This is a genomic window from Kineosporia sp. NBRC 101677 (genome assembly GCF_030269265.1).
GTDB classification, from domain to species: Bacteria; Actinomycetota; Actinomycetes; order Actinomycetales; family Kineosporiaceae; genus Kineosporia; species Kineosporia rhizophila.
On record NZ_BSTA01000004.1, the window covers coordinates 675,977 to 732,299 of the forward strand.

53 protein-coding genes (2 of these 53 cut by a window edge) are annotated in these 56,323 nt (G+C 70.8%); 27 read left to right on the plus strand and 26 right to left on the minus strand.

Annotation, left to right across the window (positions count from 1 at the left end; all coding sequences use genetic code 11):
- The 4 genes from QSK18_RS15760 to QSK18_RS15775 form a co-directional block, all read left to right on the plus strand.
- Window positions 1-910 carry the 3' portion of a ribonuclease HII gene (locus QSK18_RS15760; protein WP_232813561.1) on the plus strand. The gene continues 179 nt to the left of window position 1, outside the view, so 910 of the gene's 1,089 nt are visible here — the last part of the coding sequence; its start codon lies off the left edge, out of view; the stop codon is at window positions 908-910.
- Entirely contained in the window at window positions 907-1,293 is a 387-nt protein-coding gene (gene crcB / locus QSK18_RS15765) for a fluoride efflux transporter CrcB (protein ID WP_285619891.1), read from the plus strand. The genes QSK18_RS15760 and crcB (QSK18_RS15765) overlap by 4 nt, the downstream gene beginning before the upstream one ends.
- The gene (crcB, locus tag QSK18_RS15770; protein WP_232813559.1) at window positions 1,290-1,661 is read left to right on the plus strand and encodes a fluoride efflux transporter CrcB; all 372 of its coding nucleotides are present in this window, start codon (window positions 1,290-1,292) and stop codon (window positions 1,659-1,661) included. The genes crcB (QSK18_RS15765) and crcB (QSK18_RS15770) overlap by 4 nt, the downstream gene beginning before the upstream one ends.
- Before the next feature lie 297 nt (window positions 1,662-1,958).
- Window positions 1,959-2,288, plus strand: coding sequence for a DUF2469 domain-containing protein (locus QSK18_RS15775; protein WP_231445389.1), 330 nt, complete (start codon window positions 1,959-1,961; stop codon window positions 2,286-2,288).
- A gap of 56 nt (window positions 2,289-2,344) precedes the next feature.
- On the opposite strand, the gene QSK18_RS15780 is transcribed toward QSK18_RS15775, so the two are convergent.
- Genes QSK18_RS15780 through QSK18_RS15795 form a run of 4 tightly spaced genes read right to left on the minus strand, consistent with a single transcriptional unit; the run spans window position 2,345 to window position 6,009 of the window.
- Entirely contained in the window at window positions 2,345-3,073 is a 729-nt protein-coding gene (locus tag QSK18_RS15780) for an ABC-2 transporter permease (protein WP_285619896.1), read from the minus strand.
- The gene (locus QSK18_RS15785; protein WP_502894199.1) at window positions 3,070-4,029 is read right to left on the minus strand and encodes an ABC transporter ATP-binding protein; all 960 of its coding nucleotides are present in this window, start codon (window positions 4,027-4,029) and stop codon (window positions 3,070-3,072) included. The genes QSK18_RS15780 and QSK18_RS15785 overlap by 4 nt, the downstream gene beginning before the upstream one ends.
- Window positions 4,030-4,031: 2 nt before the next feature.
- Window positions 4,032-4,925: an ABC transporter permease gene (locus QSK18_RS15790; RefSeq protein ID WP_285619899.1), complete on the minus strand. Its 894-nt coding sequence runs from the start codon at window positions 4,923-4,925 to the stop codon at window positions 4,032-4,034.
- Window positions 4,915-6,009: an ABC transporter ATP-binding protein gene (locus QSK18_RS15795; RefSeq protein WP_352396565.1), complete on the minus strand. Its 1,095-nt coding sequence runs from the start codon at window positions 6,007-6,009 to the stop codon at window positions 4,915-4,917. Before QSK18_RS15795 ends, QSK18_RS15790 begins: the two co-directional genes overlap by 11 nt.
- Before the next feature lie 229 nt (window positions 6,010-6,238).
- Between QSK18_RS15795 and QSK18_RS15800 the strand changes: the two genes are divergently transcribed.
- From QSK18_RS15800 to dprA, 3 genes are all read left to right on the plus strand, one after another.
- Window positions 6,239-6,598 (plus strand): YraN family protein, encoded by a 360-nt coding sequence (locus QSK18_RS15800; protein WP_232813554.1) that lies wholly within the window; start codon window positions 6,239-6,241, stop codon window positions 6,596-6,598.
- Window positions 6,598-8,226: a YifB family Mg chelatase-like AAA ATPase gene (locus tag QSK18_RS15805; RefSeq protein WP_285619904.1), complete on the plus strand. Its 1,629-nt coding sequence runs from the start codon at window positions 6,598-6,600 to the stop codon at window positions 8,224-8,226. Before QSK18_RS15800 ends, QSK18_RS15805 begins: the two co-directional genes overlap by 1 nt.
- 486 nt (window positions 8,227-8,712) lie before the next feature.
- Window positions 8,713-10,056 (plus strand): DNA-processing protein DprA, encoded by a 1,344-nt coding sequence (gene dprA, locus QSK18_RS15810; protein ID WP_285619906.1) that lies wholly within the window; start codon window positions 8,713-8,715, stop codon window positions 10,054-10,056.
- 105 nt (window positions 10,057-10,161) lie between these two features.
- Here the strand turns inward: dprA and hemC are convergent, their stop codons facing one another.
- Window positions 10,162-11,148, minus strand: coding sequence for a hydroxymethylbilane synthase (hemC, locus tag QSK18_RS15815; protein ID WP_285619908.1), 987 nt, complete (start codon window positions 11,146-11,148; stop codon window positions 10,162-10,164).
- 101 nt (window positions 11,149-11,249) lie between these two features.
- On the opposite strand from hemC, the gene QSK18_RS35950 reads away from it, so the two are divergent.
- The 3 genes from QSK18_RS35950 to QSK18_RS15835 all read left to right on the plus strand — a co-directional run bounded on the left by QSK18_RS35950 (window position 11,250) and on the right by QSK18_RS15835 (window position 13,904).
- A complete protein-coding gene (locus tag QSK18_RS35950; protein WP_352396542.1) occupies window positions 11,250-12,311 on the plus strand; it encodes a tyrosine recombinase XerC in 1,062 nt (353 codons plus the stop codon).
- 84 nt (window positions 12,312-12,395) lie between these two features.
- A complete protein-coding gene (gene whiG / locus QSK18_RS15830; RefSeq protein WP_332879930.1) occupies window positions 12,396-13,184 on the plus strand; it encodes an RNA polymerase sigma factor WhiG in 789 nt (262 codons plus the stop codon).
- Between the two features lie 174 nt (window positions 13,185-13,358).
- Window positions 13,359-13,904 (plus strand): murein hydrolase activator EnvC family protein, encoded by a 546-nt coding sequence (locus tag QSK18_RS15835; RefSeq protein WP_232813549.1) that lies wholly within the window; start codon window positions 13,359-13,361, stop codon window positions 13,902-13,904.
- Here QSK18_RS15835 and QSK18_RS15840 read toward each other — a convergent pair.
- Window positions 13,850-15,304: an acyltransferase family protein gene (locus tag QSK18_RS15840; protein WP_285619912.1), complete on the minus strand. Its 1,455-nt coding sequence runs from the start codon at window positions 15,302-15,304 to the stop codon at window positions 13,850-13,852. The two genes, QSK18_RS15835 and QSK18_RS15840, sit on opposite strands and share 55 nt — an antisense overlap.
- A 207-nt stretch (window positions 15,305-15,511) precedes the next feature.
- A complete protein-coding gene (locus QSK18_RS15845; RefSeq protein WP_232813547.1) occupies window positions 15,512-16,111 on the minus strand; it encodes a TetR/AcrR family transcriptional regulator in 600 nt (199 codons plus the stop codon).
- Between the two features lie 59 nt (window positions 16,112-16,170).
- On the opposite strand from QSK18_RS15845, the gene QSK18_RS15850 reads away from it, so the two are divergent.
- Window positions 16,171-17,220 (plus strand): zinc-binding alcohol dehydrogenase family protein, encoded by a 1,050-nt coding sequence (locus QSK18_RS15850; protein WP_285619915.1) that lies wholly within the window; start codon window positions 16,171-16,173, stop codon window positions 17,218-17,220.
- A gap of 14 nt (window positions 17,221-17,234) precedes the next feature.
- On the opposite strand, the gene QSK18_RS15855 is transcribed toward QSK18_RS15850, so the two are convergent.
- On the minus strand, window positions 17,235-18,425 hold the full coding sequence (locus QSK18_RS15855; RefSeq protein ID WP_285619917.1) for a pyridoxal phosphate-dependent aminotransferase: 1,191 nt from the start codon (window positions 18,423-18,425) through the stop codon (window positions 17,235-17,237).
- 41 nt (window positions 18,426-18,466) lie between these two features.
- On the opposite strand from QSK18_RS15855, the gene QSK18_RS15860 reads away from it, so the two are divergent.
- From QSK18_RS15860 to QSK18_RS15895, 8 genes are all read left to right on the plus strand, one after another.
- The gene (locus tag QSK18_RS15860) at window positions 18,467-18,895 is read left to right on the plus strand and encodes a DUF6314 family protein (RefSeq protein WP_232813544.1); all 429 of its coding nucleotides are present in this window, start codon (window positions 18,467-18,469) and stop codon (window positions 18,893-18,895) included.
- A 301-nt stretch (window positions 18,896-19,196) separates the two neighbouring features.
- Window positions 19,197-20,153 carry a 30S ribosomal protein S2 gene (rpsB, locus tag QSK18_RS15865; protein ID WP_232813543.1) on the plus strand — a complete coding sequence of 319 codons (957 nt, stop codon included), beginning with the start codon at window positions 19,197-19,199 and terminating at the stop codon, window positions 20,151-20,153.
- Window positions 20,154-20,245: 92 nt separating this feature from the next.
- A complete protein-coding gene (gene tsf, locus QSK18_RS15870) occupies window positions 20,246-21,073 on the plus strand; it encodes a translation elongation factor Ts (protein WP_232813542.1) in 828 nt (275 codons plus the stop codon).
- 179 nt (window positions 21,074-21,252) lie between these two features.
- On the plus strand, window positions 21,253-21,984 hold the full coding sequence (pyrH, locus tag QSK18_RS15875; RefSeq protein ID WP_232813541.1) for a UMP kinase: 732 nt from the start codon (window positions 21,253-21,255) through the stop codon (window positions 21,982-21,984).
- A gap of 103 nt (window positions 21,985-22,087) precedes the next feature.
- The gene (gene frr, locus QSK18_RS15880; protein WP_232813540.1) at window positions 22,088-22,645 is read left to right on the plus strand and encodes a ribosome recycling factor; all 558 of its coding nucleotides are present in this window, start codon (window positions 22,088-22,090) and stop codon (window positions 22,643-22,645) included.
- Between the two features lie 1,241 nt (window positions 22,646-23,886).
- Window positions 23,887-24,843, plus strand: coding sequence for a phosphatidate cytidylyltransferase (locus QSK18_RS15885; protein WP_232813539.1), 957 nt, complete (start codon window positions 23,887-23,889; stop codon window positions 24,841-24,843).
- Window positions 24,844-24,859: 16 nt separating this feature from the next.
- The gene (rlmN, locus tag QSK18_RS15890) at window positions 24,860-26,053 is read left to right on the plus strand and encodes a dual-specificity RNA methyltransferase RlmN (protein ID WP_285619926.1); all 1,194 of its coding nucleotides are present in this window, start codon (window positions 24,860-24,862) and stop codon (window positions 26,051-26,053) included.
- A 144-nt stretch (window positions 26,054-26,197) separates the two neighbouring features.
- The gene (locus QSK18_RS15895) at window positions 26,198-26,755 is read left to right on the plus strand and encodes a DivIVA domain-containing protein (RefSeq protein ID WP_232813537.1); all 558 of its coding nucleotides are present in this window, start codon (window positions 26,198-26,200) and stop codon (window positions 26,753-26,755) included.
- Window positions 26,756-26,814: 59 nt separating this feature from the next.
- Here the strand turns inward: QSK18_RS15895 and QSK18_RS15900 are convergent, their stop codons facing one another.
- The 5 genes from QSK18_RS15900 to QSK18_RS15920 form a co-directional block, all read right to left on the minus strand.
- Entirely contained in the window at window positions 26,815-27,450 is a 636-nt protein-coding gene (locus QSK18_RS15900; protein WP_285619930.1) for a nucleoside/nucleotide kinase family protein, read from the minus strand.
- 50 nt (window positions 27,451-27,500) lie between these two features.
- Window positions 27,501-28,364: a sugar phosphate isomerase/epimerase family protein gene (locus QSK18_RS15905; protein ID WP_232813535.1), complete on the minus strand. Its 864-nt coding sequence runs from the start codon at window positions 28,362-28,364 to the stop codon at window positions 27,501-27,503.
- A 27-nt stretch (window positions 28,365-28,391) separates the two neighbouring features.
- Complete coding sequence (locus QSK18_RS15910) at window positions 28,392-29,141, minus strand: ATP-binding cassette domain-containing protein (protein WP_232813534.1); 750 nt, start codon at window positions 29,139-29,141, stop codon at window positions 28,392-28,394.
- The gene (locus tag QSK18_RS15915; protein WP_285619933.1) at window positions 29,138-30,121 is read right to left on the minus strand and encodes an ABC transporter permease; all 984 of its coding nucleotides are present in this window, start codon (window positions 30,119-30,121) and stop codon (window positions 29,138-29,140) included. Before QSK18_RS15915 ends, QSK18_RS15910 begins: the two co-directional genes overlap by 4 nt.
- 157 nt (window positions 30,122-30,278) lie before the next feature.
- Window positions 30,279-31,325: a substrate-binding domain-containing protein gene (locus QSK18_RS15920; protein WP_232813532.1), complete on the minus strand. Its 1,047-nt coding sequence runs from the start codon at window positions 31,323-31,325 to the stop codon at window positions 30,279-30,281.
- Window positions 31,326-31,524: 199 nt separating this feature from the next.
- On the opposite strand from QSK18_RS15920, the gene QSK18_RS15925 reads away from it, so the two are divergent.
- Window positions 31,525-32,751, plus strand: coding sequence for an ROK family transcriptional regulator (locus tag QSK18_RS15925; RefSeq protein WP_232813531.1), 1,227 nt, complete (start codon window positions 31,525-31,527; stop codon window positions 32,749-32,751).
- A 44-nt stretch (window positions 32,752-32,795) separates the two neighbouring features.
- Window positions 32,796-35,015 (plus strand): RCC1 domain-containing protein, encoded by a 2,220-nt coding sequence (locus QSK18_RS15930; RefSeq protein WP_285619936.1) that lies wholly within the window; start codon window positions 32,796-32,798, stop codon window positions 35,013-35,015.
- 44 nt (window positions 35,016-35,059) lie between these two features.
- Here QSK18_RS15930 and QSK18_RS15935 read toward each other — a convergent pair whose 3' ends face one another.
- Window positions 35,060-35,461 (minus strand): PPOX class F420-dependent oxidoreductase, encoded by a 402-nt coding sequence (locus tag QSK18_RS15935; RefSeq protein ID WP_285619938.1) that lies wholly within the window; start codon window positions 35,459-35,461, stop codon window positions 35,060-35,062.
- A gap of 68 nt (window positions 35,462-35,529) precedes the next feature.
- Between QSK18_RS15935 and QSK18_RS15940 the strand changes: the two genes are divergently transcribed.
- On the plus strand, window positions 35,530-37,422 hold the full coding sequence (locus tag QSK18_RS15940) for a propionyl-CoA synthetase (RefSeq protein ID WP_232813528.1): 1,893 nt from the start codon (window positions 35,530-35,532) through the stop codon (window positions 37,420-37,422).
- Between the two features lie 135 nt (window positions 37,423-37,557).
- Here the strand turns inward: QSK18_RS15940 and QSK18_RS35955 are convergent, their stop codons facing one another.
- The 5 genes from QSK18_RS35955 to QSK18_RS15965 form a co-directional block, all read right to left on the minus strand.
- Window positions 37,558-37,926, minus strand: a complete 369-nt coding sequence (locus tag QSK18_RS35955) for a hypothetical protein (RefSeq protein ID WP_352396566.1) — start codon at window positions 37,924-37,926, stop codon at window positions 37,558-37,560.
- Between the two features lie 1,782 nt (window positions 37,927-39,708).
- Entirely contained in the window at window positions 39,709-40,476 is a 768-nt protein-coding gene (locus QSK18_RS15950) for an ABC transporter permease (protein WP_232813526.1), read from the minus strand.
- A gap of 110 nt (window positions 40,477-40,586) precedes the next feature.
- Window positions 40,587-41,546: an ATP-binding cassette domain-containing protein gene (locus QSK18_RS15955; protein ID WP_232813525.1), complete on the minus strand. Its 960-nt coding sequence runs from the start codon at window positions 41,544-41,546 to the stop codon at window positions 40,587-40,589.
- A 185-nt stretch (window positions 41,547-41,731) separates the two neighbouring features.
- Window positions 41,732-42,604, minus strand: a complete 873-nt coding sequence (locus QSK18_RS15960) for a glycosyltransferase family 2 protein (protein ID WP_232813524.1) — start codon at window positions 42,602-42,604, stop codon at window positions 41,732-41,734.
- Window positions 42,601-43,767: a DegT/DnrJ/EryC1/StrS family aminotransferase gene (locus QSK18_RS15965; RefSeq protein WP_232813523.1), complete on the minus strand. Its 1,167-nt coding sequence runs from the start codon at window positions 43,765-43,767 to the stop codon at window positions 42,601-42,603. The genes QSK18_RS15960 and QSK18_RS15965 overlap by 4 nt, the downstream gene beginning before the upstream one ends.
- A gap of 150 nt (window positions 43,768-43,917) precedes the next feature.
- On the opposite strand from QSK18_RS15965, the gene QSK18_RS15970 reads away from it, so the two are divergent.
- Window positions 43,918-44,544, plus strand: coding sequence for a PadR family transcriptional regulator (locus QSK18_RS15970; protein ID WP_232813522.1), 627 nt, complete (start codon window positions 43,918-43,920; stop codon window positions 44,542-44,544).
- On the opposite strand, the gene QSK18_RS15975 is transcribed toward QSK18_RS15970, so the two are convergent.
- From QSK18_RS15975 to QSK18_RS15990, 4 genes are read right to left on the minus strand one after another with little or no spacing between them, the layout of a single operon-like run.
- A complete protein-coding gene (locus QSK18_RS15975) occupies window positions 44,541-45,335 on the minus strand; it encodes an ABC transporter permease (protein WP_232813521.1) in 795 nt (264 codons plus the stop codon). The two genes, QSK18_RS15970 and QSK18_RS15975, sit on opposite strands and share 4 nt — an antisense overlap.
- The gene (locus QSK18_RS15980; RefSeq protein WP_285619947.1) at window positions 45,332-46,234 is read right to left on the minus strand and encodes an ABC transporter permease; all 903 of its coding nucleotides are present in this window, start codon (window positions 46,232-46,234) and stop codon (window positions 45,332-45,334) included. Before QSK18_RS15980 ends, QSK18_RS15975 begins: the two co-directional genes overlap by 4 nt.
- A gap of 3 nt (window positions 46,235-46,237) precedes the next feature.
- Complete coding sequence (locus tag QSK18_RS15985; RefSeq protein ID WP_285619949.1) at window positions 46,238-47,383, minus strand: ABC transporter ATP-binding protein; 1,146 nt, start codon at window positions 47,381-47,383, stop codon at window positions 46,238-46,240.
- A 16-nt stretch (window positions 47,384-47,399) separates the two neighbouring features.
- On the minus strand, window positions 47,400-48,653 hold the full coding sequence (locus QSK18_RS15990) for an ABC transporter substrate-binding protein (protein WP_232813518.1): 1,254 nt from the start codon (window positions 48,651-48,653) through the stop codon (window positions 47,400-47,402).
- A gap of 498 nt (window positions 48,654-49,151) precedes the next feature.
- On the opposite strand from QSK18_RS15990, the gene QSK18_RS15995 reads away from it, so the two are divergent.
- The 4 genes from QSK18_RS15995 to QSK18_RS16010 are packed head-to-tail and all read left to right on the plus strand — an operon-like array spanning window position 49,152 to window position 53,102.
- Window positions 49,152-49,643, plus strand: a complete 492-nt coding sequence (locus tag QSK18_RS15995; protein ID WP_232813517.1) for an Lrp/AsnC family transcriptional regulator — start codon at window positions 49,152-49,154, stop codon at window positions 49,641-49,643.
- Complete coding sequence (locus QSK18_RS16000; RefSeq protein ID WP_285619954.1) at window positions 49,640-51,058, plus strand: aspartate aminotransferase family protein; 1,419 nt, start codon at window positions 49,640-49,642, stop codon at window positions 51,056-51,058. Before QSK18_RS15995 ends, QSK18_RS16000 begins: the two co-directional genes overlap by 4 nt.
- On the plus strand, window positions 51,055-51,702 hold the full coding sequence (locus QSK18_RS16005) for a pyridoxamine 5'-phosphate oxidase family protein (RefSeq protein ID WP_232813515.1): 648 nt from the start codon (window positions 51,055-51,057) through the stop codon (window positions 51,700-51,702). The genes QSK18_RS16000 and QSK18_RS16005 overlap by 4 nt, the downstream gene beginning before the upstream one ends.
- On the plus strand, window positions 51,699-53,102 hold the full coding sequence (locus QSK18_RS16010; RefSeq protein WP_285619957.1) for an NAD(P)/FAD-dependent oxidoreductase: 1,404 nt from the start codon (window positions 51,699-51,701) through the stop codon (window positions 53,100-53,102). The genes QSK18_RS16005 and QSK18_RS16010 overlap by 4 nt, the downstream gene beginning before the upstream one ends.
- A gap of 10 nt (window positions 53,103-53,112) precedes the next feature.
- Here QSK18_RS16010 and QSK18_RS16015 read toward each other — a convergent pair whose 3' ends face one another.
- The 3 genes from QSK18_RS16015 to gabT all read right to left on the minus strand — a co-directional run.
- Entirely contained in the window at window positions 53,113-54,762 is a 1,650-nt protein-coding gene (locus tag QSK18_RS16015) for an EAL domain-containing protein (protein WP_285619960.1), read from the minus strand.
- Window positions 54,763-54,966: 204 nt separating this feature from the next.
- Window positions 54,967-56,319, minus strand: a complete 1,353-nt coding sequence (locus tag QSK18_RS16020) for an aspartate aminotransferase family protein (protein WP_285619962.1) — start codon at window positions 56,317-56,319, stop codon at window positions 54,967-54,969.
- Window positions 56,316-56,323: the final stretch of a 4-aminobutyrate--2-oxoglutarate transaminase gene (gabT, locus tag QSK18_RS16025; protein ID WP_285619964.1), read on the minus strand. Its footprint extends 1,354 nt past the window's final position; only the last 8 of its 1,362 coding nucleotides appear in the window; its start codon lies off the right edge, out of view — the gene reads right to left on this strand; the stop codon is at window positions 56,316-56,318. Before gabT ends, QSK18_RS16020 begins: the two co-directional genes overlap by 4 nt.

Consider the following 56,323-nt stretch of genomic DNA (forward strand, 5'->3'; position numbering starts at 1 on the left):
GGGGCACCGTTTCGTCGCGGGGATCGACGAGGTGGGACGAGGGTCGCTGGCTGGGCCGGTCACGGTCGGGGTGGTGGTGGTCGACCTGGACACGAAGTCCGCCCCCACCGGGGTACGTGACTCCAAGCTCCTGGCCCCGGCCGCCCGCGAGAAGCTGGTGCCCCGCCTGCGGCGCTGGGCGCCGATGAGTGCGGTGGGTCACGCCGGGGCGGACGAGATCGACGAGATCGGCATCATCGCGGCGCTGCGGCTGGCCGCCGCCCGGGCTTTCGCCTCGCTGGAGATCCGGCCGGACTGCGCGCTGCTGGACGGCTCCCACGACTGGCTGAGCGTTCCGGTGGAGCCGGCCGAGGAGGCGCCGCAGGGCACCTCGCTGTTCGACTTCGACGAGGAACCGGTCGCGGTCGGGCACCCGCTGAGCTTCATCGACGGTGAGCCGATCGCGGCGATCGTGCCGCCGCGGGTGATCACCCAGGTGAAGGCCGACCTGCGGTGCGCCGCCGTGGCTGCCGCGAGCGTGCTGGCCAAGGTCGAACGGGACGCGCTGATGGTCTCTTTCGCGGCCGAGCACCCGGGGTACGGGTGGGAGCTGAACAAGGGCTACTCGGCCCCCGACCACCTGGCCGCGCTGCGCCGGCTCGGGCCGAGCCGGCTGCACCGGGTCTCCTGGAACATTCCCGGGTCGGACGGGGTGTTCGGCGAGACGCTCGATCTGGAATCAGTTTCGGAGAAAGAGCTTACGGACGATCTCCACGACGACGGCGCGTCGGTGGAGGATGCGCTCTCGGCGGACTCGGCGGAAGAGCTGTCCGACGCGGACGTCCGCGAGCTGGGCGCCGAGCTGCCTGCCCCGCCCGAGCACGTGCGGGCGGTGGGCTACGACCACGAAGAGCTGACGCTCTTCCCATGAAAGACGGCCGGATCCTGGCCGCGGTCGCCCTCGGAGGCGTGATCGGGGCCGAGGCCCGCTACGGCCTGACCCGGCTGCTTCCCGCCACGCCCGGCGAGGTGCCCTGGGCGGTGCTGCTGATCAACGTCTTCGGCGGCCTGCTGATGGGGGTGCTGATGGCCCTGCTCGGACGCTCGGCCGCGCCGAACCCGCTGGTCCGGCCGTTCTTCGGGGTGGGGATCCTCGGCGGGTTCACCACGTTCTCGGCCTACAGCACCGACGCCGTCCAGCTGATCGAGGCCGGCCGCACCCTGGCCGCCGTCGGCTACCTGGGCCTGACCTTGGCCGGGGCGCTGCTGGGGGTCGTGGTGGGAACCGCTCTCGTGTCCAGGGTGGCTCGGTGATTCCGCTGCTGGTGGGGCTGGGAGCTGCGATCGGGGCGCCCAGCCGGTACCTGGTGGACCGCTGGGTGCAGGCCCGGGTCGGTGGTGGGCTGCCGTTCGGTACGTTGCTGATCAACCTGCTCGGCTCGGCACTGCTCGGGCTGTTGCTGGGCCTGGCCGCCCACGGTGCGATCGGCAGCCAGGTGCTGGCCGCGGCGGGCACCGGGTGGTGCGGCGCCTTCACCACCTACAGCACGTTCAGCTTCGAGACGGTGCAGCTGGCCCGGCAGGAACGCTCCGGCTGGGCGACGGCGTACGTGCTGGCGTCCGTACTGGGCGGGCTCGGGCTGGCCTGGGCCGGGGTGGAGATCGGCGCCCGGCTCGCCTGAGGTGCCGGTGCCCCGGCATCGTCGCAGGCCGGAGCGGGGTGGACCGGTACCGTCGGGGCCCGGGCCCAAGAGTCGCGCGGCAAGCGTCCCCGCCCGCACGGTTCTGCGCCATCATGGGACGGAAGCGGATGCTCGGAGCGGGCTTGCGCGGACTGATGGTCATCATGTCCCCGCAGACGTGACGGCCCGGCCCACAGTCGGCACACAGGAGCAAGCGGCAGGTATGAACGAGCGACGGCAGGCCTCCAGACCCCGGGCGGCTCTCACTGCGCCTACCCGCCCCGGCGGGGAGGTGCGATGAGCGCCGAAGACCTGGAGAACTACGAGACCGAGATGGAGCTCCAGCTCTATCGCGAGTACCGCGACGTGGTCGGTCTCTTCAGTTACGTGGTCGAGACCGAGCGGCGCTTCTACCTGGCCAACCAGGTGGATCTGCAGGTGCGTTCGGCCGACGGAGAGGTCTACTTCGAGGTCTCGATGAGCGACGCGTGGGTCTGGGACGTGTACCGTCCGGCGCGTTTCGTCAAGGCGGTCAAGGTGGTCACGTTCAAGGACGTGAACGTGGAGGAACTCACCCCCAACGATCTGCAGCTGCCCAAGAACGGCGGCTTCGGCTCCGCGTCCTGAGCCGATGGGTGAGGTCGCTGCGGCAGCGGCCCGGCGACCTCACCCGGTCAGGTCGCTCACTCGTCTCCGCTGATCCGGATGCTGCGCAGCCGGTAGCCGGTGTAGGCCAGACCGCCGAACGTGACCACGCTCAGCAGGACGGCGGCGGTGCCCAGCCCGACGGCCGACTGGATGCCCAGCTCGGCAGCCCGGTCGCCGACCATCTTCTCGGCGATCGCCAGGGCCCACTGCTGGATGCTCAGGGCCTGGGCGCCGGGCACGTACCCGCCGATCGCCGCCTCCCAGACCAGGGCGTAGAGCAGCCCGATCACCACGGCGTTGCGGGTGACCACGGCCAGCAGCAGGAAGACGGTGACGTAGGCGATCCCGGCCAGCAGGGCTGCGGCCGCCGCGCCGACGGCCACGTTCGCCTCGCCACCGGCGACGACGAAACCCGCCACCAGGGTGGGCAGCACGCCGAAGAGCACGATCACGCCGATCGCGACGGCCCACTTGCTGACCGCGATCACGTACCGGTTCAGCGGTTTGGCCAGCAGGTAGACGATCGAGCCGTCGTCGATCTCGGGGCCGATCGCCCCGGTGCCGGCGATCAGGCAGAGCAGGGGGATCAGGAAGCCCAGCGAGAACGAGCCGAGCAGGTCGGCCGCGCTGGCGGCGGACTCGCCGCTGACCAGGCGCACCAGCACGGCCAGGGCGATCAGGACGGTGGGCAGGACGACGAGCAGGACGGCCCGGCGGCGGCCGACCAGGCTGTGCCAGGTGAGCCCGGCGACGGTGGCGTTCATCGGCTCACCAGGTAGGAGAAGACCTTCTCCAGCGACTCGTCGGCGGGTGTGACCTCGTACAACCGGATCCCTCGTTCCCGGGCGAAGACCGGCAGCCGGTGGGCGAACCGGTTGTAGTCGGTGGCCTGCACGTTCAGCACGACCGAGCCGGCCTGCTGCCCCAGCTCGACCCCGGAGGTGGAGCCGTCGGCGATCAGCGCGGCGGCCAGGGCCCGGTCGTCGCTGGAGCGGATCGTGTACTGGTGCGGGCGCTCGGTCATCAGCCGGCGGATCTCGCGGAAGTCGCCCGACGCGGCGTGCCGGCCGGCCACCATCACCTCGATCCCGGCGGCGATCTGCTCGACCTCCTCGAGGATGTGCGAGCTGAACAGCACCGCCCGGCCGTTGCGGCCGAGCTCGGCCATCAGGTCCATCAGCTGCAGCCGCTGGCGGGGGTCCATCCCGTTGAACGGCTCGTCCAGCAGCAGCACGTCGGGGTCGTGGACCAGCGCGGTGGCCATCTTGATGCGCTGCTTCATGCCCTTGGAGTAGCCGGCCACGTCACGCCCGGCCGCCGCCTCCATGTCGACCGTCTCGATCGCGCGGCGGGCGGCCGCCTTCGGGTCGGGCAGGCGGTGCAGCCGGGCGTTCGCCAGCACGAAGTCCCAGCCCGAGATGCCCTCGTACATCGCCTCGCGCTCGGGTACGAGACCGATCCGGCGGTAGATGTTCTCGTTGTGCCAGGTGGACTCGCCGTCGATGGTCACCGAGCCCGACGACGGCGGCAGGAAACCGCTCATCAGGTGGATCAGGGTGGACTTGCCCGCCCCGTTGGGACCGAGCAGACCGGTGACCCCCGGACCGATCGTCATGGTCACGTCGTTCACCGCGACCACGTTGCCGAACCAGCGGCTGACCTGTTCCAGCTTCATCACCACCGGCCCGCCCTCGGTGCGGGGGCGGTAGGGCAGGGTCATGCTCATGACGCCGAGACCTTCCGGTAGCGGGCGAGCAGCAGGGCGTAGGAGCCGGCGATCACCGCGACGGTGACCAGGGTGAAGATCAGCCCGCCGAGGTTGCCGGGCGGCGGCTCGGGGTAGGAAGACTGCGCGTCCACCATCCAGACCAGCACCCCCTCGACCAGCGAGACCGGGTTGATCAGGGCGAAGTAGGCGGACAGGTGGGGGTGGTCGTTCTCGTAGGCCAGGGCCGAGAGCACCCCGCTGACCAGGGTGAGCAGCAGCAGCACGGTGATCACCGCGGCCACCCCGAAGCCCCGCCGCGGGGTGATCGAGGCGATCAGCAGGCCGATCCCGGCCAGCACCAGGCTGAGCAGGAACGACCCGAGCAGCCCGGCGGCCCAGCCCTTCGCGTTGGGCCAGAACTCCATCTCGGCCAGCAGCGCCCCGATGAACAGGGCGGTCTGCGGCAGGGCGACGAGGATGAACAGGGCCGTGCTCATCGCGCCGTACTTGGCCAGGACGTAGTGATTACGGGTCAGCGGCCGGGACAGGTACAGCGGCATGGTGCGGAATCGCAGGTCGCGCGAGACCGTGGCCGGTGACTGGGCGGCCAGGAAGATCGTGATCGCCGAGCTGAGCGCGAAGATGTAGCCGACGTAGTCGAGGGGGAGCTCGTCCATCCCGGTGACCCCGGCCACCACGGCGATGATGACGGCCGGGGCGGTCATCACGACCAGCAGCAGGAACGGCATGATCTTGGACTTGGTGGAGCGGCCGAGACCGTAGCAGCCGCGCAGGCTGTCCACGTACAACGAGCGGATCAGGTAGCCGCGGCCGAGCCGGGGACCCTCGTAGTGCCGGAAACCGATGTCGTGGATGACACCGGTACCGGCTCCGGAATCACTGCTCATGCTCACCGCTCCTCGGCCCGTCGGTCTGCGGCTGGTCGGGGTTCACGGTTCGCAGGCCCGCCTCGCCCGAAGACCGGCCCGCACCGGCCTGATTCGCGTTCCGCCCGGCGGCGGCCCACTGCTGCTGCAACGCGGCCGCCGCGGCCTGCCCGGGATCGGCCGGCGCGCCCGAGGTCAGAGCCGGGTCGAGACTCGGGTCGGCGCGGAAGATCTCGGCCATGCGGTGCCGGCGGCGTTCCATCCGGTGCAGGCCCACACCGAGCTGGACCACCACGTCGAGCACCCGGTCGTAGGTGGACTCGTCGGCCAGCTCGATCTCCAGCTGCCGCCCGGCCGGGTGCACCACCAGGCCCGCGGCCTGCAGGGCCCGGCCCACCTCGTCCATCCGCTCGTCGACCTCGACCGCCAGGACCCGGCTGGCCGAGGTCACGTCGGCGGTGGTGGTGGAGCGCAGGAGGCGCCCGCCGTCGACCACCACGATGTGGTCGCAGATCTGCTCGAGCTCGCCGAGCAGGTGCGAGGTGACCAGCATGGGGATGCCGAACTCGGTGCCGATCCGGCGCATCAGCGCGAGCATCTGGTCGCGCCCGGCCGGGTCGAGCCCGTTGGTCGGCTCGTCCAGCAGCAGCATGCCCGGGTCGTGCACCAGGGCCTGGGCCAGCTTGACCCGCTGCTTCATGCCGGTCGAGTAGCCGCCCATCGAGCGGTACCGCTCCTCGTAGAGGCCGACGTGGCGCAGGGTGTCGGCGGTGCGCTCGCGCGCCGCGGTCAGCGGCAGCCCGGACATCCGGGCCATGTGCAGCACGAACTCGGTGGCCGACATGTCGGCGGGAAGGCAGTCGTGCTCGGGCATGTAGCCCACACGTTGCCGGATGGCGGGCCCGTCGGTGGCGACGTCGAGATCCAGCACGCGGGCGTTGCCGGCGGTGGCGGGCAGCAGCCCGAGCAGGATCTTGATCATCGTGGACTTGCCCGCGCCGTTGGCGCCGACCAGACCGACGACACCCGGCTCGATGGCGAAGGTCAGCCCGTCGAGCGCGGTGACAGCGCCGTAGCGCTTCGTGAGGTTCTCGACCGAGATCATCATGACCCGGCCGACTCTAGTGCTGTCCCCCGACAATTCACGCCCCTCCAACGTCCTGTTCCGGGAAATCATCCCCCGGTCGGACACCGCTACGTCCCCGGATGCATGCAGGGGTGCACCGTCCGGTTTTCCACAGACCGGCACGACCGGTGGTTTGTCCACAGGCGCCGTCGCCGGGGATGACCGGAGCGGCCCGCCCTCCGCAGGCTTTCGTGCGGAGGTGGTGGGGATGCATCTGGCGAAGGCCGAACTCGGCCGGTACGGGGAAGATCTGGCGGCCGCGCACCTGGAGGCCACGGGCTGCCGGATCCTGGCCCGCAACTGGCGGTGCCGGCTCGGCGAGATCGACCTGGTCGCGCTCGAGGGCGAGTGCCTGGTGGTGTGCGAGGTGAAGACCCGGCAGACGGTCACGGCCGGAAGCCCGCTCGAGGCGGTGACGGCGCTCAAGGCCGGCCGGCTGCGGCGGCTGGCCGGGGCCTGGCTGTCCACGCAGTCGCGCTTCTACCCGGAGGTGCGCATCGACGTGGTGGGCATCGTCCGCCCGGCCGCCGGCCCGGCCCGGCTGGTGCACCTGAAGGCGGTGGCCTGATGGCGCTGGGCCGGGCCCTGTCGGTGTCGATCGTGGGGCTGACCGGGCACGTGGTCGACGTCGAGGCCGACATCGCCCTCGGTCTGCCCGCTTTCACCCTGGTCGGCCTGCCCGACGCCTCGCTGGCCGAGTCCCGCGACCGGGTACGGGCGGCCTGCTCCAACTCCGGTCACCCTCTACCGCAGAGGCGGATCACCGTGAACCTCTCCCCGGCCGCCCTGCCCAAGGCCGGCAGCGGCTTCGACCTGGCCATCGCGGTGGCCCTGCTCACCGCTCAGTCGGTGCTACGCTCGCCGCTGGTCCAGCGCTACGTGCACGTCGGCGAACTCGGGCTCAACGGCCGGGTGCGCCCGGTGCGCGGGGTGCTGCCCGCCACCCTGGCCGCGGTCCGGGGCGGATACCCGGACGTGGTGGTCCCGGCCGCGAACGAGGCCGAGGCACGGCTGGTGCCCGGCGCCCGGGTGTACCCGATGGCCACGCTGGCCGACCTGATCCGGCTGCACGGCGGTCGGCCCGGCGAGATCAGGCCAGAACCGGAACAGCCGGCGCTGATCCGGGATCCACGTTCCGCCTCGGCCCGGCCGGAACGGTCGGCCGGTCCGGGAGACGTGCTAGTGCGGCCGCAGAACCTGGCCGACGTGCGCACCGCGGCACCGCCCGGCCCCGAGCCCGATCTGGCCGATGTGGTGGGGCAGAAGCAGGCTCGCTACGCGATCGAGCTCGCCGCCGCGGGCGGGCACCACTTGTTGATGATGGGCCCGCCCGGCACCGGGAAGACACTGCTGGCCTCGCGACTGCCCGGGTTGCTGCCTGATCTGGACGACGATGCGGCGGTCGAGGTGACGGCGGTTCACTCGGTGGCGGGCACCTTGGACGCGGCCACCGGGCTGATCCGGCGCCCGCCGTTCCAGAATCCGCACCACACCTGCACGGTCGTCTCGATGGTGGGCGGCGGCAGCGGCCTGCCCCATCCGGGCGCCGCCTCGCTGGCTCACCGAGGCATCCTCTTCCTGGACGAAGCCGGCGAGTTCGGCAGCCAGGTGCTGGATTCGCTGCGCCAGCCGCTCGAGCACGGCGATCTGGTCATCCACCGGGCCAACGGCACCGCCCGTTTCCCCGCGCGCTTCCTGCTCGTCCTGGCCAGCAATCCGTGCCCGTGCGGCTTCGCCAGCGGCAAGGGCCTGAACTGCGTCTGCGCACCGAATGCCCGCCGCCGCTACCTTTCCCGGCTCTCCGGGCCGCTGCTCGACCGGGTCGACCTGCAGGTGGACGTCCTGCCCGTGTCCAGGGCAGACATGGCAGCGAAGGAACCGGCGGAGAGTTCGGCCACGGTGGCTCAGCGCGTGCGGCAGGCGCGGGCGGTCGCGGCTGAACGGCTCGCCGGTACGTCGTGGAGCAGCAACGGCGAAGTGTCCGGCAGCTATCTGCGAGGAACGCTCAGGCTGCCCACCGCGGTCACCCAGGACGTGGACCGGGCCCTCGACGACGGGCAGCTCTCGATCCGTGGGCACGACCGGGTGCTCCGGGTCGCCTGGACGATCTCCGACCTGGCCGGAAGGCAACAGCCCGACCGAGACGACGTGTCCCGCGCCCTGATGCTGCGCCGGCGTGGACAGGTGACGGCATGACCACGCGAGATTCGTTCGAGGGGAACGAATCCGGAACTGGTCTGGTGGTCGGAGCGCGGAGAGCAGCCGAGGTTTCCGGACGCCTGGAACGGTAGAGGTGGCTGAGGCAGCGGGAGTGACGGTGATGGCCGGGACTGGGGAATTGGCCGTGGGGGCCGGAACAGGGGAGGTAGTCGGGGTGGCCGGAGTAGAGGGAGCAAACAAAGTATTTAGGCGGCTGGAGCTGCCGAGGTGGCCAGGACGGCGGGAGCAGGGGTGACCGCGGCCGGGGGAGTAGCCGTGGGGGTCGGAACAGAGGAAGCAGCCAAGGCGGCGGGAGCAGCGGGAGCAGACAAGGTGGCTGGAGCTGACGAGATGGCCGGAGCAGTGGGGGCAGCCGAAGTGTTGGGGGCGGCTGGCGCCACCGAGATGGCTAAGGCAGTCGGCGCGGCCGAGGTAGCCGGAGCATGTGGGACAGCCAATGTGTCTGGGGCTGGAGCTGACGAGATGGCCGGAGCAGTGGGAGCAGCCGAGGTGTTCGAGGCGGCCGGAGCTGAGGAGGTAGCCAAGGAGGCGGAAGCAGCTGACGTGCTGGGAGCGGCTGGGGCGGTCGAGGCGGTCGAGTTACAGCCGTCCGGAGCCGATCTGACGGGTGAGCTCTCACCGGCACTGCCCACTCTTGCGGCCGGAGACGAAGGCCCTCCTGGTTCGGTCCTTTTCGGTGGTCCGGACGACTCCGGCGACGAGGCGGAAAGGCTGGCCCGCGTGGCCTGGAGCCGCCTGGTCGAGCCCGCCGACGCCCGGGCCGGTGAACTAGTGGCGCGGCTCGGAGCCGTCGCGGCGCTGGCCGAGGCCCGGGCCGGGCTGCACGGCGAGCGGTACGTGAACAAGCTGGCCGGCCTCGATCCGGCCCAGGATCTGCGCAACCTGCTCCGGATCGGCGGGCGCCTGGTGGTCCCGTCCGACCCGGAATGGCCCGAGGGCCTGAACCGGCTCGAGGTCGAGATGCCCTTCTGTCTGTACGTGCTCGGCCCTCTTCACCTCGCCCGGGCCGGGGCCCGGGCCGTCTCGATCGTCGGGGCCCGGGCGGCCACCGGCTACGGCGAGCACATGGCCTCCGAGCTGGCCGTCGGCTGCGCCGAGCGGGGGATGACGGTGATCTCGGGAGCGGCGCTGGGCATCGACGCGGCCGCTCACCGGGGCGCGCTCGCGGTCGGGGGCCCGACCGTCGCGGTGCTGGCCGGTGGCCTGGACCGGGCCTATCCGCCGAGCAACGAACTGCTCATCAAGGAGGTCGGCCGGCACGGGGCGGTGATCAGCGAGGTGCCGATCGGCTCGGCGCCCACGCGGTGGCGCTTCATCCTGCGCAACCGCATCATCGCAGCTCTCGGGCAGGCCACCTGCGTGGTCGAGGCGGGCAGTCGGTCGGGCACGATGGGCACGGCCGAGTGGGCCGACCGGCTCAGCCGTCCGGTCGGAGCGGTGCCCGGGCCGGTCACGTCACCGTCGTCGTACGGGGCACACCGGTTGCTGCGTAAGGGGGCTGTCTGCATCACCTCGGCCGCGGAGCTCTGCGAACTGGCTGGACCCATCGGAGAATTCGCCGATGAGCAGGAGAGCCCTGTCTCGGCCGACTTCACCGGCCTCGAACCGCGTGACCTGCGGGTGCTGGACGCGCTGCCGCTACGAGCAGCGCTCGCCCTTGCCGCCCTGGGGGCGGCCGTGGAGCAGGACGAGGGCTCACTTCTGGCCTCATTGGCCCGGCTGGAGCTGCGGGGCCTGGCCGAGCCCGCCGGTCCGGGCGCCGAGCAGTGGCGCCGAGCCCGAGGAGGTGGGCCGGGAAAGGAATAGCGCAGCTCGGCTAGGGCGTCGGGGCAACGGTGGTGAAACTGCTTGGCGCGCGGGCGCCGTCCGTGTCGTGGCTGGGATTCGTGGGCAGGAGGACGAGGGCCGGCGCTATGTCATGGGCGGTGTCAGCAGCGCCGACGCCTCGATCAGCTCGTGGGCTCCCTGGCGCAGCAGGGTGGTCGCGACCGAGGCGCCCAGCAGCACCGGGTCGCAGGCGCTGTCGGTCTCCTCGGCCTCGATCACGGTCTTCCCGTCGAGCGAGAACACCATGGCCCGCAGGGTCAGGGAGCCGTCCGGCCGGGAGGTTGCGAAACCCGCGATCGGGCTGTTGCAGTGGCCCTGGAGCACCTGCAGCATCATCCGCTCGGCCGTGGTCTGGAGTCCGGTGCCGGGGTCGGCCAGGCGGTCGGCCAGTGCGATCGTGGCAGCGTCGTGATCCCGGCACTGCAGGCCCAGCACTCCGGCCCCGACCGCGGGGAACATCGTTTCCACGTCGAGAATCTCGGTGGCTCTGGCGGTCTGGCCGATCCGCTCCAGACCGGAGTAGGCCAGCATCAGAGCGTCAGACTCGTCCGCATCCAGTTTGGCCAGACGGCGGTTGGCGTTGCCGCGGATCGGCACGGTTTCCAGATGCGGGTAGTGGCGGGCCAGCTGAGCGATCCGGCGCACGGCGGAGGTGCCGATGCGGGTTCCTGGCGGCAACTCCTCCAGCTTCAGGCCGCCGGGGTGGATCAGGGCGTCCCGGATGTCGTCGCGCTCCAGGTAACCGGCGAACCTGGTGCCGGCCGGCACTGGCCGGTCCCCGGGCACGTCCTTCATGCAGTGCACCGCCAGATCCACCGTGCCGGAGAGCAGGAGCTGGTCGACCTCCCTGGTGAACGCGCCCTTGCCGCCGAGCGCCGACAAGGCTCCGGGCCAGCGGTCTCCACTGGTGGTGACCGGAACGACGTCGACCCGCAGGCCGGGCACCAGGGCGGTGAGCGCGGCCCGCACCCGCTCCGCCTGGGCCAGCGCCATCGGCGAGGAGCGCGTACCGATCCGGATCGCCCGCCCGGCCGGGGCTTGGTCACAAGGAGGCTGGGGCGGTCGGCTCATCCTCCGCACCATAGGGCGGGAAGCAGGGCGGTGGGCGGCTGGTCTACGGCGCGCCGGGCTTCGTGCTTGAGCCGTGCCCGGGTAGAGGAGACTGTGGGCAGATGTCCGAGCAGCCCCCCGGTCGATCACCCGACCCGGCCAGCCACCCCCGTGAGCGAGTCGGAGACGGTTCGGGGCCCACCGACGTCCACAATTGTGAGAAGCACCCCCAGGACGAGCTGCTGGTCGAGGAGTTCGCCCGCCATCTTTCGGCCGAGCGCAATCTCTCCGAGCACACCGTCCGGGCCTACGCGGGCGACGCCGCCGAGCTGCTGCGACACGCCCGGAACGTCGCCGGCGGGCCAACCTCGCTCGAGGGCCTGCTCACCTTGCCGGTCCTGCGCTCCTGGCTGGCCGAGCTGGCCGGATCCGGCCAGGCCCGGGCCAGTCTGGCCCGCCGCGCCGCGAGTGCCCGGGCCCTCACCCGTTGGCTCCTGCGTACCGAACGGCTGACCACCGATCCGGGGGCCCGTCTTCAGGCCCCCAAACGCGGACGCCGGCTGCCCGGGGTGCTGCGTCAGGACCAGGCCCGGGGAGCTCTGGCCGAAGCGGCCGCGGTGGTCGAGAACGGCGTGGCCGAAGACGCTGCCGAAGGCTTCAGGATCGAGCCCGGCGATCCGATCCTCGTCCGCGACCTCGCCCTGCTGGAGCTTCTTTACGCGACCGGCGTCCGAGTGGGTGAACTCTGTTCGCTGGACGTCGACGACATCGACCGCGAGCGGCGCACGATCCGGGTCCTGGGCAAGGGCGGCAAGGAGCGGGTGGTCCCGTACGGCCTACCCGCCGCCCAGGCCCTGAACGCCTGGCTGGATCGGGCCAGGCCCACGCTGACCAGCGAAAACAGCGATTCGGCGGCATTTTTGGGAAAGCGCGGAGGTCGGGTCAACCAGCGTCAAGTCCGGCAGGTGGTGCATCAGGCCCTCGAACGGGTGAATGACGCGCCCTCGCTTGGCCCGCACGGGTTACGGCACAGCGCGGCGACGCATCTTCTGGACGGCGGCGCGGACCTTCGTAGCGTTCAGGAACTGCTTGGTCACGCTACGCTCACGACTACGCAGCTCTACACACATGTGTCGGTGGACCGGCTGCGCGCCAGCTACCGTCAGGCCCACCCCAGGGCCTGAGTTCGACGAAGCTGCCTGACCGGATGACTAGGCGCTGAGCAGGGGAGGACCCGGGTGACTGCCGACAGCGACGCTCTCGTAGACGTGACCGCGGAGGACGCCGTCGCGGCCAACGAGGCCGCCTTGCGGGCGCTATGGGAGAAGTTCAAGGCCACGGCCGACCAGACGACCCGTGAACGCCTGATCCTCCACTACTCGCCGCTGGTCAAGTACGTGGCCGGCCGGGTGGGCGTGGGCCTGCCGCCCAACATCGAGCAGGCCGACCTGGTCTCCTACGGGATCTTCGGGCTGATCGACGCGATCGAGAAGTTCGACATCGACCGCGCCATCAAGTTCGAGACCTACGCCATCTCCCGCATCCGCGGGGCGATCATCGACGAGCTGCGGGCGATCGACTGGATCCCCCGCTCGGTGCGCTACAAGGCCCGTGAGGTGGAGCGGGCCTACGCCGCGCTGGAGGGCGAACTGCACCGCACGCCGACCGAGCCCGAGGTGGCCGAGCGGCTGGGGATGACGCTGGAGGAACTGCACGCGGTCTTCTCCCAGGTCTCCTACGTGAACGTGGTGGCCCTGGACGAACTGCTCACCGTGGGCGGGGAGAAGGGGGACAAGCTCTCCCTGGTCGACACCCTCGAGGACACCAAGGCCGAGGACCCGGTGGCCGCCTTCGAGAGCGAGGAGACCAAGTTCATGCTCTCCCGGGCGATCAACCAGTTGCCCGAGCGGGAGAAGATCGTGGTCACCCTCTACTACTACGAGGGGCTCACGCTGGCCGAGATCGGCCGGGTGCTCGGCGTGACCGAGTCCCGCATCTGCCAGATGCACACCAAGGCCGTGCTGCAGTTGCGCGGAAAGCTCTCCGAGGTCAGTTAGAGCCAGACGCTCCGGGGCGGCGCATCGGTGATCCGGTGCGCCGCCGGGCGTTTTGGCACCGGTTGACGGTGCCGGCCCGGGCCAGTTCGTCCACAGACCCACACGAACGGCTGTTTGTCCACAGGTGGCCGTTCCCGCCCTATGGGCTGGGCTCGGTGGCGGCACTCTGGACCAGTGACCACGACCTTCGCCTTGATTCTGGTTGCGGCCCTGCACTTTGGCGGGGCCGCCGGGCCGCAGCTGCGCTGGCAGTGGCCGCTGCGGCCCGAGCCCGCGGTCGCCCGGGGGTTCGCGGTGGGGCCACAGCCGTGGTCTCCCGGGCATCGCGGGGTCGACCTGAATGGGAGTGCGAATGCGGCCGTGCTCGCCCCGGCCTCCGGCACGATCAGCTTCGCCGGGGTGGTGGCCGGTACGCCGGTGGTCAGCATCGATCACGGTGACGGTCTGGTGAGCAGCTTCGAGCCAGTACGGGTGCGGGTGCATCGCGGACAGCCTGTGCAGGCGGGCGAGGTGCTGGGTGATCTGCTGGCGGCCGGCCCGGGTAGCCATTGTCTGCCTCACGTATGTCTGCACTGGGGTGTTCGGCGAGATGGGGCCTACGTAGACCCGCTGACGATGCTCGGCCTCGAAGCCGGCCCGGCCGTGCTGCTTCCGCTCGGCGCGGGCTACCCGGCGCTCGCCCGGGATCCGGCGCGAGGTCTGGTCTGGTGGCCAGGCTGAACCGGAACGCCGGGACGAAGCAGGCCGCGGGCCTGATCAGCGCCTTGGTCTCCGGGCTGCTCGCGGGTGTCGGCGGCCCGACCAATGGCCCGGCGGGCGGTCTGGCCAATGGCCCGGTGGGCGCTCTGACCAGCGGTCTGGTGGGCGGTTTGACCAGCGGCGCGGCGAGCGGTCTGGGCATCGGCTCGGTCGGAGGCGTGGGCGGTGGCGTGGGCGGTGGCGTGGGCGGTGGCGTGGGCGGGGGCGTGGGCGGTGGCGTGGGCGGTGGCACGGTTGCGGGCCTGTCGGCGGGTCTGGGCTGGTACCGGAGGGACGGCGAGCCGGTCCGGCTGAGGGCCGGCCGCGCTGGGCAGGCTCGGCACCGAGGCCGGCATGGGCTCCGAGTCCGGCAGGAGGACGACCGGGCGCCGGAACAGCCTGATCAGAGGTTCTTCCAGCAGGCGGTAGGCGATCAGCGCGCTCACGATCACCACGGTCATCGAAAAAACCAGCGCAGCAGCGTGAACCCAGGGATCAGCAGGCAGCCGCACCAGCACGGTCCGGCCCACGGCGGAAAGGACGAGCACGTGCCACAGATACAGCGAGTACGACGCGTCCCCAAGTTTCTGCAGCCACGCCGGGGCGGTCAGCCGCCAGCGGCCCTCCAGTCCGACCACGCCGTACACCGTCACCGCAAGGCACAGCCCGACCGGCAGCGCGCGGTACCAGGTGCCGGGAAAGTCGCCCAGCCCCAACGCCGTTGCCGTGCCCACGAGCCCGGCCGTGGTGCACAGCAGCGGCGCGACGAACTTCTTCCGCACCACCAGCGCTCCCACCGCGGCGCCGAAGAGGAATTCAAGGACGATCGGGGCGCCGATGGTGCCCAGCCAGGGGTTCCTCGATCCGGCGAAGGCCGCCGCCAGGGCCAGGGTGAGCACGCCCCAGGCGGCCAGAGCGGGCAGGCGTCCGGCGCGCGGCAGCAGCAGCACCAGCGCGAACACCAGGTAGAAGTACATCTCGAAGGTCAGGGTCCAGCCCACCATCAGCAACGGCAGGCCGGACTGGGGGAGCAGGAGCAGCGAAGCCAGCACGTCCGGCGGGTTCTCGGCCGAGGAGTTCACCGCACCGGGACTGACCAGGAACAGGGCGAGCACCGGCAGGGTGGCCACCCAGTAGATCGGGTAGATCCGCACCACCCGCCGTCTGAGGAATTCCCGGGCCGAGGCGGGGCCGGGTACCCGGTGCTGCGTGGTCACCACCATGATCAGCCCGCTGATCACGAAGAACAGGTCCACTCCGGCCTGCCCCGGGCCGTGCGTGAACGCGAGCCAGTCGTAACCCCCGGCCAGCCAGCGCGACTCGAAACCGTCCGGACCGCCCAGATGGGCCAGAACGACTGCAACCGCCGCGATCCCACGCAACGCCTGAATATTGCCCAGCACCATTTTTCGCCCCCCGGCCGACGTGACCAAGCTAGGGCGTGGGGCTCTGCCCGCGCAGGCGTTCGGACCCAGACACTCCGGCGAAAGCCGCACGACCGGGCCGCCGCCCGCTCCCCGGAAAAGCCGGTGGCCCTACTGGGCCAAGGGTGTCTTACACCCTCGGTACCCACCGACGAAGCGGCAGCTCTAACCCTGGTGGTCGGTCTGGACTCCCCGCACCAGCACCGTGACCGCATCGTTCAGCAGCGCCCCGCCGTGCTCGGGCGTGATCCGGCGCGACGTCACCAGCGCGCCCGTGCCCTGCAGGGCCATCATCAAAAGCATTCCCAGCCGCTGCATCTCGCCCTCCGGAAAGGCCTCGGCGGCGATGCCCGCACGCAGGATCCCGTTCAGGGTCGCGAACAGGCCCTCGGCGGCCTCGAGCACCGCTTCGGAGGGGCGGTCCATCTTCGCCGCAAACATAAGCTCGTGCAGCGCTGCGTCGTTCTGCGCGAAGGCCAGGTAGGCGGCACCGGCTGCCCGCAGCGCGGCGAACCAGTCGTCCGGCCGGCTGGAGGCGGCCCGGTCCAGGTCTTCCGAAAGACGGGTGAAGCCCCGCACGGCGAGCGCATCGATGAGGGCGTTGCGGTCGACGAAGTGGCTACGGGGGGCGCCGTGGCTGACCCCGGCCTCGCGGGCCAGTTCGCGCAGGGAGAGGGCGTCCAGACCACGTTCGCGCAGCACGGTCTCGGCGTGCTCGAGCAGCACTGCGCGCAGGTTGCCGTGGTGGAACGGGCGACGAGGCATAGGCCGATCCTACGAATCTAGACATTGACTAGTTACTAGGCGGTGCCTAGTTTAGGAGCGTGGACAGTGAGAACACAGCGCTCTGGCTCCCCGCGCGGGGCAAGAAGTTCGAGGTCGGCCCGGCGCCGGTGCCCGAGCCCGGTGACGAGGAGGTGGTGGTCCGGGTGCGTGCCGTGGCCGTGAACTTCCTCGACACGCTGCCCGGCTACGCCTACCGGTTCGTCCTTCCCTGGGTGCGCTTTCCCATGGTCATCGGCACCGACGTTGCGGGCGAGGTCGTCGCCGTAGGGCGGAACGTGAGCCGGCTGAGTGTGGGCGAGCGTGTGCTCGGGCATGCGGTCGGTGTGGAGAAGTCCCGCAACCGCCCGGCCGAAGGGGCATTTCAGCACCTGGTGGTGCTGATGCAGCACCTGGTCGCGCCGATCCCGGGCGCCCTGGCGTTCGAGCAGGCCGCCGTCCTCCCGCTCGCGCTCTCGACCGCGGCGACCGGGCTGTTCCAGTCGGACCACCTGGGCCTGCCCCTGCCCACGTCCGTTCCCACCGAGAAGAACTCCACCGTCCTGGTCTGGGGCGCCTCCACCAGCGTCGGTATCAACGCCGTGCAACTGGCTCGTAGCGCCGGCTACCGCGTCGTCGCCACCGCGTCGCCGCGCAATCACGACTGGGTGCGTTCGGTGGGCGCGGCCGAGGTGGTCGACTACCGCAGCAAGACCGTCGCGGCCGAGCTCCTCCAGGCCATCGGCGGTCAACCGCTCGCGGGCACCGTCGCGATCGGGTCAGGCTCGCTGCCACCCGCCGTCGAGGTGGCCCGGCGGGCCAAGGGCACCCGGAAAGTGGCGTCGGCCCACCCCGACCCGGTCACCAGGCTGCGAGCATGGCGCGCCCGCCGGAAGAACGTGCAGGTGAGCGCGATCTGGGGCGCCTCCCTGAAGGACAACGAGGTGGGCCCGGCGATCTACACCTCGTTCCTGCCCCAGGCCCTGGCCTCGAACGCCTACCGAGCCGAACCCAGAGCCACCGTGGTCGGACACGGCCTCACCGACGTCCCCAATGCCCTTGAGCTTCTCCGCGAAGGAGTCTCGGGGGAGAAGCTGGTGGTCACCATCTGAAGCCGGCCACCTGGTCAGGGGCGCATGGCCGCCAGCCGGGAGGCGGCCTCGGCGATCACCTCGGGCCGCTTGCAGCAGGCGAAGCGCACCAGCGAGCTGGGCTGCGACGGGTCCTCGGCGAAGGCCTGCACCGGCACGCCCACCACTCCGGCCAGCCGAGGCAGGTCGTTGCACAGGGCAGCACCGTCCGCATAGCCCAGCGGGGCGGCGTCGGCGATCACGAAATACGTTCCGTCGCTGGGGCGTACCCCGAATCCGGCGGCTTTGAGCCCATCGGTGAGCAGCGCGCTGCGCTGGGCCAGATCGGTGCCGATGGCCCGGATCTGCTCGTCGGGCAGGGCCAGGCCGGTGGCCACGGCGGGCTGGAACGGGCTGCCGTTCACGTAGGTCAGGAACTGCTTCACCGCCGTCACCGCATCGACGATCTCCGGCCGGGCGTGCAGCCAGCCGATCTTCCAGCCGGTCACCGAGAACGTCTTGCCCGCCGACGAGATCGTCACCGTGCGCGCGGCCATGCCCGGCAGGGTGGCGATCGGCACGTGCGGGTGCCCACCGAAGGTCAGGTGCTCGTAGACCTCGTCGGCGATCACGATCAGGTCGCGTTCCTGGGCGATCCGGGCGATCAGCTCCAGTTCCGCCCGGTCCAGCACCCGGCCGGTGGGGTTGTGCGGGGTGTTCAGCAGGATCAGCCGGGTCCGGTCGGTGACTGCGGCGGTCAGCCGGTCGGCCTGCAGGCGGTACTCGGGCCACTCCAGGCGCACCGTCCGGCGGACCGCTCCGGCCATCTCGATCGCGGCCGAGTAGGAGTCGTAGATCGGCTCCAGCACCACCACCTCGTCGCCCGGCGAGGTCAGCGCGATGATGCTCGCGGTCAGCGCCTCGGTCGCGCCCGCGGTGACCAGCACCTCGGTGTCCGGGTCCACGTCCAGGCCGTACCAGCGCTGCTGGTGCTCGGCGATCGCGCGGCGCAGGGGAGCGATGCCCCGGCCGGGCGGGTACTGGTTGGCGCCACCGCGGATCGCGGCCACGGCGGCCTCGAGCACCGCGGCCGGGCCGTCGGTGTCCGGGAAGCCCTGACCCAGGTTGATCGAGTCGGTGCGGGTGGCCAGTTCGCTCATCCGGGCGAAGATCGTGGGGGCGGGGACCCCGCTGGGGTCGAGCAGTCCCGCCGCCTGGGCGACCCTGCGCCACGTGCCGTCAACCATGGCGGAACAATAGGCCAGGGCAAATAGGTCGGGAGGAAACGGTGGACGTCGCTGAGCGGGTCTTCGGGATGCTCGCCGGGAGCTGGCGGCTGAGCCGGGCGATCGAGCCCGGGCTGGGCACCGCCACCGGCACCGCCACCTTCACCCCGGCCGGCCCCGGGCGGATGGACTACCGCGAGGACGTCGAACTGCGTCTGGCCAACGGGCACGTGGGCGAGGCCTACCGGGAGTACGGCTACGTGCTCGAGGACGGCCGGATCCGGGTGCTGCTGGCCGACGGCACCACCATGCACCTGCTGGCCTTCGGTGAGCAGGCCGGGCAGTGGAGCGCCGACGACGTGCACGACTGCCGGGCCGACCAGTACCGCGGCTCGTACCGGATGGCGCCGGACGGTGAGCTGACCGTGGACATGAAGGTCGACGGCCCGGCCAAGGACTACCGCATCGTCACCCGGTACCGCCGGGCCTGATTGGCCGGGAATGCCCGGGCCCCCGCCGCGGTTACCCTGGCCGACGTCCTCCCGCACCTCTGAGTGCAGGTAGACTTCCCCTGCGACCGGCGCGCGCCGGTCGACTTCGCGTGTCCGCATGCGGTCCGCCTCACCGGCGGTGCGGCGCCTCACTCGGTCCTGATCCCGACGGTCCTGAATCACCCGGACCGGCGGTGGGGTCTCGGGGCGTCGCGGGCACCAGGCACGACATCGCCCGATGTCGTGGGACAACCGAGAGAACCGCGCCCACCCACTGGTGGTGCGCCCAAGGAGACTGACCATGGCCGTCGTCACGATGCGCCAGCTGCTCGGCAGCGGTGTGCACTTCGGGCACCAGACCCGTCGCTGGAACCCGAAGATGAAGCGCTTCATCCTCACCGAGCGCAACGGCATCTACATCATCGACCTGCAGCAGTCGCTGTCGTTCATCGACAACGCCTACGACTTCGTCAAGGAGACCGTCGCCCACGGCGGCAGCATCCTTTTCGTCGGCACCAAGAAGCAGGCCCAGGAGCCGATCGCCGAGCAGGCCACGCGCGTCGGCATGCCCTACGTCAACCAGCGCTGGCTGGGCGGCATGCTCACCAACTTCCAGACCGTGCACAAGCGGCTCCAGCGCCTCAAGGAGCTCGAGGTCATCGACTTCGACGACGTGTCGAAGAGCGGCATGACCAAGAAGGAACTGCTGGTCCTGCGTCGCGAGAAGGACAAGCTGGAGCGCACCCTCGGCGGTATCCGTGACATGGCCCGCGTGCCGAGCGCGGTCTGGATCGTGGACACCAAGAAGGAGCACCTGGCCGTCGACGAGGCCCGCAAGCTCGGGATCCCGATCGTCGCCATCCTGGACACGAACTGTGACCCGGACGAGGTCGACTACAAGATCCCGGGCAACGACGACGCGATCCGCTCGGTCACGCTGCTGACCCGCGTGGTGGCCGACGCCGTGGCCGACGGCCTGATGAGCCGTCACGGTGGTGGCCAGAACACCGCCGCCGCGAGCACCGAGGCCACCACCACCGCCGCGGCCGCCGAGCCGCTGCCGGAGTGGGAGCGCGAGCTGCTGGCCGGCCAGGCCGAGAGCGCGCCGGTCGTCGAGGGCGCCGCTGCCGAGGGCACCGCTGCCGAGACCTCCGCCGCCGAGGCCACCGAGGCCGCTCCGGCTGCTGAGGCCACCCCGGCTGCCGAGGCCACCGAGGCCGAGGCGAAGCCGGCGGCCACCGAGGCTGCCTCCAACTGATCCGGGCGGTGGGCGCCGGCCGGTGATCCCGGCCGGCGCCCGCTCTCCGAAGACATCTGACGACCTCCTCATCGACAACAGGAGTCATCGCAATGGCGAACTACACCGCCGCCGACGTCAAGAAGCTGCGTGAGCAGACCGGCGCCGGAATGCTGGACTGCAAGAACGCTCTGGTGGAGAGCGACGGCTCGTACGAGAAGGCCGTCGAGTACCTCCGCGTCAAGGGCCAGAAGGGCGTGGCCAAGCGGGAGTCCCGCACCGCGTCCCAGGGCGCCGTGGCGGCCTACACCGAGCCCGGGGTCGGCGTGATCGTCGAGCTCGACTGCGAGACGGACTTCGTCTCCAAGGGCGACAAGTTCAAGGCCCTGCTGCAGCAGGTGCTGGACCAGGCCGTCGCGGTCAAGGCCGCCGACGTGGACAGCCTGCTCAAGAGCGAGCTGCCCGACGGTCGCACCGTGCAGGCCCTGATCGACGACGGCAACGCCTCGATCGGCGAGAAGATCGAGCTGCGCGGCGTCGCCCGTCTCGAGGCCCCGGCCGTCGCCTCCTACCTGCACCGCACCAGCCCCGACCTGCCGCCGCAGGTGGGCGTGCTGTTCGGCGCCAGCGCCGAGGGCGACGTGGTGCGCGACGTGGCGATGCACATCGCCGCGCTGCCGCCGCTGTACCTCAACCGCGACGAGGTCCCGGCCGACGTGGTGGAGAACGAGCGCCGCATCGCCGAGGCCACCGCGCGTGAGGAGGGCAAGCCCGAGGGCGCCCTGCCGAAGATCGTGGAGGGTCGCGTCAGCGGCTACTTCAAGGAGAACGCGCTCGTCGAGCAGAAGTTCGCCAAGGACCAGAGCAAGACCGTCCAGAAGGTCCTGGACGAGGCCGGCGTCACCGCCGTCGGTTTCGTGCGGTTCCGGGTGGGCGTCTGATCCACACCGGCTGCTGATCGACTACAGCCGGTAGTACCACCCGGGATCTCCTCGCACGCGCGAGTGGGCCTCCGGTGACCAGCCGGTGAGAGGCGGACCAGCCTCTCACCGGCTTTTTTCTGGCCAGAGGCCAGATGCGGCAGACTGCCCCAATACATGGAACCTGGAGGTACGGCTGAATGTCAGAGTCCCCGATCACCGGCTCGTCCAAGCGGCGGGTGCTGCTGAAGCTCTCCGGTGAGGTGTTCGGCGCCGGTCAGCTCGGTGTCGACCCGATCGTGGTCAGCCAGCTGGCGGCGCAGATCGCCGGCGTGTCCAAAGAGGGCATCGAGATCGCCATCGTCATCGGTGGCGGCAACTTCCTGCGCGGCGCCGAGCTGTCGCTGGGCGGTATGGACCGGGGCCGGGCCGACTACATGGGCATGCTCGGGACCGTGCTGAACTGCCTTGCGCTGCAGGACTTCCTGGAGAAGCAGGGGATCGACACCCGGGTCCAGACGGCGATCACCATGGGGCAGGTGGCCGAGCCGTACATCCCGCGCAAGGCGATCCGGCACCTGGAGAAGGGCCGTGTGGTCATCTTCGGCGCCGGGCTCGGCGCACCGTACTTCTCCACCGACACCGCGGCCGCCCAGCGGGCCCTGGAGATCAAGGCCCACGCGGTGCTGATGAGCAAGAACGGGGTGGACGGCGTGTACACCGCCGACCCCCGCAAGGACCCGAGTGCGCGCAAGCTCGACGAGGTCAGCTACGCGGACGCACTGACCCAGCAGCTGAAGGTGGTCGACGCGACGGCCTTCAGCCTGTGCATGGACAACAAGCTGCCCATGGTGGTCTTCGGCATGGAGGGCGAAGGCAACGTCGCCGCCGCGGTCCGGGGTGAGAGAATCGGGACGCTCGTCACCTCCTGATCCGGGACGGGCAGTTCCGGTTCTCCCCGGCGAGCTTGACGGCGCACACGCCGCGCACGACGGTTGGTTCAGCCTGTAAGCAGGTAGCGATGAAGGAGCGACAGTGATCGACGAGACCCTCCTCGAGGCCGAGGAGAAGATGGACAAGGCGGTCGAGGTCGCCAAGGAGGACTTCGGCCAGATCCGGACCGGCCGGGCCAACCCCGGCATGTTCAGCAAGATCACGGTCGAGTACTACGGCGCGCCGACCCCGCTGCAGCAGCTCGCCTCCTTCACCGTTCCCGAGGCCCGGCAGATCCTGATCCAGCCGTACGACGCCAGCGGGCTCGCCGACATCGAGAAGGCGCTGCGGGCCTCGAACCTCGGGGTCAACCCGAGCAACGACGGCAAGGTCATCCGGGTGGTGCTCCCAGTGCTGACCGAGGAGCGCCGCAAGGAGTACATCAAGCTGGCCCGGGCCAAGGCCGAGGACGCCCGGATCACCGTGCGCAACCTGCGCCGCAAGGCCAAGGAGACGCTGGACCGCGCGGTCAAGGACGGCGAGATCGGCGAGGACGAGGGCGCCCGCGCGGAGAAGGAGCTGGAGCAGTCGACCAAGTCCCACGTGGACTCGATCGACGAGCTGCTCCGGCACAAGGAGACCGAGCTGCTCGAGGTATGAGCATGGCCGGAGGTTCTGGTCCGTCCGACTCCCCGTCCCGCCGGGGGCGCCGGGCCGCGCGTGATTCCGCGCCCGGCGATTCCTGGCCGGACGGCACGGAAGAGGAGAACACCTGGGGGGCCGACGGCCCGCCGACAGGTGAGGAACAGAGCTCCGGTGGAGCATTCGGTGCGGCCCGTCGTCAGCGGCCGGGCCTCGGCGGCGGCCGGTTCGGCCGAGACGCACGGGACGCCCGGGGTACCGGCCCGATGGGTCGCGGGCGTCCGGCCGAAGAACCGATTGAAGACGCTGGTCGCGCCGGCCGCGGTTTCGGCCGGAACCGGGGTAACGGCATCCGGACGAACGGGCCGTCCACCTCGTCGTTCGACCAGGTGCTGAACCGGTCGGGCGGAGAGCAGGGTGACGAGGACGGCCGGGGAGGCGCACCCCAGCGGGGTACGTCGCATCCAGGGCTGCCGCAGCGGCACACGCAGTCGGGCGGTATCCCGGTGGTGAACCCCTACCGCAGCGCGCCCAGCAACCCTTCCGGCAATGCACTGGGCAACTCGCGAGCAGATGGCACCCCCGCGCGGGGGTACGCCCGCCCGCAGACCCAGGCTGACGGGCCGCGCGCAGACGGGCGTCCTGGTGCGGCGCCGCGGGACGAAGACCCGCGTGGGCGTGGATTCGGACGCACAGGAACACCGCCTCAGGGTGAGCGTTCCCGGGCCGGCGCTGCGCCGTGGGACGAGGCAGACCCGCGCCCTGGTACCCCGGCAAGGGGTTTCGGGCGTACGGGAACCCCGCCTCGGGAAGAGCGGTCTCGGGCAGAGGCTGCGCCCTGGGATGAGCCGGGCCCGCGCTCGGGTACCCCGGCGCGCGGATACGGACGTACGGGAATGCCGCCTCAGGGTGAGCGTTCTCGGGCCGATGCTGCGCCGTGGGACGAACCGAACCCTCGCTCGGGCACCCCGGCCCGGGGCTTCGGACACACCGGAATGCCGCCTCGGGACGAGCGTTCCCGGGCCGGCGCTGCGCCGTGGGACGAGGCAGACCCGCGCCCTGGTACCCCCGCAAGAGGCTTCGAACGTACTGGGACGCCGCCTCAGGGCGAGCGTTCCCGGGCCGATGCTGCGCCATGGGACGAGCAGTACCCGGGGGAGCCCCAGCGTGCAGCCGGCACTCCGCCCGAGGGCCAGGGGCGCCGCTCCCGATCCGGACGCCGGGGCGAGACCCCGCGCGGAGGGGTCGGCGCTTCACCGATGAACGAGGCCTACCCCAGCCGCGACGAGGACTTCGACGACCACGAGGAGCGCACCCGCCCGGTGCGCCAGCGGCGGGCCGTCGCGGCCCTGCGCAACATGGAGCACCCGCCCGAGCCCGATGCGACCATCGTGGCCGTGGCGGCGAAGGATCACGGCCGGGCCGGGCGCAACCTCCCGGCCGCGATCGGCGTCGGTCTGGGCCTGGCCGTGCTGGCCCTGCTCTCGCTGTTCACCCGGCCCGAGGCCTTCGTCGCGCTGGCCTCGTTCGTGGTCGTCCTGGCGGTCTGGGAGCTGTCCGGCGCCCTGGCCGCCAAGCAGATCGTCGTGCCGGTCATCCCGGTGGCCGTCGGCTCGCTCGGCATGCTGGTCTCGGCCTACGTCGCCGGTCCGGAGGGGCTGCTGGTCAGCTACATGCTCACCGGCTTCGGCATCCTGCTGTGGCGGATCGTGGAGGGTCTCGAAGGGGCCCTCCGCGACGTCACCTCGGGCCTGTTCGTGGCCGCCTACGTGCCCCTGCTGGCCGGGTTCGCCATCCTCATGCTGGCCGCCGACCAGGGCCCGGAGCGGGTGGTCACCTTCATCGTGGTCACCTGCGCCAGCGACATCGGCGGCTACATCGCCGGTGTGCTCTTCGGCAAGCACCCGATGGCCCCCAAGGTCAGCCCGAAGAAGTCCTGGGAAGGGTTCGCCGGGTCGCTGGCCGCCTGCCTGGCCGCGGGCACCGCGTGCGTGCTGTTCCTGCTCGAGGGCCCGGCCTGGGTGGGCCTGGCGATCGGCGCCTGCGCCGTGCTCACCGCCACCATGGGCGACCTGTCCGAGTCGCTGCTCAAGCGCGACCTCGGGATCAAGGACATGGGCAACCTGCTGCCCGGCCACGGCGGAATCATGGACCGGATGGACTCGTTGCTCCCCACGGCCCCGGTGGTCTACCTCCTCCTGCACTTCCTGCTCTAGACGACGAAAGCCAACAATGAGCCCCGAACCCCTCCCCGAACCGAAGCCGACCGCCCCCGCGCCGGGCAAGCTGCTCATGGTCGCGCCCCGCCGGGGCAAGCCGCCCCGCCACCTGGCCGACATGACGCTCGCCGAGCGCATGGAGGCGGTCAAGGAACTGGGTGAGAAGCCGTTCCGGGGCCGGCAGCTCTCGGTGCACTACTTCGAGCGTCTGGCCGACCTCACCCCCGAAGAGCTCACCGACCTGCCCTCGGCCTCCCGCCGGCGCCTGCTCGACGCACTGGCACCGCCGCTCATCTCCTCGGTGCGCGAACTGGTCTGCGACGACGGCGCCACGATCAAGACGGTCTGGCGGCTGTTCGACGGCGCCCTGGTCGAGAGCGTGCTGATGCGCTACCCCGACCGCGCCACGGTCTGCATCTCCAGCCAGGCCGGCTGCGGGATGAACTGCCCGTTCTGCGCCACCGGGCAGGCCGGGCTCACCCGCAACCTGTCCACCGCCGAGATCGTCGAGCAGGTGCGTACGGCCGCTCGCCACATGCGCACCGCGGCCCCGCTGAAGAAGGCCACCCAGGGGGCCCCGCTGGGCGAAGAGGCGGAGAGCACCGGCGCCGGCCGGGTCACCAACGTCGTCTTCATGGGCATGGGTGAGGCGCTGGCCAACTACAAGGCCGCCGTCGGCGCGATCCGCCGGCTCACCGACCCGGCTCCCGAGGGCCTGGGCATGTCCGCGCGGGGCATCACGATGTCCACCGTCGGCCTGGTCCCGGCCATCGACAAGCTGGCCCAGGAGGGCATCCCGGTCACGCTGGCCCTCAGCCTGCACGCGCCGGACGACGAGCTGCGCGACGAGCTGGTGCCGATCAACACGCGCTGGAAGGTCGGCGAGACGCTCGACGCCGCCCGCCGCTACTTCGACGCCACCGGCCGCCGGGTCAGCATCGAGTACGCCCTGATCAAGGACATCAACGACCACGAGTGGCGGGCCGACCTGCTGGGCAAGGAACTGAACCGGCGGGGCCGGGGCTGGGTGCACGTCAACCCGATCCCGCTGAACCCCACCCCCGGGTCGAAGTGGACGGCCAGCACCCACCGCGCGCAGAACGCGTTCGTGAACGCTCTGCGCGAGCGCGGGGTGCCCACCACGGTCCGCGACACCCGCGGGCAGGAGATCGACGGGGCCTGCGGTCAGCTCGCGGCCACGGTCTGACCTCCGGGTGACTGCGCCGGACGAGTGCACAGGCGTCCCGGTGAGTAACGGCATCATCACAACTGGTTCCCGGCCGCAAATTTCACGTGTCCTCATCCGCGACCGGGCCACACGGACCGACCCCAAGAGTGCAGAATGGCGGATGTGAGCGAGACCTTTCCGCGGGCAGGCCGCATGTCCAAGGGTTACGACGTCGACCAGGTCGAGTCGTTCCTCGGCCGGGCCCGGGCTGCGTACGAGGAGAACGGGCGTGGGCCCGCGATGACGTCGTGGCACGTCCGTACGGTCGGCTTCGACCTGGTGCGCGGCGGGTACGACGTGGACGCGGTCGACGCGGCACTCGACCGGATCGAGGATGCCTTCGCCCGTCGCGAGAAGCAGCGCGGCGAGGAGCGCAGCGGCAGCCAGGCCTGGCAGACCCAGCTGCGCACCCAGGAGCAGTCGCTGCGGGCCCAGCTGGCCCGGCCCGACGGGGAGCGGTTCCCGCGGGGTAGCGGCATGGAGCTCACCTACGACATCGACGCGGTCGACGACCTGTGCATCCGCATCGAGGAGTCGTTCGCGATGGGCCAGCCGCTGCCGCCCGACGCGGTGCGCCTGGCGGTGTTCAAGAGCCGGCGCGGCTCCCGGGGGTACCGCGAGGCCTCGGTCGACGCGTTCCTCGACCGCGTGGTTGAGCTCCTGGTCGTCCAGACCGTCTAGAACCACAAACTGAGGACGCCTGTCAGCACGAGTGCTGACAGGCGTCCTCAGTTTGTGGTTCAGTCCATCTCGACCACCAGATCGGCCCGGTGACTGGACGCCTCGATCAGCAGGGCGTTCGGCTGGTCGGTCTGCTCGATCCACTGCGCGGCGAACTCCGGCGTCTTGCCGAACCGCACGTGGCGGGCGAGCAGCCGTTCCAGCCGCAGATCCTCGGGGGTACGGCAGAACCAGACCTCGTCGAGCTGTTCCTTCGCCCTGTCCCAGTCGCCGCCGAGCAGCAGGTAGTTCCCCTCCGTGACCACCACGCGCGCTCCGGGAGACACCGGGATCGCCCCGGCGATCGGCTGCTCGATGGTCCGTTCGAATCCCGGCGCGTAGACCAGGTCGCCGGACTCACGCAGCCGCTGGAGCAGCGCCGCGTAGCCGAGGGCGTCGAACGTCTCCGGCGCCCCCTTCCGCTGCCGCAGCCCCAGCCGGTCGAGACTCACGTCGGCCAGGTGGAAACCGTCCATCGGGACGTGGGCCACCTGTTCGGGGCCGATCCGCTCGGCGAGCACTGTGGTCAGCTTCTCGGCCAGCGTGCTCTTGCCGGCGCCAGGTACCCCGGCGATCCCGACGATGACGCGGTCGCCCATTCTCCCGGCCGTCAGCTTAAGCACCCGGGCGGCCAGTTCGTCGAGAGTCGGTCGCACCAGGGCATCATGCCCTGCCGCAGTGTTCTGCAGGGGTACGGGCGCGCCGGTCACGGGTGCCGCGCTGCCGCGAGACCGTTCACCAGGTAGGACTGCGCGTGCTTGGCCAGGTCCATCCCGTCCGACCAGAGGTTGCGCCAGATCGCCAGGTCGTTGGACAGCCCGGGGGCGACCACGGCCGAGGAGAACGACTCGAAGGTGATCGGGCCGGTGTAGTCGATGTCGGCCAGGGCGTGGAAGAACCCGGTGAAGTCGATGTGCCCGCTGCCCAGGTAGCCGCGGTGGTTCTCGCCGATGTGCACGTAACCCAGCCGGTCGCCGACCTCGAGCACCGGGCGGACCATGTCGGTCTCCTCGATGTTCATGTGGTAGGTGTCGAGGTGGATCCTCACGTTGTCGGCGCCGATGTCGTCGGCCAGCAGCAGCGCGTCGTGGGCCGTGTTGATCACGTTGGTCTCGTAGCGGTTGCAGATCTCGAGCATCAGCGTGACGTCGTCCTTCGCCGCCTGGGCGGCCAGGTCGCGCAGGACGCCGACGACGTTCGCCCGGCCGGCCGCGGACAGCGGCTGCGAGGCCTTGCCGAAGGCGCTGTACAGGGCGCCGGCGAACATCTTGCCGCCCAGTCCGGCGGTGATCTCCAGCGACCTGCTCAGCAGTTCCGCACCGCGGGCCACCACGGCCGGGTCCTCGCTGGAGACGTCCGCGTCCGGGGCCAGCCCGCGGGAGCAGGCCACCTGCAGCCCGGCCTTCTCCAGTTCGGCCCGGGCGTGCGCCACGTCCATGGTCAGGCCGTCGTGCAGGGAGAACTCGAGCAGGTCGTAACCGGCCTCCCGGGTGCTGCGGACGGCCAGTTCGACCTCTTCGGGGGAAGTGCTGCCGGCCCAGACCAGGGCGTGCACACCTAGGGGGTTCATCGGGTTTTCCTTACGTAGCAACGAGGTTCAGGACTGCTGGGCGCCGGTGATCAGGGCGACGATCTCTTCTCCGGTGGTCTCGGCGGTGCGGCGGCCGGCCACGCACCGGCCCGAGCGCATCACCCAGACCTGGTCGGACAGCCGCATCACCTGGGCGAAGTTGTGGCTGATCAGGAGCACGGCGTGGCCGTCCTCGCGGAGCTTGAGGATCAGCTGCTCGACCCGCTCGGTCTCCTGGACCCCCAGGGCCGCGGTCGGCTCGTCCATGATCACCAGCTTCGAGCTGAAACCGGCGGCGCGGCAGATCGACACGGCCTGGCGCTGGCCGCCCGACAGCCGCCGCACGGTCGAGGTCACGCTGGGCACGTTCACCGCAAGCGCCGAGACCATGCGCTGCGCCTCGGCCTTCATCGCCTTGCGGTTCAGCAGACCCAGACCGTTGGTGATCTCGCGGTTGAGGAACAGGTTCTGCCAGACCGTGAGGTCCTCGACCAGCGCGAGGTTCTGGTGCACGGTCTCGATCCCGGCCTTCCGGGCGTCCTCGGGGTTGGAGAACCTCGTCTCCTCGCCGTCGAACACGATCCGGCCGGAGTCCGGGCGGTGGATGCCCGACAGGCAACGCACCAGGGTGGACTTGCCCGCGCCGTTGTCACCGACCAGGGCGGTGATCTCGCCGGGGCGCAGGGTCAGCGAGACCTCGCGCAGAGCGCGGACACTGCCGAAGGAGAGGCTGACGTCGTCGACGGAGACGAGGGCCTGGGTGGTCGTCGCGGTCACTTCTGGAACCTCATCAACAGGGCGGCCAGCACCACGACGATGCCCACCGACAGCGGCTGGTAGAACTGCGAGACGCCGACCAGGGTCAGGCCGTTGACCAGGACGGTCAGGACCAGGGCGCCGAGCACCGGGCCGATGATCGTGGCCCGGCCGCCGAGCAGGCTGACCCCGCCGAGCACCACCGCGGCCACGATGTTCAGGGTCATCGTGGTGTCGGCGGCGGGGGAGGAGGCGCCGATCCGGGCGACCAGGAGGATGCCGGCCAGCCCGGCCAGCGTGCCGGAGAGGGTGTACACGGCCACCTTGATCCGGGCCGTGCTGATCCCGGTGGCGGTGGCCGCCTCGGGCGATCCGCCGGCCGCCAGCACGTGGGTGCCGAACCGGGTGTGGAAGAGCAGGACGTGCGCGAGCAGGGCCAGGACGACGGCGAGCAGGAAGGTGTAGCCGACGATGCCCACGCCCTGGGTGGACAGCCGCAGCAGGAACGGGCTGATCACGGTGGTGGGCTTGCCGTCGGCCAGGATCAGCGCGAGGCCGGAGGCGGCGCTGAGCGAGCCCAGGGTGACCACGAAGTCGGGGATCCGGCCCTTGGCGATCAGGGCGCCGTTGACGGCGCCGAAGACCAGGCCGGCCAGCACCGCCGCCCCCAGGCAGAGCGGAAGGCTCCAGCCCTCGGCGAAGGTCCAGCCGAGAACCACTGCCGAGAAGGTCATCACCGAGGCCACCGACAGGTCGATGCCGCCGGTGGCGATGGTGAAGGTCTGGCCGACCGAGAGGATCACCAGGATCGCCGAGGCCACCAGGATCGACTGCACGTTGCCGGAGCTGAGGAACGAGGAGTTCAGCGACTGGAACACGACGGTCAGGCCGATCAGCCCGACCAGGGCGGCCCAGTCGGCCCAGAAGGCGGGGTCTCGCAGACGCCGGCTGCGCGCCGGGCCCGGGGGTGCCGGTGGCGCTTCGAGAGTGGTTGCGGACATCGCTGAACCTTTCGTGCCGCTGTGCGGCAGTGGTTTTCGGGCAGATCGAGGACGCCGGGGATCACCGGCGGAGGCCACCTCACCAAGGGGGGTGGTGGGGGCTTACGCGGACGGGGACGGCGTGGTCAGGTCTGTGAGCCGTCCCCGCGGTCCGGAACTACTTGAGCAGTTCGGCGATCGGGTCTTCGTACTCGCCGAACGGCTTGGGGGTGGCGGCCAGCGCCTTGTCGGCGACGTCGGCCGTGACCAGTTCGACGGGGGCGTCGACACTGGTCGGGAGGCTCTTGCCGGCGGCCGCGGCGGCGCAGGCCTCGAGGCCCATCTCGCCGATGGTGTAGGGGTACTGGGCCACGGTGGCGGTCAGCCCGCCGTCCTTCACCGAGGTCAGCGCCTCTTCGACGCCGTCGGTGCCGATCACCTTGACGTCACCGGTCTTCCCGGCGTTCTCGACGGCCCGCACCACGCCCAGGGCCATGTCGTCGTTGGCCACGTAGAAGCCCTTCAGGCCGGGGTTGGCCCGCAGCACGGTGGTGGCCTGGGTGAGCGCCTTCTCGCGGTTCCAGTCGGCCGCGACCGTCTGCACCACCTTGACCGAGGAGCCCAGGCCCTGGGTGAAGCCCTCGACCCGGGCGTTGCTGGTGACGTCGCCCGAGGTGCCGCCGATGACGGCCACGTCGCCGGAGCTGACCAGCTTGGTCATCTCCGCGCCGGCGAGCTTGCCGGCCTCGACGTTGTCGGTGCCGATGTAGGTGGCCGGGGTGGCGCCGGCCGCCTCGGCGGCCTCCTCCTCGACCGGGGAGTCGATGTTCACGATCGTCTTGTCCCGCGCGGCCAGCTGGGCCAGGCCCTGCACCAGGTTGGTGCCGGTGATCGGGTTGACGATGTAGCAGCTGAAGTCCTGCCCGGCCAGGGCGGTGAGCTTGTCGGCCTGGCCGGTGGTGTCGGTGATCGAGTTGGCCGCCTGGACGGTGGTCTCCAGGCCCTGGGCCGCGGCGCCGGCCTCGATGCCGTCTTCCATGGTCTGGAAGAAGGGGTTGTCGAGGCCCTTGATGATCGCGGCGACCTTGGCCGGGGAGGCGTCGCCGCCGGAGCCACCGGCCTCGCCCGAGGAGGAGGAGTCGCCGCAGGCCGCGAGCGCGACGGCGGCGAACGACAGGGGCACGCCGAGAGCGGCGATGCGACGGATCGAGGTGCTGGCTCCCACGTTGGAGCTCCTTTGCGTACGGGTACGGCTTCGTACCGCCAACGGTCTGATCGATTACATGCCCTCTTGCGTCGGCTGTCAATCGTTAAGACCAACCCTTTTGCAAAGTTGCTACGCAGAACTAGGATGGTCCCGTGTTGTTTACCCGCGAGTTCAGCGTCGACTTGCTGGAGCGCTGCCCAGTCCCGGCGGAGATGCGATGAGCGCCGCCCCCCTGCAGTCGCAGACCTCCGGCGTCACTGCGCCGACCAGCGTGAACAGCGGTGTGGGCGAGGTTCTCGCCCTGTTCCGCGGTGGCCGGGCCCTCACCCGGGCCGAGGTGATGACCCTGACCGGCCTGTCCCGCACCACGGTGAACCAGCGGCTCGACCAGTTGCTGCAGGCCCGGCTGATCGCGGCGGCGGGTGAGGGCAGTCCCACCCGGGGCCGGCCGGCCACCCGCTTCGCCTTCCACGCCCGGCGCGGGGTGCTGCTGGTGGCCGACCTGGGCGCCACCGGGATGCGGGCGGCGGTCTGCGACCTGAACGGCGAGATCGCCTCCGAGCGGCAGCGCCGGATCGACATCACCGGCGGTCCGGACGCGATCCTGACGCTGGTCGAGCAGGAGTTCGCGGCGCTGCTGGCCGAGACCGGCACCACCCCGGCGCAGGTCCACGGCATCGGCCTGTCGGTGCCCGGCCCGGTCGACTTCGCCCGCGGGGCGGTGGTCAACCCGCCGATCATGACCGGCTGGGACGGCTACGACATCCGTGGCCGCTTCGCCCGCACCTACGACTGCCCGGTCCAGGTGGACAAGGACGTCAATGCGATGGCGATCGGCGAGTACCGGCGCAACTACCCCGACGCCGGGCACCTGCTGATGCTCAAGCTCGGCACCGGGATCGGGGCCGGGGTGGTGGTCGGCGGCCAGATCTACCGGGGCGCCGACGGCGCCGCGGGGGACATCGGGCACTCCCAGCTGAGCCAGCCCGACGACGAGAACCAGCCGCTGTGCCGGTGCGGGAACATCGGCTGTGTAGAGGCCTACGTGGGCGGCTGGGCCCTGATGCGCGACCTGCAGGCCGCCGGGCGGGACGTCTCCAGCGTCGACGCGGCGATCGAGCTGGCCCTCTCCGGAGACCCGGTGGCGGTGCAGATCACCCGCCGTGCGGGCCGCGTGCTGGGAGCGGCGATCGCCGGTGCGGTAAGCCTTTTCAACCCGCGGGTGGTCGTGATCGGCGGTCAGCTGGCCCGGGTCGAGGGGCAGTTGTTCGCCGGCATCCGGGAGATGGTCTACCGCCGCTCGCTGCCGCTGGCCACCACGCGCCTGCAGATCGTGCGCAGTTCGCTGGACAACAGCGCCGGCCCGATCGGCCTGGCACTGTCGGTGGCCGACGCGGTCTTCGCCCCCGAGGCGGTGGAGCGCCTGATCACCGACGCCACCTGATCCGCTCCTCAAGACCGCCGGCCGGCGGCCGACCTAGGAAGCACATGAGGATCCGGCGCGCGCTGCTCGGGGCTGCCGTGGCGGCCCTGCTCGTGCTGGCCGCGGTGCTCCAGCCTTCCGTAGGGGCCGGTTTCACCGGCAGTACCGAAGTGCGCTCCGTGATCACGAGCCGGACCGACTTCGGGGTCGGGCCGGTCTTCCGCTGGGGGATGGACACCACTCCGCGGCTGGCGCCGGACCAGGTGGGAACCGCCTCGACCTGGGCGCAGGTCTCGGCCGGGAGCCAGCAGAGCTGCGCCCTGGGCCGGGACGCCGGTCTGTGGTGCTGGGGAACGAGCGGGACGGGCGAGCTGGGCCTGGGCAGCACCTCCGAATACGTCTACGGTCCGACCCGGCTGAGCACGGCCACCTATCGGCAGGTCTCGGCGGGGACCGGTACGACGTGCGCGATCCGGACCGATGGCACGCTCTGGTGCTGGGGGAACAACAGCGCCGGGCAGCTCGGCCTCGGCGACACCACCAACCGGTCGTCCCCGGTCCAGGTCGCCGGCGCCACCGACTGGTTGCAGGTCTCGAGCGGGCAGGCCTCGACCTGCGGCGTCCGGGCCGGCGGCACGCTCTGGTGCTGGGGCGACAACGCCTACGGGCAGCTCGGTCTCGCCGACACGGCCCGGCGGACCGTACCTGTGCAGGTGGCCCCGGACCGCTCCTGGGGCGAGGTGAGCGTGACCGCCCTTCACACCTGCGCCCGGACCACCGGCGGCGCGCTGTGGTGCTGGGGCAACAACGACAAGGGGCAGCTGGGGGTGGGCGACGCGGTCAGCCGCACCAGCCCGGTCCAGGTCGGCACCGCTACGGACTGGACCTGGGTGCGAACCGGCGGGCAGCACACCTGCGGGCTTCGGGCGACCGGCTCGGCGTGGTGCTGGGGGCTCAACTCAAGTGGGCAGCTGGGCGCCGGCGACACCGCCGACCGCGCCGTCCCGGTCCAGGCCGGCACGGCCGGCAACTGGACGTCGGTCGAGCTCGGGACGGCGCACACCTGCGGGCTCCGGGCCGACGGCACCCTGTGGTGCTGGGGCAGCGGGACGCGCGGCATCCTCGGCACCGGCACCACCGCGAACCGGTCGCAGCCCACCCAGATCGGGGCCGACACCGACTGGGCCGGGGTGAGTTCCGGTGGTCAGCACACCTGTGGGGTGCGGGCCGGCGGAACGGTCTGGTGCTGGGGCTACAGCATCAACGGGCAGGCCGGGCACATCCTCACCGCGCCGGCCCGGATCGGGTCGGTCGACGACTGGCAGCGGCTCGGGCCCGGGCGGCTCAACCTCTGTGCGGTGCGCGAGAACGGCACGCTGTGGTGCTCCGACTACAACGGCTCGGCCCAGCTCGGCCAGGGCGACTACACGTCCCGTCCGGCGCTCACCCAGGTGGTGGCGGGCACCGCCTGGAACGCGTTCTGGCGTTCGGTCGGCATCGGGCAGTACCACGTCTGCGGGATCCGCCGCGAAGGAACGCTCTGGTGCTGGGGCGAGAACACCCAGGGCGAGAACGGTTCGGGCAACACCACCACCTACGGCACCCCGAACCAGGTCGGGACGGCCGCCGACTGGGCCACCGTCTCGGCCGGTCTGCAGTACACCTGCGCCACCCGGGTCGACGCCTCTCTGTGGTGCTGGGGCCTGAACTCCTCCGGTCAGCTGGGGCAGGGCGACATCACCAACCGCAGCACGCCGGTCCAGGTCGGGTCGGCCACGGTCTGGCGTCAGGTCAGCTCGGTCTACGGGGTGACCTGCGGGATCCAGGTCGACGGCAGCCTCTGGTGCTGGGGAGCCAACAGCCGCGGGCAGGTGGGGGCCGGTGACACCGCTGCCCATCGGACTCCGGTCCAGGTCGGCACGGCGCAGGACTGGGTCGAGGTGAGCACCGGACGGGTGCACAGCTGCGGGATCCGCGGCGGGGGATCCCTCTGGTGCTGGGGCAGTGGCAGCAACGGCCAGCTCGGTCTCGGTGACAACACCCAGCGCACCGAGCCGGTCCAGGTGGGCACCGCGACGGACTGGTACGCGGTGAGCGCCGGTTACGCCCACACCTGCGCGGTGCGACGTGACACCACCCTGTGGTGCTGGGGGTTCAACGGCGCCGGCCAGCTCGGCCAGGGCGACACCGTCGACCGGAACGCTCCGGTCCAGGTGCCGGGGATCAGGACGTCGCGGATGGCGACCAGCTGGTTCGGCACCTACGCCACCCAGATCGAGCCGTAGCGGCAACCCCGGCGCAACCTCGGGCCCCGCATCATGCGGGCATGTCAGTCAGCGGTGGGCACGTGCCCCAGGACCCGGTCGACCTCGATCGCCACGACCACCCGCTGCGGGTTCTCCCGGGGCTGGCGATAGCGCTGGGCGTAGCGGCGCACGGCGTCTTCCACCGCCTCCGCGTCGTCCAGCACCCGGGCCGGGCCCTCCAGGGTGAGCCAGTAGCGTCCTTCCATCACGCTCACCGCCGCCCGGCCGCCCCGGGCCGCGTTGCGCGCCTTGACGCTGGTGCCCGAGCAGATCACCCGCACCCGCCGGGCCGGTGCGTCCCAGGTGAATCCCACCGGGGTGACGTGCGGGCTGCCGTCGGCGCGCAGCGTGGTGAGGGTGGCCAGGTGCCGCTCGGTCAGCAACGGCAGGGCGGCTTCGGGCAGCTGGGCGGGGTCGAAGGACACCCGGTCAGGGTGTCACGGATGATGAGCACCGGATCCGCCAGGGTCAGGAACCACGATCGGGAGGACTCATGAGCAGCGGACAGGGTGGCTACGCCGAGGCGTACCGCAGGAGCCTGGAGGACCCGGCCGGGTTCTGGGCCGACGCGGCCCGCGAGGTGGCCTGGATCAGGAAGCCGAAACAGATCCTGGACGAGGGCAGTCCACCGGTCTACCGCTGGTACCCCGGCGCCCGGCTGAACGTCTGCTACAACGCCCTCGACCGGCACATCATCGAGGGCCGCGCCGAACAGGACGCGCTGATCTACGACTCACCGGTCACCGGCACGCAGCGTCGCTACACCTACGCCGAACTGCTCGACCTCACCGCCCGTTTCGCCGGCGGGCTGGAGGCCTGCGGGGTGACCAAGGGCGACACCGTGCTGATCTACCTGCCGATGATCCCCGAGGCGGTGATCGCCATGCTGGCCTGCGCCCGGATCGGGGCCGTGCACTCGGTGGTGTTCGGCGGGTTCGCCCCGGCCGAGCTGGCCGTCCGGATCGACGACGCCCGGCCCAAGGTGGTGGTCACCGCGTCCTGCGGGATCGAGCCGACCCGGGTGGTGGAGTACAAGCCGCTGCTCGACGAGGCGCTGCGCCGGGCCGAGCACGAGCCCGAGACCACCGTGGTGGTGCAGCGTGAGCAGGCCCGGGCCGAGATGGGTCCGAAGGACGTCGAGTGGCGCACCCTGATGACGCCGAATGCTGTGCCCCCGGCCGGTTGCGTCGCAGTGGAGGCCACCGACCCCCTGTACATCCTGTACACCTCCGGAACCACCGGACGTCCTAAAGGAATCGTTCGGGACAGCGGCGGTTACGCGGTGGCCCTGACCTGGTCGATGAAGGCGATCTACGGGGTCGGGCCGGGGGACGTCATGTTCACCGCCAGCGACGTCGGCTGGGTGGTGGGCCACTCGTACATCGTCTACGGGCCGCTGCTGGCCGGCGCCACCACGGTGCTCTACGAGGGCAAGCCGATCGGGACCCCCGACGCCGGGGCGTTCTGGCGCGTGGTCGAAGAGCACTCCGTGAACGCGATCTTTACCGCGCCCACCGCCTTCCGGGCGATCCGGCGGGCCGACCCCGACGCGGAACTGCTTGCCGGTCGCGACATCTCGAGCCTGAAGACGCTGTTCCTGGCGGGCGAGCGGCTGGACCCGGACACCTACCGCTGGGCCTCGGAGAAACTGGGCGTACCCGTGGTGGACAACTGGTGGCAGACCGAGACCGGCTGGCCGATCTGCGCCAACCCCCGCGGTCTGGACGATCTGCCGATCAAGCCGGGCTCCCCGTCGGTGCCGATCCCCGGCTACGACGTGCAGGTGCTCGGGCCCACCGGGGAGGTGCTGCCGCCCGGCACCGAGGGGGCGATCTGCCTGCGTCTGCCGATGCCCCCGGGCACCCTGGCCACGCTCTGGCAGGACGACGACCGGTACGTCTCCAGCTATCTGTCCGCCTTCCCGGGCTGGTACCTGTCCGGCGACGGCGGTTTCAAGGACGAGGACGGGTACGTCTTCGTGATGGGCCGGACCGACGACGTGATCAACGTGGCCGGCCACCGGCTCTCCACCGGTTCGATGGAGGCCGTGCTGGCGGCCCACCCGGCGGTGGCCGAGTGCGCGGTGATCGGGGTGCACGACGAGCTGAAGGGGCAGCTGCCGCGCGGTCTGGTGGTGCTGAAGTCGGGTGTGGACACGCCCGCCGCGCAGGTGCAGACCGAGCTGGTCGAGCTGGTGCGCTCGGAGATCGGCGCGGTGGCCTCGCTGCGCCGGGTCGACGTGGTGGCGGCCCTGCCCAAGACCCGCTCGGGCAAGATCCTGCGCAAGACCATGCGCCAGATCGCCGACGGCGCCGAGGTCACGGTGCCGAGCACGATCGAGGACGCCTCGGTGTTGGAGGCGCTCGGCCCGGTGCTGCGCAGCTGAAAAAGCCGGTAGGGCGCATCCGCGGCCGGATGCGCCCTACAGGTCGATCTTCAGGGAACCGTCGAACCGGACGCTGCGAATGGTCTGGACCTCCGCAGGCCGGGCCTCGATCGCCCTCGGGGCGGGGGTACGCCCTCAGATCTCGATGGTGCGCTCCAGGTTCGCCAGCTTCCGGCGGGCCAGGGCCAGGTTCGAGCGGTGCTTGTCCAGGGCGAGGTACAGGAACAGCCCGATGCCGGTCTGGTCGGTGATCAGCCGGATCAGGTGGTACTGCGAGTCCAGCGTGATCAGGATGTCCTCGATGCCCTCGCGCAGGCCGAGTGCCTCCATCGTGCGCAGCTTGGCCCGCACCACCTCGGTGTTGCCCGCCGCGGCGACCTCGAGGTTGAGGCTGCCGCCACCGGCCTGGCCGAGAGTCATGCCGCTCGTGTAGTCCACGAGCGCGACGCCGACGGCGCCGTCGATCTGCATGGCTTCCTTGAGAACGGTGTCGATGTTGGTCATGTAAGCATCCTTTGGCGAGCGGAGTTGCAGAGCGGATCCGGGCCGATCGCCCGGACCGGGGCCCAGAGGTCTGCGGGCAGGACTACCAACCGGCCCCGCGGACCGGCTGCCGAGATGACTCTCTGGTTGTCTCTCGGCAGGCCGGGCCGGGAACCAATCCGCCGATTGGTCGGTCCGGCGACGCATCGTGCTGTCCGGTTCCACTGCGGGGGCCGGGTGGCCCTGCAGGTGCCGGAGGTTCAGGGGTTCGGTGGTCGGCGAGATCGCCGGGGGTGTGGCCGGGGGCTGGTACGCCGCCGGGGTCACGGGCGGGGCCTGGTAGGCCGGCGGAGTGACGGGCGGGGCCTGGTAGGCGGGCGGAGGCACGGTCGGGTGCTGATAGGCCGCCGGGGTGACGGCGGGGGAACCCACCGGAGGCGTGCCGTAACCGGTGCCGTCGTAACCCTGGTAGCCCGGGTTGGCGTAGGGCGCGCTCGGCGCCGGGCGCCCCTGGCCGGGGTGGGCCGGCTGCTGCTGCCCGTACGGCTGTTCGGCCGGGCGGGGGGCGGAGGCCTGCTGGGGCCGGGGAACCCGCCGGCGCTCTTCGTGACGGTAGGCACCCGCGGCCGAGGTGGGGGGCGGAGCCACCGGGCCGGCCTGCGCGCGCGGGGTGTGGGGGGCATGGGTGGCGGTGGCGGCCGCTGCGGCGTGGGCCGCGGCCGCCTGGCGCCGCGCCTCCTCGACCGGCTCGGCCGACACCAGGTAGGTGCCCGAGACCGGAGAGATCACGGTGGCGGAGGCGATGATCGCCTCGGCACCGGTGACCGGAGGCACCACTTCGGCGGCCTCGGGCACGCCGTGCTGCGGGGTCGGCGGCTGGGAGGAGCGACGGCTGCGGGCCGGCAACGGGGCCCCCGGCTCGAACGCGAACCGGTGCTCCTGCGACTCGGAGCTGACCCGCAGGTCGATGTGGTCGCCACCGCGCATGTCGGCGGGCCGCAGCGGGACCGGCATCTCACCGGAGTCGGTCGGCGTGGGGGCGGGGACGGCCGGACGGCCGCCCTCGGCCGGGCTCGGGTTGGCGTGCTTGGCGTCGCTGCGGGTCATCCGCTGACGGATTCCGGCGAAGCCCCGGGGTGAATTACTCATCGAGTCTCCAGTCGTCCAGGGCTGGCGGCTCATACGCAGATGTGTGCCTTCCCCACTGTCCGGACAATGGAAACACACGTTGTCAGGCCAGGGAAGCCGCATTCCGGAAAGCTGTCGTCATTCGGGCTCGGCCTCGGCCGGAAACACCTGGGCGGATCTCTTTCCGGAACTCAGGGTGACGAAACTGTGATGGATTGTGCGGGCGGTCGGGCACTCGCCGTGATGCTGTCCGAGGCATTCCGTGTCAGCAGGGGCCTCGGTAAACGCTGCATTCTGACGCTGGGTAGACCAGCGGCAACACAGTGACACAAATCTATGTCAGAGTCGTGGGAATGAGCCTCTGCGTAATGGCGTCATCACGATCGGCATTACTGCGGAGCGTTCATCTGCCGACTCTCCGGACGCCTTCCGGGCGTTGCGTATTTGTCATGGTCACGGTTCGGTGACGCCGAGCGGCCCGCTCGGAGAGAGTTGTAAACCTCACGGGATAGTCTCACCCGATCGGAGTAGGCAACATAAGGGAAAACCCCCGGAATTCGCCCGCGGAATTGCGAGCAGCAATTTGAGTATGTCCGTTTCGGGCATTTTAATGGGGATTCTTGTCGGCCGACCGGGCCTTGAGTGAGACCCGGCCGGCCGCATGAGTCAAGTTGATCAGGCGGACTCGCGGCGGAAGGTGCGGGCGCCGAACCACAGCGACGCCGCCACCAGGGCGGCGGTGGCCAGCGACCCCCACAGGGCCGAGGCGCTGGCCAGATCCCCGGAGAAGAACGAGCGGGTGGCGTCGACGGTGTGCTTGAGCGGGTTGACGTCGGAGAGGTGGCGCAACCAGGCCGGCGCGAGCGACATCGGCAGCAGGATCCCCGAGAGCAGGAGCAACGGCATGGCCAGGCCGTTGAACAGCGGGGCCAGCGCATCCTCGCTGCGCAGCAGCAGCGCGCAGCCGTAGGAGAGCGACGCGAAGGCCGCGCCCAGCCCGGCCACGATCAGCAGGGAGAGCAGCACCCCGGCGATCGGGGCCCGCAGGCCGAACGGGACGGCGGCGGTCAGCAGCAGCACGGTCTGCACCACGATCACCACCACGTCGCGCAGCACCCGCCCGGCCAGCAGGGCCACCCGGCTGCAGGGGCTCACCCGTTGCCGTTCGATCACGCCGGCCCGGTACTCGGCCACCAGGCCGAAGCCGACGAACGCGGCGCCGAACATGCCCAGCTGCACCAGCAGGCCGGGTACGAAGATCTGCCACTCGTCGCCCGGGGGCAGACCCGGGGTGCTGGCCACCACCGGTTTCAGCAGAGGGCCGAAAAGGGCCAGGTAGAGCAGGGGCTGGGTCAGGCCGAGCACGACCCAGACCGGATTGCGCAGGCTCAGGCGCATCTGGCGCTCGAAGGTCAGCCAGGTGTCACGCCACACGGAGTTCATCGTCGGCTCCTCGGTCGAGAACAGAGGACGGGTCGGGTCGCCGTCGGCGGACAGCGGCCGGACCCGTGGGGATCGGGCCGGGTGAGGGGGTGCGCGGCTGTTCAGGCCGTTCAGGCGGCGGGCTCGTCGCGCAGGGAGCGCCCGGTCAGGTTGAGGAACACGTCGTCGAGCGTCGGGCGGCGCACCTCGATGCCCGCCAGTTCGACCTGTTTGGCGTCGAGTTCGCGCAGCAGCCGGGGCAGCAGGGCGCCGGCCTCGGGCACGTGCACGGTGATCTGGTCACGTTCGACGGCGGGCTCGTCGGCCCCGGGGAGGGCGGCCATCACACCCACCGCGTCGGCCCGCCGACCCGGCTCGGCCAGCCGGACCACCACCGCGTCGCCGCCCACACCGGCCTTCAGCTCTTCCTTCGTGCCGGCCGCCACGATCCGGCCGTGGTCGATCACCAGCAGCCGGTCGCACAACTGGTCGGCCTCGTCCAGGTAGTGCGTGGTCAGGAAGACCGTGCCGCCCAGGTCGTCGCGCAGCCGGCGGATGTGGTCCCACAGGTTGGCCCGCGACTGCGGGTCGAGCCCGGTGGTGGGCTCGTCGAGGAACACCAGGCCGGGGGAGTGCATCAGGCCGATCACGATGTCGAGCCGGCGGCGCTGGCCCCCGGACAGCGACGAGCACTTGCGCTCCCACAGACCGTCCAGGTCGAGCTGGCCGAACAGTTCCTGGCCCCGGGCGGCGGCGTCGCGCCGGCTCACGCCGTACAGCCGGGCCTGGTCGACACACTCCTCGCCGGCCCGGGCCTCGGGCAGGGTGACCCCGCCCTGGGCCACGTAACCGATGTTGCGGCGCACCCCCACCGGATCACGCAGCAGGTCGTGCCCGGCCACGGTGGCCTGGCCCGAGGTGGGGCGCAGCAGGGTGGTCAGCATGCGCAGGGTGGTGGTCTTGCCCGCCCCGTTCGGGCCGAGGAAGCCGACGATCTCGCCGGTCTCCACGTCGAGGTCGACCCCGCGGACGGCCTCGACCGGGCCGGTGCGGGTGGTGAACGTCCTGGTCAGTGCGCGGGCATGGATCATGGCAACTCGTCCCCCAGAGTCTTGGCCTGCACAAAAGCGTTGTGCGCCAACTGATCACGCGGTGTGCGACAGATCCGCGACATCACCATGGTGGACCCGTCCGGGTGAAGTAGTCAAGTTTGACTACTTCGCGTGGGGCAAAGACAAGGGGCCGTGCGTGGTCACGCACGGCCCCTTCCGGACTCCTACAGGTACAGGACCCGGTGCCGAAGGCTGCCCTCGAGGCGGCCGACCGCGATGCCGGCCACGGTGGCGAGGCGGGCCCGGCCCTCGGGACGGAACGCGCCGGGCAGGGCCATCAGCACCCGCACCCAGCTGCCCAGCATCTGCCGCGGGCCGCGCCGGCGCATGCCCGCGTTGCGGAACTTGCGGTAGAGGACCACCTCACCCACACCGTAACCGCGCTCCTGCTGGTAGATCTCGCGCGGCCCGACGCGGTAGCGGTAGTGCAGCACCGCCCCCGGCACGAAGCTGGCCTTCACCCCGGCCCGGTCCAGCCGCCAGGAGATGTCCAGGTCGTGCTGGGTGGGCAGGGACTCGTCGAAACCGTTCACCCGCTCGATCGCCTCGCGCCGGGCCCCCATCGAGGCGCCCACCACGGCCGGGCCGTAGTTGCAGTACTCGTCGATCTGCTTGCTCTGCAACAGGTCCCGACGGGCCCGGACGGCGGGTGGGTTGAGCAGTTCGACGTCGAGCTCCCCGCCCACGTAGGGGGCGGTGGCCAGGGCCCGGGCCATCCGGTCGAGGTAGCCCTCGGCCAGCAGGTCGTCGCTGTCCACGAACACGAAGACCTCGCCGGTGGTCCGGGCGATGCCGTGGTTGAGGGCGGTCGCCTGGTACCCCGGTTCGGGCACCCGCAGGACCCGGAAGTTGGGCAGGCGGTCGGCGAACCGCTGGGCGACCTCGACGGTGGTGTCGGTCGAGCCGTTGTCCACCACCACGACCTCCCACCACCCCTCGTACTTCTGGGCCGCGACCGACTCCAGGGTGTCGGCCAGGGTCGAGGCGCTGTTCCGGCAGCAGATCACCACGCTCAGCGTGGGAGGTGCGCTCGTCATCCGGCGGCGCCGAAGAAGGTGTTGACGGCTGTGATCACACGCTCGAGGGTGGCATCGTCCATGTACGGGTGCAGCGGCAGGGTCAGGACCTCTTCGGTGGCGGCCTCGGTCACCGTCAGCGGGCCGCGCCGGCTGGCGGCGTAGAAGCTGAACTCGTGGGCCCCCAGGAAGTGGATGCCACTGGCCACGCCGTGCTCGTTCAGGTGCTGGATCAGGGCCTGGCGGCGGCTGCCGTCGCGCAGCCGCAGCACGTAGATGTACGGCGCCACGTCTTTCCAGGCGGTGTCGAAGAGCCTTACGTGCCCGGCCTTCTCGAGGCCGCCGAAGGCCCGGTCGTAGATCCGGCAGTACTCCTGGCGGTTGCGGATGAACTCGTCGGCCAGCCCGAGCTGGGCCAGGCCGATCGCGGCGGGCACCGAGCCGAGGTGGCAGCGGTAGCCCTGGCGGACCACGTCGAACTCCCAGTTGCGCTGGTTCTTGTAGCGGGCGTCGGTGTCCGAGTCGATGCCCAGGTGCCGCAGCTCGTGCAGGGCCTGCACGTCGGCCGGGTCGGAGGTGACCACGGCGCCGCCCTCCAGGGTGGTGATGGTCTTCACCGGGCCGAAGCTGAAACAGGTGATGTCGCCGAAGGAACCGACCGGGCGGCCCTTGCTCAGGGTGCCGAAGGCGTGCGCCGCGTCCTCGATCACCCGCAGGCCGTGCCGGCCGGCCAGCTCGGTCAGCTCGTCGAGCCGGCAGGGCAGGCCCAGGTAGTCGACCGCCAGGACGGCCCGGGTGCGCTCGGTGACCAGCTCCTCCACCCGGGCCGGGTCGATGCTCAGGAAGCCGTCCTCGATGTCGCAGAACACGATCTCGGCGCCGGTGCGGCTCATCGCCTGGTGCCCGGCCACGTAGGTGAAGGCCGGGGCGATCACCTCGTCGCCCGGGCCCAGGCCGATCAGGCGCCCGGCGATGTGCAGCGCCTCGGTGCAGGAGTTGGTGGAGACCACGCGCCGGCCGTCCAGGCGCAGGAAACGCTCGAGCCCGAGCTCGAACTCCTGGCTGAGCCGGCCCATGCCGAGCCAGCCGGCCTCGAGGGCGGACTGCGCTGCGGCGGTGACCTCGGGGCCCAGGTAGGGCCGGTAGACCGGGATACGTTCCAGGGCTGTCGTGGGCGTGGGCATGGAACTCCTCATCGCTCGCGGTGCCGGCGTACGGACCAAGCGCGTTATGACCCAGGTCACACGCACCTTACGTTCCGTTAGGGTTCGCGGCAAGCATCCGCCCGGCCGGTGCGGCGCGGATTCGCCCGATGGGCGGCATAGGCTTCGGCCATGTCCGTGACCAGGCTTCTCGTGCTGGGGGCCGTGCGCATCTTCCAGCCCACCCACGGCTACTTCGTCCGTCGGGAGCTGGGCAGCTGGCAGGTGGCCGAGTGGGCGCACCTGAACCCCGGTTCGGTCTACAACGCGCTGCGCGGCCTGACCAGGGAGGGGCTGCTGGTCGAGGAGCCGGACCCGGAGGGCGGCAGCAAGAAGAAGATGGTCTACCGCCTGACCGTGGACGGGGACACGGAGTTCCAGCGGCTGGTGCGCAAGGCCCTGTGGGAGCTGCACCCCTTCGAGCAGGACTGGATCAGCGCGGGCATCTCGTTCTGGTGGGTGCTGTCCCGCGAGGAGGTCGTCGCGGCCCTCACCGCCCGGATCAGCCTGCTCGAGGCCCGGGTGGCCAGCATCGGTTACACGGCGCGGGAGGTCGGCCCCTCGGCCCCCGGCCAGCCGGAGCACGTGGTGGAGATGTTCCACTTCCAGGTCGCATTGCTGCGCGCCGAGCAGCAGTGGGTGGGCGAGGTGCTGGAGCGCATCCGTTCCGGCAGCTACGGCTTCGCCGGTGAGCCGCCGGAACGGGCTTTCCCCGGCCAGAACCCGATGCTCCCGGCCGGGGAGAGCGACGCGACCTAACTGGCGAGCTGCTTCTCGCGGCGCCAGCGGAACAGTTCGGCCGCCAGCACGATGCCCATCGCCAGCAGGAACATCGCCGAGCCGATCACGTAGGCGTCGGCCGGGATACCGCGCTGCGCCGACACGTACACGAACTTCGGGAACGTGTTGACGTCACCGGAGACGAAGTTGGTGATGATGAAGTCGTCGAACGAGAGGCTGAACGCCAGCAGGGCGGCGCCGGCGATACCGGGGGCCACCAGCGGCAGGGTGACCCGGCGGAACGTCTCGAACTCGTTGGCGTACAGGTCCTGCGCGGCCTGCTCCAGGCGCGGGTCCAGGCCGGCGATCCGGGCCTTCACCGCCACCACCACGAAGCTGATGCTGAACATGACGTGCGCGATCACCACGGTGACCAGGCCGAGCTCGATCCGCAGGTTCAGGAACAGGGTCAGCAGCGAGGCGGCCAGGACCACCTCGGGGGTGGCCATCGGCAGGAAGATCAGCAGGTTGGTCGGGGTGCGGCCGCGGAACCGGTAGCGGGCCAGGGCGAAGGCCACCATCGTGCCCAGCACGGTGGCGATCAGGGTCGAGGCCAGGCCGATCTTCAGGCTGTTGCCGAGCGCCGCGCAGACGTCCGGGGCGTTGCACGGGTTGGTCCAGTTCTCCAGCGTGAACCCGCGCCAGGTCAGGTTGGACCGGGCCGGCTGGTTGAAGCTGAACACCATCACGTAGGCGATCGGGGTGAAGATGTAGGCGAACGCCAGCACCCCGTAGATGTGCAGGGCGTACTTCGAGAGCCAGCGCGTCATACCAGTTCCTCCGTGCCGGCGCGGCGGACGTAGAGCACGACCAGCACCAGGATGATCGCCATCAGGACGAAGCTGAGCGCGGCCGCGGTCGGGTAGTCGACCACCCGGAAGAAGCGGCTCTCCACCACGTTCCCGATCATCGTGGTGCGGGTGTTGCCCAGCAGGTTGGCGTTGACGTAGTCGCCCGAGGCGGGGATGAAGGTGAGCAGCGTCCCGGCCACCACCCCCGGCATCGACAGCGGGAAGGTGACCTTGCGCAGCACGGTCAGGCCGTTGCCGTACAGGTCGCCGCCGGCCTCGATCAGCCGCGGGTCGATCCGCTCCAGGCTGGAGTACAGCGGCAGCACCATGAACGGCAGGAAGTTGTAGGTGATGCCGGCGACCACCGCGATCGGGCTGGCGGTGACGGCCAGGTCCTGCGGGATCAGGTGCAGCCACTTCAGCGACGAGACCACCCAGCCGTCGTCCGAGAGGATCTGCCGCCAGGCCAGGGTGCGCAGCACGAAACTGGTGAAGAACGGCGCCACCACCAGCACCAGCAGCAGGTTCCGGGCCCGCCCGGCCCGGAAGGCGATCAGGTAGGCCAGCGGGTAGCCGATCGCCAGGCACAGCAGGGTGGCCAGGCTGGAGTACAGGAACGAGCGGGCGAAGTGCCCGCGGTAGGCGGTGATCGCGTCCCAGTAGTTGCCCAGCCGGAAGGTCTGGACGAACTCACCGGGAAGGCCGCTGCCGGAAGGGGTCTGGGTGGAGGTGCCGGCCAGGGTGAAGATCGGCACGATGAAGAAGATCCCGAGCCAGAGCAGCCCCGGCAGCAGCAGGAGCAGCACGGTGCGCAGTTGCCGGCCGGAGGCCCGGGGCAGGGCCTCGGTGTCGGCCGCGGTGGGGGTCAGGGCGGGCATCGCTCAGCCCTTCAGCGCGGTGAGCTCGGCCGCGTCCTCGTCGACCCCGGCGTCCGCGTCGCCGGCCAGGCCGAAGCTGTGGTCCGGTTCCCAGGCCAGCTGCACCTGCTCGCCGTCACGGAAACCGACGCCCAGGCCCAGGTTCTGGGAGAACACGGTGAGGTTCTGCCCCCAGGGCATGCGCACCAGGTACTGGGTGGACACGCCCAGGTAGCTCACGTCCACGACCACTCCACCCGTGAACCGGTTGAGTGCGTGCGGTACCCGCGCACCGGCGTCCATGATCTGGATCTTCTCCGGCCGGACGCCGAGCAGCAGGTCACCGTCGTTCTCGCAGCGACCACGCAGGATGCCCACCCGCTGGCCCTGCACCTCGACCACCAGGTAGTCGCCGTCGGTGCCGGCCCGGCGCACCGGCACCAGGTTGGACTGGCCCAGGAAGTTCGCCACGAACGTGGTCCGCGGCGCCTCGTACAGGTCGGTCGGCGCCCCCAGCTGCTCGATCCGGCCGTGGTTCATCACCGCCACCCGGTCGGCCATCGTCATGGCCTCCTCCTGGTCGTGCGTGACGTGCACGAAGGTGATGCCGACCTCGGTCTGGATGCGCTTGAGCTCGATCTGCATCTGGCGGCGCAGTTTCAGGTCCAGGGCGCCCAGCGGCTCGTCCAGCAGCAGCACCTGGGGCCGGTTCACCACGGCCCGGGCCAGGGCGATGCGCTGCTGCTGACCACCGGACAGCTGGGCCGGCCGGCGCTTGGCCAGGTGGCCCAGCTCGACCAGGTCGAGGGCGTCCAGGGCCTGCTGCCGCACGTTCTTCACCCCACGCCGGCGCAGGCCGAACGCGACGTTCTCGAACACCGACAGGTGCGGGAAGAGCGCGTAGTTCTGGAAGACCGTGTTGACCGGCCGCTGGTACGGCTTGCGGTGGGTCACGTCCAGACCGCCCAGGTGGATCGTGCCCTCGGTGGGTTCCTCGAGCCCGGCCACCATCCGCAGGGTGGTGGTCTTGCCGCAGCCCGACGGGCCGAGCAGGGCGAAGAACTCGCCCTGCTCGATCGTCAGGTCCAGGCCGTCGACGGCCGTGAACGCGGAGAACCGCTTGGTCACGCCGCTGAGCCGCAGGTCCGAGCCCGCTTCCGCAGTCGCCATGGTGAAACCCCTTGTTTCAGTTGCCGAGGACGCGCTGGAACTCGGAGGTGAACTCGGTCTCCTCGGTGCCCTCGAGCGTCCGGAAGACCTTGACCTTGGCCAGGTCCGCCTGGTCGGGGAAGATCTTCGGGTTCTTGGCCAGGGCCCGCAGTTCCTTGTCCTTGCTGGAGGCCATGACCTCCTGGGCACCCTTCACCGGGCAGATGTAGTTCACGTAGGCGGCGACCTCGGCGGCGACCTCGGGGTCGTAGTAGTAGTTCATCAGCGCCTCGGCGTTGGTGCGGTGCGGGGAGCCGATCGGCACCAGCATGTTGTCGCTCCAGAGGGTGCCGCCGGCCTCCGGGATCGCGAACCCCCACTTGTCGCCGTTCTCGGCGTTCAGCTGGGTGATGTCGCCGGACCAGCCGATCACCGCGAGCGCGTCGCCGGAGATCAGGTCCTCCTTGTAGGAGTTGCCCTTCACCTGGCGGATCTGGCCGTTGGTGAGCTGCTCCTCGAGCACGTCGAGGGCGTTGCCGAACTGGTCGGCGGTGAACGCGCCGGAGATGTCGACGCCCTGGTTGAGCATGATCAGGCCGAGCGTGTCACGCATCTCCGAGAGCACCTCGACCTTGCCCTTGAGCTCGGGCTTCCACAGGTCGTCGACGCTCTTGAGGCCCTTGGGCAGGCGCTCCTTGTTCCAGGCGATGCCGGCGTAACCGGACTGCCAGGTGAGCGAGTACTTACGGCCGTTGTCGAAGTCGACCGTCTTCAGGTTGTCCAGGATGTTCGCGGCGTTGGGCAGGTTGGCCTGGTTCAGCTCCTGCACGTAGCCCTGCTTGATCACCCGGGCGGCCATGTAGTCGGTGAAGACGATGACGTCCTTGCCGATGTCCTGGCCGTTGCGCAGCTGGCCCTGGATCTTGCCGTAGTACGAGTCGTTGTCCTCGATCGCCTCGTCGTACGTGGCGGTGATCCCGGACTCCTTCTCGAAGGCCTGGAGCGTCGGGTAGTTCTTGGTGTTGTCGTCGTAGTCCAGGTACAGCGTCCAGTTGGCCCAGTTGACCTTCTTCTCGGTGGCCGAGAGGTCCTTGGCGGCCGTGGGCCTGCCGTCGCCTTCACCGCCGCTGGTGCCGGGGGCCGAGGTGCCACAGGCGGCGAGGGCGGCGCCGAGCCCGGCGGTGCCGGCTCCGGCGAACAACGTCCGGCGGCTGAACCGGCCGGCCGAACGTTGCGCGCGGATGACAGCCGCGGCTTCGGGGGAAAGCGGACGGCGGCGGCGCTGGGTCATGGGACGTAAGTCCTTTCCTGACACTTCGGGTGGCGCTTCGGGAGGGCGACCGGACGCATGGGCAGGCGTCAGGCTAAGTGCGGAATTCGGCTCCGGCGCCTATCACGCACTGTTCGCAACACGTCGTTAACTTTCGCGGGGACCGGCGGCGCTCTCACGATGCGTCACCGTCAGGAAGTACCCGGGGGCAGATCGATTCCGGATACTGACACGCCGTTAACTTGCACGGCAAGGCGTCAACATGGTTTTCCGTGGCGTTCGCCGGGTAAACGCAACGGATTCGTTACCCGATGGGCGGTTGCGACCGGTGAAACCGGCTCGCAGGAGCACTTTCGGCCGTGGGGCGTCGATCACCCACCGGAAGGAAAGGAGGGCGTCGCACTCAATCTGTCAGTTTCCGTAGGGCAGATGCTCCGCCGGTACCGATTCGGATTGTTTTCGCACCGGAAACAACGAAATCTATTGTCAATGCCGCAGGTGAGGGGTAAGGATCACGGGGTGACGCGCAAACTCGTGCGGCCGGCCGGCCGGCCGAACGCCTCCCAGCCGCTGGACGAGACCTCGAAGCAGATCATCGAGCAGCTGCAGGAGGACGGCCGCCGTCCCTACGCCGCGATCGGCAAGGCCGTGGGCCTTTCCGAGGCGGCGGTCCGGCAGCGCGTGCAGCGTCTGCTCGACCACGGGGTCATGCAGATCGTGGCCGTCACCGATCCTCTGCAGGTCGGTTTCACCCGGCAGGCGATGATCGGCGTCACCGTCGACGGGGAGATCGAGTCGGTCGCCGACGAACTGTCGGCGATGACCGAGGTGGACTACGTGGTGGTCACCGCGGGCTCGTTCGACCTGCTGGTCGAGGTGGTCTGTGAGGACGACGACCACCTGCTGGAACTGGTGAGCCGGCGGATCCGGGCGCTGTCCGGGGTCCGGACCACCGAGACGTTCGTCTATCTCAAGCTCCGCAAGCAGCTCTACAACTGGGGTACCCGATGACCACGACGCCCGAGAACCCGACGATCCCGCCGCAGGACGCGCTGACGCAGGCCCTCCAGGAGAAGGCCCGCGACAACCTCTGGCTGCACTTCACCCGCCACTCGGGCTATTTCGGGCCCGAGCCCGACCCGGTTCCGGTGATCGTGCGCGGCGAGGGGCACCGCATCTTCGACTCGAACGGGCGCAGCTACATCGACGGTCTGGCCGGGCTGTTCGTGGTGCAGGCCGGGCACGGCCGCGAGGAGCTCGCCGAGGCCGCCGCCCGCCAGGCCCGGGAGCTGGCCTACTTCCCGCTCTGGTCCTACGCCACCCCGCCGGCGATCGAGCTGGCCGAGCGGCTGGCCCACTACGCGCCGGGCGACCTGAACCGGGTCTTCTTCACCACCGGCGGCGGTGAGGCGGTGGAGAGCGCCTGGAAGCTGGCCAAGCAGTTCTGGAAGCTCAGCGGCAAGCCGCTGAAGACCAAGGTGATCTCGCGGTCGATCGCGTACCACGGCACCACCCAGGGCGCCCTGTCGATCACCGGGATCCCCGGTCTGAAGCAGATGTTCGAGCCGCTGGTGCCCGGCGCCTTCCGGGTGCCCAACACCAACATCTACCGGGCCGCCGACGACCTGCGCGGCGATCCCAAGCAGTTCGGCCGCTGGGCCGCCGACCGGATCGCCGAGGCGATCGAGTTCGAGGGCCCCGACACCGTGGCGGCGGTGTTCCTGGAGCCGGTGCAGAACGCCGGTGGCTGCTTCCCGCCGCCCCCGGGCTACTTCGAGCGGGTGCGCGAGATCTGCGACCAGTACGACGTGCTGCTGGTCTCGGACGAGACGATCTGCGCGTTCGGCCGGGTCGGCGGCATGTTCGCCTGCTCCGAGATGGGCTACGTGCCCGACATCATCACCTGTGCCAAGGGCATGACCAGCGGCTACTCGCCGATCGGGGCGATGATCGCCAGCGACCGGCTGTTCGAGCCGTTCAAGGACGGCGCGAACTACTTCCCGCACGGCTACACCTTCGGCGGGCACCCGGTCTCCTCGGCGGTGGCCCTGGCCAACCTCGACCTGTTCGAGAACGAGGGGCTGCTCGAGAACGTCCGCACCAACGGCCCGGTGTTCCGGGCCACCCTGGAGCGGCTGCTCGACCTGCCGATCGTCGGCGACGTGCGCGGTGAGGGCTTCTTCTACGGCATCGAGCTGGTGAAGGACAAGAACACCCGGACCACCTTCGACGAGGACGAGTCCGAGCGCCTGCTGCGCGGTTTCCTGTCCAAGGCCCTGTTCGAGGCGGGTCTGTACTGCCGGGCCGACGACCGGGGCGACCCGGTGATCCAGCTCTCGCCGCCGCTCACCCTGGGCCCGGCCGACTTCGACGAGATCGAGGGCATCCTGCGCGGGGTGCTCACGGAGGCCTGGAACCAGCTGTGAGAGAACGACTCCGAACCACCGTCCGGCGGATCCCGGGCAAGCAGGTCACCGACCGCGAGGTGCTCGACCAGGTGCTCGACGCGGCCCTGGTCGCGCACGTCGCGGTGCCCGCCCCGGGCCGGCTGGCGGTGGTGCCGGTCGGGACGGCGCGTGACGGCGACCGCCTGCTGATCCACGGTTCCAACGCCTCCCAGGCCTTCCGGTTCCTGGCCACCGGCGTCGAGACCTGCACCACCATCACCCTGCTGGACGGGGTGGTGGTGGCCCGCAGCCAGTTCGAGTCGTCGATGAACTACCGCAGCGCCATGCTCTTCGGGGCCTACCGGGCGCTGGAGGGCGAGGAGAAGGAGCGGGGGCTCGCGGTTCTGGCCGAGGCCCTGATGCCGGGCATGACCCAGGCCCGCACCCCGTCGGCCAAGGAACTGGCGGCCACGTCGGTCCTGGCCCTTCCGCTCACCGAGTGGTCGCTCAAGGTGTCGGCGAAGAACGAACCGGAAGACGCGTCGGAAGACTTCGACCGGGAGGTCTGGGGAGGTGTCGTACCCCTGCACCACTCCTGGGGCACCCCGATCACCGCGCCCGGTCTGCCGGGCGATCCGGCTGTGCCGGAAGCGCTGGCCACCTGGCCGGAGGGCCGCTCGTGAACTACCAGGACGTGTCGCTGTGGTTCGACCAGGCCGCGGCGGCCGGGGATCCGCTGACCCCCCGGGACGCGCTGGAAGGTGACCTGGACGTCGACGTCTGCATCGTGGGCGGCGGCCTGACCGGTCTCTGGACGGCCTACTACCTGCTCAGGGCCGACCCCTCGCTGCGGGTCGTGGTGCTCGAGGCGCAGATCGCCGGGTTCGGGGCCAGTGGGCGCAACGGGGGCTGGTGCTCGGCCCTGTTCCCCTCGGGGGTCTCGGCGATGGCCCGCGAGCACGGTCTGGACCAGGCCCTGGCCATGCGCCGGGCGATGAACCAGACGGTGACCGAGGTGGGCCGGGTGGCCGAGGCCGAGGGCATCGACTGTCACTACCGGCAGGGCGGCACGATCGAGCTGGCCCGCTCGCAGGTGCAGCTCCAGCGGGTACGCGAAGCCGTCGAGGCCGACCAGAAGCTCGACGGGATCGACGGTTACGAGGAATGGAGCGAGGCGCAGACCGCCGAGCGCCTGCGGGCCGGTGGGGTGCTCGGGGCCGGCTACACGCCGCACTGCGCCCGCCTGCAGCCGGCGCTGCTGGTGCGCGGTCTGGCCGAGGTGGTCGAGCGGCTCGGCGGCCGGGTGCTGGAACAGACCCCGGCCCTGGCCATCGAACCACGCGGTCCGGGCGGCCCGGGCGGTCCGGTGGTGCGTACGGCCCAGGGCCGCGTGCGTGCCGAGCACGTCGTCCGGGCCACCGAGGCCTGGACGTCACAGCTGCCGGGAAGCCACCGGGCGATCGCCCCGATCTACTCGCTGATGGTCGCCACCGAACCGCTGCCCGCCGAGTTCTGGGCCCAGGTCGGCCTGGAACGCGGTGAGACCTTCACCGACGCCCGGCACCTGGTCATCTACGGGCAGAGAACGATGGACGATCGGATCGCCTTCGGTGGGCGCGGTGCGCCTTACCATTTCGGTTCCCGGATCGACCCGGACTTCGACCGTGATCCACGGGTCTTCGCAGCGCTGCGCCGTACCCTGAACGGGTTGCTCCCACAGCTGCGGGGGTTCAACTTCACCCACGGCTGGGGCGGGCCGCTCGGGATCGCCCGCGACTGGAAGGCCTCGGTCGGCCTGGACCGCGCCTCGGGCGTCGGCTGGGCCGGGGGCTACGTGGGCGACGGGCTGTCCACCACCAACCTGGCCGGGCGCACCCTGGCCGACCTGGTGCTGGAGCGCGACACCGACCTGGTGCACCTGCCCTGGGTGGGGCACCGCTCGCGCAACTGGGAGCCCGAGCCACTGCGCTGGCTGGGCACCAACGCCGGGCTGCGGGCGATGACGGCGGCCGACGCCGAAGAACGCCTCACCTCACGGCCCTCGGTGGCGGCCCGGCTGATGGCGCCGCTGCTCGGACACTGAAAAAGCCTGCTCAGGAAGGGAGGAGCCCGTCGAGCACCGGGCCGAGCATGGCGGCGACGGTGCGGGCCGAGCGGATCTGCCGGCGCGACCAGGGTGCCAGGTCGGGCCGGAAGCACTCCAGCAGCCCGATCACCCGGTCGCGGCTGATCACCGGCACCATCAGCACGGTCTGGAAACCCAGCAGCTGCAGCAGCCCCCGCTCGGCCTGCTCACCCGGGTCGGTGACGGCGCTCGGCTCGCGGTAGACCGGCACCACCGAGCGGCCCTCGAGACAGTCGCGGGTCAGCGGGAATCCGGCGAGCGGGAACGACTCGCCGTACGCGGAGGGGCGGCTGCGGGTGGGCGCCGACGAGAGGGTGGTGCCGTCGGCCGAGAGCACGCTCAGCACCAGGGTTTCCGCACCCAGGACGGCGGCGCACCCACTGACCAGGGTGTGCAGCTCGGGCAGGCCGGTCACGGTGGTGAGGTGGGTGAGCAGGTCGTCCACGTCGTGGACCAGCCGGTCGGGGGGCAGTAAGGGGGCCGGCTGCTTCACCGGCTGGGCCACGGGCTCGGTGGGCTCGATGGGCTTGGTGGGCTTGGTGGGCTCGGCATCCAGCACCAGATCGGCCCGGGCTGCAGCTGCCGACGTCGGCGAAGTTGCCGCGCCGGTCGCCGGAGGCCTGACCTCGGGTGCGCCGGGCGCCGGAGCGTGGGCCCCCGAAGTGCCAGATAGAGGTGCCGCAATGTCGCCCGTGGCGGGGGTGGCCGCGCAGCGGAGGGATCGGGGCGGGCCGCCGCGGAGCATCACCGCGAGCCGGTCCTGCGCCGAGCGCACCGCCGAGGGCTCGGCCTCGGCGAAGTGCCCGGCCGGCATGCCGACCGCCCAGCCCTGGGCGCAGGCCACGTCCAGGTCGGCCACGGCCTCCAGGTCGTCGAGGTTCTCCACCCCCTCGGCGCAGACCGTGGCTCCGATCTGCTCGGCCAGGTCGACCACGGCCCGCACCAGGGCCGCCTTCGCCGAGCTGTTCGCCACTCCCTGCACCAGTGCCCGGTCGAGCTTCAGCTTGTCCGGGGCCAGGTCCATCACCCGTCGCAGCCCCGAGTGGGCCGCCCCCACGTCGTCGATCGCCACGCGGGCGCCGCGCTCGCGCAGGTGGTCGAGCCTACGGCGCAGGGCAGCGGCGCCGGTGCGCCACTCGTGCTCGGTCAGCTCGATCTCGACGCCGTGCAGGTCGCTCGGCAGCACCGCAGACAGGGCGGGGCTGATCAGCACGGCGGGGGAGACATTGACCGCCACGGTGGTGTCGGCCGGACGTTCGCGCAGCCGGCCCAGGGCCCGCTGCACCGCCGAAACCTCCAGCTCCACACCCAGACCGAGCTCGTGGGCCCGGTTGAACCAGTTCTCCGGGCCCTGGAACGGCGTCTCGGGGAAGCGGGCGAGCGCCTCGTAACCCTCCACCGTCATCCGGGAGAGCGACAGCTGGGGCTGGAAGACGATCTCCGGTCCGCCGGTGGTGACGATGCGGCGCACCGCGGCCTGCTGCAGACGCCGAGCGGCCTCGGCCGAGGCCGCGTGCAGCCCACCGGGGAACTGCTGCGGCTGGATCGGCCGGAGGCACGGCCCGTCGTCGGTGACCATCGCACCGCGCCGGGCCGACGGGACGGACGAACTTGGCATCTTCGAAGAACCCCTGGGGGAGAGGGTGACGCAGCGGCCGTGGGTTGTAGCCTCTGCTGGTTACTGCTCGGCAGCTTTCCACTCGTGCCCCGCGCCGGTGGATCGACTGAACGGCCACCTTTTCGTCACAACCAGTGGATGGAGGCGGACGCGGACGGTGGAATCAGGGGCTTCCAGGGGCTGCTGTGGTCATCCTCGGTGAGATCAGCCGAAGAGGGCCTGCACCGCCTCACGGAACGCGACGGTGTGCTGGTCCACGTCGGCCTCGGTGGTGGCCGGGCTGATCAGGGCCATGTTGTGGAACGGGGTGAGCAGCACGCGCCGGTTCAGGGCCTGCAGGTGCAGGTACTGCTGCAGCTCGAAGTCGTCCGAGGCGGCCGCCTCGCCACCGGTGCGCGGAGGCTGCGGCGAGAACGCGTACTCGGCCCGGCAGCCCAGCCGGGTCACGTGCCAGGGCACGCCGAACTCGTCGAGCACTCCCTGCACCCCGTCGGCCCAGCGCTCGGCCAGCACCTCCATGCCCGCGAACACGTCGTCGGTGAGGACCTGGGTGAGCGTGGCCCGGACCGCGGCCATCGACAGGGCGTTGCCCGCCAGGGTGCCGCCGACCCCGCCCACGTCGATGTCCGGCAGCTCGACCGAGGCCTGCACCCGCGCCGAGATCTCGCTGGTCAGGCCGAAGGCGGCGGCCGGGATGCCGCCGCCGATGGTCTTGCCCACCACGACCACGTCGGGCTCCAGCTGCCAGGCGCCGGTGCAGCCGCCCGGGCCGGCGCACAGGGTGTGCGTCTCGTCGATCACCAGCAGGGTGCCGTAGCGCCGGGTGAGGGCCCGAAGTGCCTCGTGGTAGCCGGGTTCGGGCAGCACGATGCCGATGTTGGTCATGGCCGGCTCGAGCAGGACGGCGGCGATGTCACCACCGGCCAGGGCGGCCTCCATCGAGGCCAGGTCGTTGAACGGGACCACCACCGTGGTCTGGTCCAGCGGCACCGGGGCACCGATGTTGCCCGGGCGGGAGACCGTGGTGCCCTCGGGGGAGAGCACGGCGAAGGTCTCGTCGACCGTGCCGTGGTAGCAGTAGTCGATCACCACCACCTTGGCGCGGCCGGTGAGGTGCCGGGCGTAGCGGATCACGTGGCGGTTGGCGTCGGTCGCGGTCAGCGTGAACTGCCACTGCGGCAGGCCGAAGCGCCGGCTCAGCTCGCCCGCCGCGATCGCCGCGTCGGCCGTGGGCAGCATCGAGGTGATGCCCCGGACCACCTGCTCGCGCACCGCGGCCACGGTGGCGGCCGGGGAGTGCCCGCACATCGCGCCGGTGTCGCCCAGGCACAGGTCCACGTGGTCGATGCCGTCGGCGCAGGTGAAGTGGGCGCCCTGGGCCTCTTCCACGAACACCGGGAAGGGTCCGGGCCACTTGACCATCCAGGACATCGGCACGCCCCCGGTCAGGTGCTCACGCGCCTGCTCGGCCAGCCCCTGCGAGCGTGGCCGCTCGCGGGCGAACCGTTCCTCTTCCTGGGCCTGCAACTGACGTAGCCGCTCACGGTCGAGTTTCACCGGA

Coding starts and splice junctions, on each gene's coding strand:
- crcB (WP_285619891.1), top strand. CDS start 907: ATGAAAGACGGCCGGATCCTGGCCGCGGTCGCCCTCGGAGGCGTGATC.
- QSK18_RS15775 (WP_231445389.1), top strand. CDS start 1,959: ATGAGCGCCGAAGACCTGGAGAACTACGAGACCGAGATGGAGCTCCAG.
- QSK18_RS15780 (WP_285619896.1), bottom strand. CDS start 3,073: ATGAACGCCACCGTCGCCGGGCTCACCTGGCACAGCCTGGTCGGCCGC.
- QSK18_RS15785 (WP_502894199.1), bottom strand. CDS start 4,029: ATGACCCTGCCCTACCGCCCCCGCACCGAGGGCGGGCCGGTGGTGATG.
- QSK18_RS15790 (WP_285619899.1), bottom strand. CDS start 4,925: ATGAGCAGTGATTCCGGAGCCGGTACCGGTGTCATCCACGACATCGGT.
- QSK18_RS15795 (WP_352396565.1), bottom strand. CDS start 6,009: ATGATCTCGGTCGAGAACCTCACGAAGCGCTACGGCGCTGTCACCGCG.
- QSK18_RS15800 (WP_232813554.1), top strand. CDS start 6,239: ATGCATCTGGCGAAGGCCGAACTCGGCCGGTACGGGGAAGATCTGGCG.
- QSK18_RS15805 (WP_285619904.1), top strand. CDS start 6,598: ATGGCGCTGGGCCGGGCCCTGTCGGTGTCGATCGTGGGGCTGACCGGG.
- dprA (WP_285619906.1), top strand. CDS start 8,713: ATGGCCGGAGCAGTGGGAGCAGCCGAGGTGTTCGAGGCGGCCGGAGCT.
- hemC (WP_285619908.1), bottom strand. CDS start 11,148: ATGAGCCGACCGCCCCAGCCTCCTTGTGACCAAGCCCCGGCCGGGCGG.
- QSK18_RS35950 (WP_352396542.1), top strand. CDS start 11,250: ATGTCCGAGCAGCCCCCCGGTCGATCACCCGACCCGGCCAGCCACCCC.
- QSK18_RS15845 (WP_232813547.1), bottom strand. CDS start 16,111: ATGCCTCGTCGCCCGTTCCACCACGGCAACCTGCGCGCAGTGCTGCTC.
- QSK18_RS15855 (WP_285619917.1), bottom strand. CDS start 18,425: ATGGTTGACGGCACGTGGCGCAGGGTCGCCCAGGCGGCGGGACTGCTC.
- rpsB (WP_232813543.1), top strand. CDS start 19,197: ATGGCCGTCGTCACGATGCGCCAGCTGCTCGGCAGCGGTGTGCACTTC.
- tsf (WP_232813542.1), top strand. CDS start 20,246: ATGGCGAACTACACCGCCGCCGACGTCAAGAAGCTGCGTGAGCAGACC.
- pyrH (WP_232813541.1), top strand. CDS start 21,253: ATGTCAGAGTCCCCGATCACCGGCTCGTCCAAGCGGCGGGTGCTGCTG.
- QSK18_RS15885 (WP_232813539.1), top strand. CDS start 23,887: ATGAACGAGGCCTACCCCAGCCGCGACGAGGACTTCGACGACCACGAG.
- rlmN (WP_285619926.1), top strand. CDS start 24,860: ATGAGCCCCGAACCCCTCCCCGAACCGAAGCCGACCGCCCCCGCGCCG.
- QSK18_RS15905 (WP_232813535.1), bottom strand. CDS start 28,364: ATGAACCCCCTAGGTGTGCACGCCCTGGTCTGGGCCGGCAGCACTTCC.
- QSK18_RS15915 (WP_285619933.1), bottom strand. CDS start 30,121: ATGTCCGCAACCACTCTCGAAGCGCCACCGGCACCCCCGGGCCCGGCG.
- QSK18_RS15925 (WP_232813531.1), top strand. CDS start 31,525: ATGAGCGCCGCCCCCCTGCAGTCGCAGACCTCCGGCGTCACTGCGCCG.
- QSK18_RS15930 (WP_285619936.1), top strand. CDS start 32,796: ATGAGGATCCGGCGCGCGCTGCTCGGGGCTGCCGTGGCGGCCCTGCTC.
- QSK18_RS15940 (WP_232813528.1), top strand. CDS start 35,530: ATGAGCAGCGGACAGGGTGGCTACGCCGAGGCGTACCGCAGGAGCCTG.
- QSK18_RS35955 (WP_352396566.1), bottom strand. CDS start 37,926: ATGACCAACATCGACACCGTTCTCAAGGAAGCCATGCAGATCGACGGC.
- QSK18_RS15950 (WP_232813526.1), bottom strand. CDS start 40,476: ATGAACTCCGTGTGGCGTGACACCTGGCTGACCTTCGAGCGCCAGATG.
- QSK18_RS15955 (WP_232813525.1), bottom strand. CDS start 41,546: ATGATCCATGCCCGCGCACTGACCAGGACGTTCACCACCCGCACCGGC.
- QSK18_RS15960 (WP_232813524.1), bottom strand. CDS start 42,604: ATGACGAGCGCACCTCCCACGCTGAGCGTGGTGATCTGCTGCCGGAAC.
- QSK18_RS15965 (WP_232813523.1), bottom strand. CDS start 43,767: ATGCCCACGCCCACGACAGCCCTGGAACGTATCCCGGTCTACCGGCCC.
- QSK18_RS15970 (WP_232813522.1), top strand. CDS start 43,918: ATGTCCGTGACCAGGCTTCTCGTGCTGGGGGCCGTGCGCATCTTCCAG.
- QSK18_RS15975 (WP_232813521.1), bottom strand. CDS start 45,335: ATGACGCGCTGGCTCTCGAAGTACGCCCTGCACATCTACGGGGTGCTG.
- QSK18_RS15980 (WP_285619947.1), bottom strand. CDS start 46,234: ATGCCCGCCCTGACCCCCACCGCGGCCGACACCGAGGCCCTGCCCCGG.
- QSK18_RS15985 (WP_285619949.1), bottom strand. CDS start 47,383: ATGGCGACTGCGGAAGCGGGCTCGGACCTGCGGCTCAGCGGCGTGACC.
- QSK18_RS15990 (WP_232813518.1), bottom strand. CDS start 48,653: ATGACCCAGCGCCGCCGCCGTCCGCTTTCCCCCGAAGCCGCGGCTGTC.
- QSK18_RS16000 (WP_285619954.1), top strand. CDS start 49,640: ATGACCACGACGCCCGAGAACCCGACGATCCCGCCGCAGGACGCGCTG.
- QSK18_RS16015 (WP_285619960.1), bottom strand. CDS start 54,762: ATGCCAAGTTCGTCCGTCCCGTCGGCCCGGCGCGGTGCGATGGTCACC.